Source organism: Streptomyces yaizuensis (genome assembly GCF_034961445.1).
GTDB classification, from domain to species: Bacteria; Actinomycetota; Actinomycetes; order Streptomycetales; family Streptomycetaceae; genus Streptomyces; species Streptomyces yaizuensis.
On sequence record NZ_BSBI01000013.1, the window covers coordinates 169,748 to 226,742 of the forward strand.

Consider the following 56,995-nt stretch of genomic DNA (forward strand, 5'->3'; position numbering starts at 1 on the left):
GCCCACTGCGGCGTCCCGCCAGACGGGCACCGCGCCGACACGGGCCGCGCCCTCGGTGACCCGCCGGGCCTGGAGCTCACAGTCGTCGTCGGGCGGAGCCTGCAACGGTGCGGGCTCCGCCGGTTCCTGCGCCCCGGTGTCCCCGCCATGCGGCGCCCCACGTCGTTCGGGCGGACCGGTCAGATCAAGGAGCCGCCCGAACTCCTCCTCGCCGAACCCGTAGGCCGTGCACACCGCCGGCCAGTCCTGACGGTGCGGGATACTCTGCCCGGATTCCCAGTTCCCGACCGTGGAGACCGAGACGCCCGTCACCCGGGCGACATCCGCCCGGCTGCGCCCGGACACTTCACGGCGCACCACCATCTCCCGCACCAGGACCGGGGCGTCGACGGCCCACGGGAGGACCTCGCGCACGACGGCCAGATGCTCCTCGCCGTGGCCGAGCCCGGTAAGGGTGTAGAGCGCCAGCCGGGCAACCAGCCGGCGGGGCGACGCGTCCGGGTCGGGGGCCGACCCCGCATACACACCGAGACGGCCGGGCGGCGGCTCATAGATCGCACCGTCGATGAGCAGGTCGCCGTCGAAGACGTGCTCCGTGACACGGGGCTCGTAGCGGTCCGACTTCTGCAGGAGCGCGAGGTGCAGCAGCGACGAGATCTCCCGCTCCGGCACGTCGGCGGGCCCGCTGCCCGGCAGGCACACCGCCACGAGCTCGCCCAGCGCCTTCACGAACGCGGCCTCATCCCGCCGTGACGGGCTCGGTCGCTGCTCCAGGGCCGCGCCCACCGCGAGAAGGACGGCCCCGCGGCGCCGCCGCAGGTCGGGGTGGAATTTCGTCATGCAGATCCCCGCAGCGTGAGAGAGATGATCACAGGCCCCAGCCTGGGGGCCATGAAGCCCGGGGTACAAGCCGGTCGGAAAAGGTTGGCATGGCCGCCCCGTTTAGTCGTGCCCCGCTCACCTCTTCGAGGGCGACTTGGCGGCCTTCGGTTCAGGCAGCGGTCCTGTTGGCCCCGGGCATCGTGGAGCTCCTCCTACAGATCAAGAACGAACTGGGTTGCGCACTGAACCGCAGGTCGCTGGGCAACCCACCCGGATCCGTAGGCGCCGGGGTCATCAACCGTGCGGACGTGCGCGAAGCCAAGCTGCTGGTAGTAGGCGTGGAGTGCGGGGTTACTGCTCCAGGCGTCCAGCCGCAGCCAGGTTCTCCCTGTTCGCGCTGCACGGTCACCACACCAATCGAGGATCTGGGCTCCGAGGCCGCTGCCACCGCCCGGTGTGGCCAGTGTGAGCTTGTGTACGTACAGGGCCGGCTCGGCGGACTCGGTCTCGTGCCAGAGGAGCGGATCAGCCAGACCATCGAGGGTGACAGTGGCCCTGGGATCGTCTGTGCCAGGCTCACGTATCAGGTACACGGTGTTGGCTTCGATGCTGTCGCGGAGCAGTTCCACGGGGTAGGCCGTGGACCACTGGTCGCTTCCCTGCGCCGCGAGCCATGCGGCGGCGTCGGTTCGGAACTGTATGAGGCGCGGGATGTCGGCGAGGGTCGCCCGGGAGATGATCACTTCTGGGTCTCGCCGTCATTCTCCGTGAGTCTTCTGCGCTCGTACACAACGGTGTTACGGCGGCTGGGCAGTGTCAGGACGGTGACCTGCACCGGTCGGTCGGCCCGGTCGAAGCCGGTAGAGATCAGCTCGATCGCCGGCATCGAGCTGCTCAGTGCCAAGCGCCGGTTCTCTGCGTCTCGTGTCATCTGCGGCCGGAGCTCGTCGATGGCAAGGACGAGTTCATGGCCCAGTTCGGCCAGGACCTTGTTCGTTCCGCGCTCGACGCTCTGGGGCAGCATCCATTCGGTGCCGTCGACGATGCGGAGCGGTACGAATGAGTCGTCGGTCAGGGCCGGAACTCCGTCGACGATGTTCGTCCGCCGGCGGACCGCCACGTGTTCGCCGGGCCGCAGGCCGAGCTTCTCCTGGATACGGGTATCTGCCGGCATGGCCGTGACCTCGTCGATGCGGGATTCGCCCTTGCGGGCGGCGGCGCGTACCAGGCGGGTGTAGATGTCCGCGTCGCAAATCGGGGTGCTGTCGAACTCCTGCTGCGGGAGGAAGATCAGCGGGCTCCATTCGCGAACCGTGGCGCCCCGGGCGCCGGCCCGGGTCTCGACCAGCCCTTCAGCCTTGAGGCGTTCGATCACCCGGTTCATGGCTTGCCTGCTCAGGCCGTACTGCTCGCCAAGGGTTCCCGCAGGGGGTAGCTGGCCCTGCGACCCATCGGATCTCTGGAACTGTCGTTCCACGATCCGGTTCTGCAGATCGGCTGTGGCGGACTCCACCGTCCAGTGGCCGTCCGCATATCGAGGGCTGTTCGTCATGGCCGCACCTTACAACCTGACACGTCAGGTGCCGGAAGTCCACTTACGCGGGTTGGCCTGGCTACAGCGGGTCCCAGTCCGGATCTCGTCTCAGCCGACACCCCGTCAACTCAACCTGGCATGTCAGGTCTTGACTCCCCTCACCTTGATCGCCTACCGTCATCAGCATCACCAACCTGACATGTCAGGTTGGTGATGGGGGCACATTTACTCGAATCTCCCGATATGACTCCGCTGCGAGAGGCCCAATGTTCGCACTCCAGTTCGCAGAGAGTCGGTTCGGCTTCGGGGCCCTCCCGCATCTCACGACCTCACGGTTGTGGAACAGCGGCTGCTCAGCTCTCCCGCCTCTACTCGGTGGAGAGATGCGTGCGGCCGCACCCGACAACTGGACAGAGTGATCCACCGCAGCACCGCAGCCGTGAGTGCAACCGGCTGAGGCGTGTGGAGATCAGCCGGCCGAGAAGGGCCCTCGCCTACGACGTATCGCGCAACCGGCTCAGAACACGATGCGACGACATTGATGCTGCGAGGACCGCCAGGGACTGACCTCCCAGGGCGTGAGCAGTCCGCATCGGCTGAGGTCAAGCGCGCTGGAAACGCGCATCGATCACCAGTGATCGCAGTCGTCGGCGCCCGGCGTATCACGCCGGGCGCCGACGGCTTCGGCCACTCGTGACGCAGGAACCACATCGGCCACGTGGCTCAGCGGCAGGGGCCCCGGGACACTCCGGGGCCGCTACCGGTCGTACATCCACCGCGAGAAAGGACCACGACCATGACCTCCGGCATCGCACTCCCCCAGCTGACCGGCGCACAGCACGACGGCAAACCGTACGACCCGCTGATCGGGGAAACGCTGGGCCACGCTCAGCACGGCGCCCGGTACGACGGCTCGTGGTGAACGGCCGGACGACCGACGGAACCGGACTCGTGGCCAGCGGCCCCCCGGCACTGTCTGCCTCCGAACCCGGGCTCTACCTGCTGCACCACGACTGCGGCTTCGTCGCCTACCTGGTCGCCGCGCAGGCCCGGCTGAGCCTCGTCCGCCATCTGACGGAAGAGATCCTGGCGGCCTGCGGCGTCCCGGCCGATACCGCCGCCGCCGCGCAGCTGGTGCTCTCCGAGCTGGTCGGCAACGCGGTCCGGGCCTGCGGTGACGACGTACCCGTGGTCGTCGAGGTGTACGCCAGCGGTACCCAAGCCGTGGTGAGCGTCCACGATCCGCTCCCGGACCTGCTTCCCGAGCCCTCCGAGTCGGCGATGGACAGCGACATGGCCGAGTCCGGGCGAGGTCTGCATCTCCTGGGCTTGCTCTGCACGGACATCACCGTCAGCCCCTCCCCCATCGGCAAGCAGATCCGCTGTGTGCTCGGCCCTGGCTAGTACCCCGGGACGGGGGCGGGACCGGGCAGGTCAGCCGCATTCAGCAGCCGGGATCACCCGGCCCCGCCCTCTTCCGGTTTCCGGAGCACGCACACCATCCCAGCGAAAGGACGTCTCACCATGGACTGGCGCGATCAGGCTCGTTGCCGGGAGGAAGATCCGGAGCTCTTCTTCCCCGTCGGCAGCACCGGACCCGCCCTGCTCCAGCTTGAGCAGGCCAAGAGCACCTGCCGCCGTTGCCCGTCGATGGACACCTGTCTCCAGTGGGCCCTGGAGGCCGGTCAGGACTCCGGCGTCTGGGGCGGCCTCAGCGAGGACGAGCGCCGCGCGATGAAGCGCCGCGCCGCCCGCAACCGGGCGCGCAACAGGTCCGCCTGATCCTGCCCTTCGTGCGCCCCGCACAAGCTGACGAACGGCCACCCGGGAACACCGGGACGGCCCCGAGCGCGGACAGGCGCTTCGGGGCCGCTTGGCAACCAACTCGGATCTCACACAGGAGTTGACCGCGTGCACACCAGGATGCCCGATACCGTGGCGGCCCGCCCCACCGAGGTCGGCGTACAGCCGGCCACGCGCGGCACCGGAGCCCCGGCCACCCGGCTGCGGCTTGCCGGGCAGTCTCCGCTTCCCGGCCGCCTGGCCGTCGAGTTCCTCTACGAGCCGGGCTCCGGCCGGCGCCGGCTGGACCAGCGGCCCGCTGGCACGCTGGTCACCGCGACCGGCACCGTCACCGCGCTCCACATCGTCGGCTCGGCCGAGCCGCCCCGCCTGACGGTGACTCTCACCGGAACCGGCGGCGAGTCGGCGCTGTGCTCGGTCGACACCGATCACTACCTCGATCTCTGCACGTACCTGTACGGCGGGACGGAAGTACTGGTCAGCGGTAAGGTCCGGCGCCCGGCGGACGGTCCGCCCGTGCTCATCGACGCGCTGGCCATCCGTCCGGCCTGCTTCGTGCGGCCCCCGGCGGACCGCACGGGCCGGCCGGGCGAGCGTCCCGCTCCGCATGGGCGCGTATGCGCGGCGGCCGGGAGCAGCAGCCGGCCGCTTCCCCGCACGTCGCGGATCTCGGGCAGTGCGCGCTGATGTCCGCCGCCGACACCGGCCCCACGTCCTCGGACTCCGCGCCGGGCGAGGGCGGTTCTCCGTCCTTCCCGGAACTCAGCCGGAGCGCGGGCGTTCTGATCATTGTCGTCGCCCTCATCGCGACGATCGCCAGCACGATCGACGTCTTCGTCAACGGCTGGCTGCCCGCCGTGGCCCACATCGCCTGGTTCATCGGCGTCTTCCTCCTGTTCAGCCTCTTCCTCGCGGCACTCGTCACGCTCGTCGCGGGACGGGAGCCCGCCCCTCTGAGCGGCTCGTAGCCCTCCGGGCGGGCGGGCCTCCCAGATACGCACCACCGGGGTCGCGCGGGCTGTACTCGTCGCGCGGCACCGGCCGTCTCCGTCGGCCGGCCCGCCTCGTCCTGACTCCCCCGCACCCAGCAGAGCCGAAGGGAATCGCCCGTCATGGCCGCAGACAACGGCCGGAAGCAGAACCGCCGCGCGAACGCCGCTGCGAAGAAGAACCCTGCCCCCCTGACCGCACCGGCGGTGGGTGAGGCGCGCGCGACGGCCGACAGCATCATCGCCGGCGCGGAAAGGCTGGCCGCCGTCCGGGTCGCCGAAGCCGCCATGGAGGCCGAAGCGACCGTCGACGAGATCCTCGACGAGGCACAGAGGACAGCCGAGGCTCTGCAGTCGAAGGCGGAGGAGTCCGCTCAGCGGGTGCGCGACGACGCCGAGGAAACCTCCCGCGAACTGCTCGCACAGGCACGCACGGAGTCCGAGGACCTTCTTCGGACCGCCCGCGCGGACGTGGAGAAGCTGCGCGCCGAGGCGGTTGCCTCTGCCGAGGAGATCCGTCAGCAGCGTGAGGCCGAGGCCGGGCTGCTCGTCACGCGGGCGGCGCAGGAGGCTGAAGAGCTTCTCGGCGCCGCCGCACGGCGGGTGCAGGATATCCAGTCCGCAGCGCAAACGGCCGCGGACGCCCTGGCCGAAGAGGCCGACCGTCAGACCGTGGCCGTCCTGGCTGAGGCCCGCACCGCGGCGGACCAGATCCGCGCCGAGGCGGACGGCGCTCTGACACGTGGCCGCGCTGAAGCACAGCAGATCCGTGCTCAGGCCCAGGCCGAGGCGGAACAGCTGCGCGAGCACGCCGAGGAGGCGGCGGAGCGGATCCGGCGGGCCGCCACGGACGAGGTGGACCTGCTGCGCAGGGACGCCGTGCAGGTAGCCGAACGCACCCGTCGTACGGCCGAGGAGGAGGCCGGCCGGCAGCGCGCCGCTGCCCGGACTGCGGTCACGGAGGCGGAGAGGCTCGCCGAGAACCTCGCCGGTCAGGCCCACAAGGAAGCCGCTGCCGTCCTCAGCCGGGCCGAGAGCCGGGCCCGCGAGCTCACCACACGGGCGGACACCGCCCTCCAGGAGGCCAGTGCCCACCGCACCCTGGCGAGCACCGACGCCGAGAACCTGCGCAAGGAGGCCGGGCAGGACCGGGCCCGGGCCGCTGAGGAACGGGACCGGGCGCTGTCCCCGACGCTCCGGAAGCTGGAGAAGCGGAAGCTCCGGGACGAGGACGCCGAGCGGCGCCGTACCACTAGGCGGAAGGAGAAGGAGGACCTCGCCGAGCAGCGCCGCACACGACGGGCGGAACGCAAGGCGGGCCGCCCGACCGTTCTGGACCGCGTGCGGGCGTTCTTCCGGAATAACGCCCGGCGGATCATGGTCATCGGTCCGATCGGTGCACCGATGGCGGTCGCCTGGTCCTCCCAGACCAGCTACGCCATGGACGCGTTCGACTGGTGGCTGGGCGCCGCTCTCGGCTTCGCGGCGGCCTGGGAACTCACCACCACGTTCACGGCGTGGATGTACCACCAGGCCCGGTCCCAGGGCGACAGCGGCCTCATCTACCGAGTCATGACCTGGGTGTTCGCCGCCGGCGCCGCCGCGATGAACTACGCGCACCACTGCGGCCCGGACGGCAGGCCGACCCAGGCTGCGGTCGCCTTCGCCACCATGTCGATCGTCGGGATGATCCTCTGGGAGCTGTACGCCTCTCTTCTGCACCGTCAGCATGCCCGTGCCGAGGGCCGGGTCGCCAAGGCCCGCCCGCGCATCGGCCTGATCCGCTGGACGCGCTACCCCCGCCAGTCCTGGACCGCCTGGTCCCTGACCATCAACAACGAGTCCCTGGACACGCTGGAGAAGGCATGGGCCGCGGCCGGCCGTCACTTGGCCGAGCACGAACTGGTTCGCCGGGCCTCGGGCTTGGGCCCCCTGCGCCGTGCGATCGCCAAGGCGATCGGCGTCGGCCAGTGGGTCCCGGTCCGCAGCCTGCCCCCGGTCCCGCATACCTGGCAGATCCTGCCGCTCTCCGGCTCGACGGGCCCGGGTGCGGTCCCGGCGTACATGGTGGCCGACCAGGTCCCGGGCGGCTCGCCGGTCTCCGCCGGGACGATCGGGACCGGGACCCGGGCGACCCGGCGGACCGGCGAGACCGCGGTCTCCCAGCGGTCTCACCCGGACGCCGAGACCTCTGAGACCCAGTCCCGCGAGACCGGGTCTCAGTCCCGTGGGGCGGGGACCGAGACCGCCGAGACCCGGTCCCGTGAGACCGGGTCTCCCGCTGGTTCGGCGGACGGGACCAAGACCGCCGAGACGACGGAGACCTGGTCTCGCGAGACCGGACGAGACCGGTCTGATCCATCTCGTGAGACCACCGGCGCCCGGTCTCGCGAGACCGGCACCGCCGGGTCCCGACCGCGTCAGACCCAGCCCGCGAAGGTCTCGCCCATGCCCGACAAGGCCAGGGAGACCCAGAGGCTGCTGGACGTCATGTGGGAGCGCGGCGGCCCCCTCACCGTGCAGCTCGGTTCCAAGACCCAGACCGGGGAGGCCGAAGCGATAACCGGTCGCCCCCGGTCCTCGGCGGCCAAGCGCCTGGCGGAGGCCCGCACCCTCTACGAGGCCGGTCACCGCACGTACCGCGAGACCGAGACCCGTGCCACCGGGACCGGCCGCTGAGACCGAGACCGGGCCGGGGCGCAGAGACCGAGACCGCCCCGGGCCGGCCAGGGCCGAGACTCCTGCCGGTGAGACCGACGGCCGAGACCGGGTCCGGGGCGCAGAGACCGCCCCGGGCCCCGGCCGGGACCAGCACGCAGCGAGACCGAGACCGGAAGCGAGACCGAGAAGTGGCCCTCCAGCCCCCGCAGTACGAGTGGACCGCTGAGACCGGTCAGGAGGCCGAGACCTCTCTCGAAGGTGTCAGGAACCTCATCGACGCCCACCTCAAGACCCTCCTTCCGGGCGACGCCTACATCAGGGGCGAGACCCGCAGGAGCACTCGGGTCAAGCTGCGGGTCTCCCTCGATCTCGGCCCGGTGATCGAGGCCATCAACGGGTCGAGACAGCTCAGGGAGCAGTGCGGACTGGGCGTCGCCCCTGCCGACTCCTGAGGCAGGAGTACGGCGGACCCGTGACCGAGGCGTCCTTCTCGTGATGGGGCCCTTGAGCGGCGGGGATGGCGATGGCTCGCATCCCCGCCGCTGCCTGCGGCAGGCCGGGCCGTCTGCACGCCGCGGGCAGCCACCGGCCTCGTGGAGCCGGGCCGGTCACTGCCCGGCTCCACGAGGGGGCCCGGCCTCCGGGAACACACTGCGCGGGTGTGTGACGTTCCCGCTGACCTCACGGAGTGTCACTTCCCGCGTGTCCGTGTACCGTTCGAGGGCATCCCGTCCGGGCTGCTCCGTCCGGGAGTGCCCAGCTGCCCCGCCTCCCCGGCAACGCCGGACGCGCGTCCCCGGGGCGTCACCGGCCCCTGCTTCCCACGCTTCCCCGTCCCCTGACCCGGACACACAGCGTGACGTGAAGCTGGGCGCGTCAACGTCAATGTCCAGTTCCCGGACGTGACGCACAGGCCCCTCACCCCGGCTCGTACGCCAGGAACAGCACTTTGAGCAGGGAAGTCGACGTTGACAAGCCTCGTTGACATTGACGTTGACGCTCCAGCTTGACGCCACGAACAGCACGCACAGTCACATTTCTCTCTCGCGCCTTGAGTGAAGGAAATCCTCGTGAGCACCCCCGACTACGACACGGTGCCGCCGGCTGCCACGGCGGCCGCGTCACCGCCCACCGTCTTGCATTCCCCGGCGTCGGGTTCAGCAGCGGCTGCGGCCCCTGAGGCGCAGCGCAGCCCACGCCGTCGCTCAATGTCACGAAGCGGTGATGGTCTCGCCGGTGTGCTCGTCCCCGGGGGAGCCATCACCGGACTCATCTCGCTGTGCTGGCTGATCCATCAGTTCGGTCTTCCCGTCGTGATCTTCGCGGTCCTCGCCGCCGTGGCCACGGCTACGACGGCGCTCGTCATCAAAGCGGGCCGCCGTGCAGCGAGATCCGCCCGCCGTGCCGGCCGAACGGGCCGCTCCGGTGGTGGTGCCGGTCCGGGGGCCGGGCGCAGAGGCGGACCGGGCGGTGCCGGCCGTGGAAGGGCCAGCCGAGGTGGCGGTGACGGCCGGCCGGGCGCGCAGAATCGTTCCGGCGGTGCCGGGTCGGCGCCCGTGCGGAACGGGGGCGCGCCCGGGGCTCTGTCGCGTAAGCCTGCGGGAATGGGTGCGGTGAAGGCGCCGCCCGGCCGTACGGGGGCGGGTTCGAAGAACTCGCCGGCCGGGCCCGCAGGCAAGGGCCCTGGTGGTATCCGCTCGGGTGCCGGGGCGAAGCCGTACAAGACCAGTCTGTCCGGCGGTGGCCCGGGGGGCGGTGCGGTCGGCGCTCAGGGTGTCGGAGGCACGCCCCGGAAGCCTCAGATGCCCGGCGCCAGCGGCCCGCGCAGCGGCCTGCTGAACCGGAAGGCGCCCAGAAACGGAACGGGCCCGGGGATCAGGGGCGGTGGCCCGGTGAGGCCGAACCGGAAGGGCAGGGGTGCATCCGACACGGGGGGTACCGGCCCCGGCGTGACGCCGAGGAAGACCTCTTCGGGCAAGCGCCGCGTGCCGACCACGGGCGGCGGCAGGAGCGGGGCGGGCATCATCCCGTTCCTGCGGCGCCGCGGGGGTTCGGGCAAGGCGGGCTCCGGCAGTTCCACGGGCAGGGCCTCGAAGGGCCCCGGCAAGAAGAAGGCCGGTAAGGGGAAGGCGCCCCGGCACCGCCGCTACACCTGGAAGAAGCCGCATCTCAAGCTCGCCGCCGCGGTCGGCCGGGGATACAAGAAGGTCACCGGCAGGACGTTCCGGCGCGCCGTGCGCAGGGCGGGGACGCCGTTTCGCGCGGTGTACCGGGGTGCCCGAGGGCACGGCGGGAGGGGCCTGGCCAACCTGATGCGCTGGGGCGGCCGGGCGGCGCTCAGTCTCCACACGGCGCTCGGGACCGTCCGTCACTCCTCCTTGGGCCCGAACTGGCTGAGACCCTTGAGCCGGGTTCTGTACTGGGCGTCCAGCCCGCTGGCCAGGCTCGTCGGCGTCTCGCGCACGTGGTCGTGGCTGAACTCGTGGATCTACCGGACGGCGACCGCCCGGCCCGCGCCGGGGCCGCCGAAAGCCGCGGGCACGCCCGCTCCTGCACCGGTTCCCGGCGGGCACCGTCCGGTGCTGTCGCCGGCCTTCCTCACTGCAAAGGGGTCCCCTGTGGACAACAGCCCTGTCCAGCACGTCTATCCGCTCGTCTTCGCGGCGGACACCATCCGGGCGGCGGCCCAGGCGTTCGCCGGGGCACCGGCGGACTCGATGCGGGGCTACGAGGCCGTGATCGAGAACCTGGGTCAGGTCAACTTCGCCGTGTTCGAGCTGATGCACCGCATCGCCGCCGTCACGGAGGACGACTTCAAGGTCAGCAGCCACATCCCGGAGCAGTTCCGCATGGTCGGTCTCCACTTCCTTGCCCTGGGGCAGTTCATCGACGATGCCCACTGGCTGTACCGGGAGATCCACTCCGAGCAGATCAACAACTTCGAGAACCCCACGTGGCAGGGCCGCAAGTGGGACATCACGGCGAACTGGGCAGACATCCTGCCGGAGTACGCCTGGGCCGCGCCGGCCGTGCACGCGATGCCGCTGCTGCTCGCCTCGGCGGCGGTCCGGGACGCCGGCCACCACATCCAGATGCACCCCTCGGGGTCGATGGCCGGCTACGAGATGACCATCGAGCACCTCCAGCCGCTGGCCGGGGAGCTGCAGCATCTGATGGAGACGGTCGCGGCGGTCACCGAGAGCGAGTTCAGGGTCCACCCGGCCGTCACCGCCATGCACCGCGACGCCGGCCAGCGCTTCGCCGACCTGGGCGGCGCCATCCAGGGAATCCACTTCCTCTACCGGCTCCTGCACTCCGAGCAGCTCGGCAACCTGGAGAACCCGACCTACCAGGCCGCCAAGTGGGATCAGTCCCGCAACACGTAGCAGCGGCGCCGCCCCTGCCGCTCACGCCCATCACCGTTGGTCTGTTTCACGAACCGCAAGGAGTTCCTCATCATGGCCCGCTCGAAGGACCGCGAGGTCACACCCTGGGTGCACGGCGTTTGCTCCACTCCGCTGTTCACCTCGGGGGTGGTCTACCTCGGCGGTGTCGCAATGGGGACCGTCGAGGACCTCGGTCACACCGTTCCCCTGGGCCTGCTGGGTCTGGGATCGGTCGGCGGCGTCGTCGCGGCCGCGGCCGCCCGCTACGTGCGGACCGGCGGCCCGGAGGCGAGCAGGAAGGCCCGCTGGTTCCACACGGCGTTCACCGGCGTGTGGACCGGTGCGGCCGCGGCCTGGCTGAACTACACCGCGCACGGCACTCCGTGGACGCTGGCTTCCGCCGCCGCGGTGGGCGCGGTCACCGTCTGCCTGGCGCCCGTCTACGGGGTCGACCGCTACCTGCGTGCCCCGGAGATCGCTCAGGTGTGGCAGCGTGAGGAGACGGCGCTCGCCAAGCCGCTCACGGAATGGGCGGACTTGTTCGAAGCCGCCGGGGCGCGCGGTGTCACCGTGGTGAAGCGGGGCACGGCGCACAACGGCTTCACGCTGACGCTGCGGCTGACCGAGACCGATTACGACGGGCTGCAGCCGCTGCTGAAGAAGCTGGAGATGCGAGCCGGAGTCCGGCCCGGTGCGCTGGCACTCAAGCCGGGCGAGATGGCCGACGAGGCGTTCTTGTCGGTGTCGACCCGTGACGTGCTGGCGGAGCTCGTCGAGCTTGAGGAGGGCGATCACCCGATCACGATCAACGAGCCCCTCACGCTCGGCATGCTGGAGTCGGGGGAGCCCATCGAGCTGCTGATGCGGCAGAACTCGGTGTTCATAGCGGGCAAGAAGGGTTCCGGGAAGTCCGTCCTCCTGCACGTCCTCATATCCCTGCTGACGCGGTGCACCGACGCTGTCATCTGGATGGTCGACATGGCCGGCGGCAACACGGCCAAGCGCTGGGTCCGGCCCTGGGTGGAGGGGTGGAAGGACAAGGACGGCAGGCTCATCGACCGGCCGCTCATCGACTGGGTCGCCATCACCGAGGACGAGGCCGTGCGCATGTACAACGCCGCGCACGACATCGCCGACGAGCGGGCCAGGACCATGCGTGGCGGCAAGATCGTTCCCGAGCGGCGGCGCCCGGCCATCGTCGTCATCACCGAAGAGGGTTCGGACCTGATGGCCTGGTCCCCGGCTGCTGTCAAGCCCAAGGTCCGGGGCATCAAGAAGGGCCGCAAGGCCGCGATCGACTTCATCGACGTCGCCCAGCGCGGCACGGGTCCGAACACGGGTGGCGGTGAGATCGAGTCCCAGTACGACACAGTCGTCGGGATGAAGTTCCCGCGCCGGGGCGAAGGACAGTACGTCTTCCCGGACTTCTACCACCAGGTCAACCTGGCGGCGTTGCCCGGCAACGGCGCCTGCTACTACAAGACCACGCAGATGCCGGCCATGGATCCGCCCGCGCGGGGGCGGATCGCGTTCGTCAACGACGACGAGGACCGGGACGACATCGAGCAGATGGCCGTGGCCCGCTGGCCGATCCGCCCGGACCTCGATGCCGAGGCGGCGGCCGTCGCGGTCAAGTGGGGCTACGGAGACCGCTGGTCGGACACCGAGCGGATGGGCTGGCTCCTGGACGCCTACGGCCTGGAGCGGCCGGCCGTCACCGCGACGGCACACTCCCCCGCGGACGGTGGCGGCGCGGCCGCGGTCGGGGGCACTGTCCCGTCCGCGCCTCCCACCGGCTCTCCGGGGGGTCCCGCCCTGCCGGGGAGCCTCGGAGATCTTCCCTCCGCGCAGGAGTACCTCACGAAGTACGGCGGCCATCAGCCACCGGCCGGCGGTCCGTCCGCAGCGGCGGATGACACTGCCGTCGAGGCGGCCATCGCCCGGGCGCTCGCCGAGGCGGAGCGGATCACCGCACAGGCCGCGGCGAACAAGGAGCGGTTCGACCGGCCGAAGGGGCCCGAGCCGCGGACACGGCAGCACCCCCGCCGCGACGAGGTCATCGCGATGGTCCGCGACTCCGGAGCCGAAGGCACCACGATCGAGGAGTGCCGCACCAGGCTCGCCGCCCTGTACCCGGACGAGAAGGTGCCCTCCCGCCAGGCGATCACGACCTGGTTCGCCGGCGTGGACACCATCGTGCAGCCGGGCGGGCCCAAGACCCCGTACATGTGGAGCGACCACGGCGCGGCGCCGGCGGCGGACAAGAAGGCCAGCGACGACCTCGACGTGCTCGAAGATGAGGACTTCGAGCTGTTCCTGCACGCCGTCGAACTGGTCGTCAGCACCGGGTTCGGCTCCGCCTCGATGCTCCAGCGCAAGCTGCGCATCGGCTTCGGAAAAGCCGTCTGGCTGATGGACCAGATGACCGCCCGTGCCATCGTCGGCGGCAGCGACGGATCCAGGGCCCGTGACGTCCTGTTCCGCCCCGATGACCTGGACGAGCTGCTCAACCGGCTCAGGGACAGGAAGTAGTCACCATGGCCGTCCACATCTGCGCCGTCGTCCTCCTGGTGGTCATCCTCGTCATCCTGCTGCGTGGCGGCCACCTCCGGCTCAGGCCGGCGCTGGCCGCCGTCGCCTTCGGGTTCTTCCTCGCCTCCGCCGGTGCCGCCCCGGCCATCACGGCCGTCTTCACTGCCGTCGCCAACGCCGTACACGGCATCACCTTCTGACCAGCGGTCCCGGTGGACGCCGCCTCGCACCGGCCGGCGTCCTCGCGGTCCCACGGACCGCCGGGCAGATCCCCCGCACCCTTCCCGGGCAGACCGGGGCCAGCCGCCGTCGCCCGCCCTGCCCGGCACCCAGGGACCCACCCGGCGCAGGCGGCTGGGTCCCTCTTTCATCCCGCCTTCTGCAAGGATCTTCCCTCACGTGGAAACCCGCGACCTGACGCCCGCCACCACCACAGCAGCACCACAGACCTCCGCTATGGAGGAGATCGGGACGGTACCCCCGGGGACACCCGGGGCCTCGCTCCCGGTGCCGTATCCGCAGACCGCGCCGGAGGCCGTGGAGCTCCTGGCCGAGGAGGTGTACCTCGCGCGTCCGGGACCTGATCCGGCTGACGCCGCGCTCACGGCTGCGCGGGCCAGCTCCGACGGTGGATGAACCTGCATCGGGGGAACCTGGCGGTATCTGATGCCGCTGACCACCAGTTTCTGCGGAGACGGAAAGGAGTTCGGATGGGTGGTACAGCGGATTCACCGGCGGACGGCGCGGTCTTCGAGCCGCTCTGGGACGACAACCCGGCGTGGGGCGGCAGTCGCCTGTACGACGATCTGGCAACCGCACAGGTCCTCGTCGCGGATGCCTACGTGCTGCAGATGTACCCGGACGGTGACGAGGGTGAGGACGGTCCTGGCCGTCTCGCCTGGGTGCCTGAGAAGAGCTGCTGGACCCTGACCGACGGCGGTGGGCCCACGCCGGTGTCGATCGTCACCCGCACGGTCCACAGCCGTCCGCTGCCGCCCGGGGAGCTGTCGGCAGTCCAGCAGCTGCCCCTGGCGTCCGAGTTCCGGGTGCCGCTGCCGCACGGTGGTGCGGGCGGCTGTGCGCAGATCGTGGTCGAGCGGGACGGCGTGGACGGCGGGTGGGCCGTGACGGACGGGGCGCTGTCCGGGCTCCGGACGTGGGTGGCCGGTGAGGGATGGCGCTACATCGGTGACGTCGGGCGGGTGTCCGGCTTCCGGTACACGCGGGAGGAGGCGCTCGGCCTGGCCTTCCGGGTCGCGGAACTCGAAGCCGTCCACTGTGAGGCCGTGATCGCGGCGGACCGTCCGCAGGAGGGCGCCGCGACGGCGGACCGTCCGGGCCCGTCGGTGCGGTAGGGCGTTCCGGCAGTTCCGCCGGGTTCTCCTTCGCGTGGGCGAGCCGCACCTTGCGGGTACGGGTGGCGGATGCCCGGTGGGAGCGGAGCCCGAGCTGGGATGGTCGCCGCAGGGCGGCGGAGTTCGAGCCGGACCGGTAGGCACGGAAGAGGGCCGACCCAAGGGGTCGGCCCTCTTCCTCGTTTTCCGGTGCGCGGCCCGGTGAGGTAACTGGGATGTCTCCCCCTCCCCCGCTGGTGCCAGGCCGAGTGTTCGGTCTCAGTGATGGTGGCGAACGGTCTGGCCAGCATGGCGAACCTCCGCTCTTCACATGAGGTGGGTCAGCTGGTGGTTTCCCGGGGTGCAGACCTCCCGCAGGGGCTCGCACAGGTGCCATGCCCGGTGCCACGCCTCAAGCTCAACCATCGGGCCGATGGCATACTCCGCGCGCCACGCCTCGCACACGTCGCAGTCCGGCTGACGGTCGGGCAGCCACACGCTGTGAACGCCGATCAGGTGGTCGTCCAAGTCGATCTGACTCGTCGTGAGGGCCAGCGCCCAGTGGCGGGGATCTGCACCGTGGCGGCGGGAGCCGATCAGGTTCATGCCGTATTCGACGGCGAGCGTCCGGCAGTCGTCGCAGACCGCCATACGCACGATGAGTTGGCAGGGCATCTGCCGATTATGCCGCGCAGGGGCGGCGCCTGATGAGCGGTTCGCCCGTCGGGTGGACCGCTCGCCACCATCACTGAGACCGGACACCGAGTGCCTGGTCGAGGCGGGCGTCGCGGTTCTCGGTGAGGAGGTCCGGGAACGACACGTTGTGGCCGAAGCGGTACGAGGCCCAGTCCGGGCGGATCTCCAGTTCGTCTTCGGCGCGGGCGTGGATGTTCTCCAGTGCCAGGCGCCACCGTTCTGCGGTGGCAAGCGTCTGCCGCTCCTGGTCGTCGGGTTCGCTGTCGCCCGCGGTGGGGGCCGTCCAGGGGGCGGGGAAGTCGTCGGCCCAGGAGACGACGACCGGGCAGTCGTTGCGCTCGGTCAGGAGGTCTCGCACGGCCTCCCATCCGAGGTCCGGGCGGTAGAGGCCGACGTCCGGGCCGGACTGGACGACATCCCCGGGCCAGGCCCGGTTGGGGCCGTCGGCCCAGCAGTTGATCTCGCACGGCCCGGGCAGGCGTGCGGCAAGTTTCACCGCGGTGCTGCCCAGCACCATGGCGATCTTGAGCAGCATCGCGGAGAGCGCGAGGTCCCGGCCCCGGTTGGTGGCCACCGGTTCGTCGAAGAGGCTCTGCGTGGCCCGGACGTACTGGGCCTGCCGGCCGAGGGTCTGACGGCCGGGCGGGGAGGTCGCCAAGGTCGTGGTCGCGCGGGAGCATGCTGTAGAGGGCGCCCGCGTGTTCGCCTGCGGCACGGTTGCCCAGGAGCGGGCCGGCGGCGGCGTCGTGGACCAGGCCGAGCGTTCAGGGCCGCTCGGTGCCGCAGAGCCTGGCCGTGCCGTGGAGGTCCTGGAACTGGATGAAGCTCACCGCGTCTTCTTCGTCTTCTTCAGGGTCGTTGTCCGGGTGCCGACCTGCGGCGGGGGACTGAGACGGGTGGTGCCGGTCAGCTCGCCGGCGGCCTCTTCCGGGACGTCGGCGATGTGCTCGATCAGTCGCATCGCCCTATGGTGGGCGTGCCGGCGTTCGTTCTGGTCGCCGCCTTCGTCGAATGCGGTGGCCAGCGGCAGGCGTGCCGGCCCGACGGCACGCTGCTCGGCGCTGGGCAGGCTGCCGGTCCCGTGCTTCCGGGCACTGCGGTCGGCCGTCTTCCAGGCGAGCTCCAGCTCGCGCACCGCCGCACCGTAGTCGGAACGGGGATCGGTCCGTGCATCACGGGCGGCGTCGAGGGCGTTGAGGAGCCGTACGGTTCCGGGGGCGGTGACGTCGGCGAGGGCCGGCCGGTCGAGGACGGCGAGGATGTCGGTGGCGAAATCGGCGTAGGCGTCGAGGATCTTGTCGTGGCGTGCCGCGAGGCCGGTCCGCCGCAGGTGTTCCTTCACCTGCCGCTGGTGCCGGCGGCGCAGGCTGTGAAGGATCGCGAGAGCTGTGGCGAGGGTGAGGACGGCTCCCGCCGCTGTGGCGACCGGCCGCCAGGGGATGATGGCCGGTGTGGTGCCGGGGTCTTCCGTGGGCTGCTCATCGTTGTCGGCGCTCTCGTCGGTGTGTTCCGGGAAGGAGCCGGTCAGGTTGTCCATCAGGCCGGTGACGAGGTGCGGGAAGAACACGACGGTGGAGAGGAGCGCTCCGCCGAGCAGCATGCTGGTGGCGCTGTCTCGTTCACGGCGCGTCCAGCTGCTGGTGGCGCCGACGGTGGAGAGGAGGAGCGCCATGCTGGCGAGGAGGGTGAGGAGCCATCGGGTCTGTTCGTGCACGGTGCTGTCCTTCGCAGGTTCTCGCCGCGGGTGAGAGGGGATGGAATCGCGGGCAGCGGCGGCAGGCCGCAGGTTTTGACCCTGCGGCCGTGCGCCTGTGGACAGAACCCGGCTCCGTCGGCGTGGTGGACGGGAGGAACAGCACGTCCACCACCCTGGCCTTCTCAGATCCGGTCGCCCACGTTCACCTCGTCCCAGATCTCCTTGCTGACCCGCTTCCAGCCGGTGTGCTTGCCGTCCTGGAGCTTGAGCTCCCAGCGGGCCGGGTGATGACGGGCCGGGTCGCAGACCCGGCGGGTGGTCGTGTCCGGGCCCTTCTGAGGGGTCCCGGCGCCGCCGCTGCCGGTGTCTGTGCTCTTGTCCTTCTGGGTCTTGCCCGACCCGCCGGAGCTGCCGCGGCTTCCCGAACCGCCACGGCCTCCGCCGGGGCCGCCCTTCAGGGTGAGCGACTGGGTGAAGGAGCTGGAGGTCACGGTGCGGCAGTTGGTCTCGGGGACGGTGTACGCGGCGTGCCCGCGCTTCTCCTTGACGGTGCCGTGCTCGATGGAGCCGGAGCCGGTGCAGGCCGTGAGGACCAGAGCGGCGGCCGCCGTGGTCGCGCCGGTCAGAGCGATACGGCTGGCGGAAGGAATGTTCAAGGTGCGCCTCTCGTGAAGTCTGCGGGGTGTGTTCGGTTCGCGCAGGACAGGGCCCGCGCGCCGGCCGGGGCAGGGCAACGCTGGGGCCGGTGTCCTGTGGACAGCGGATGCGCGGGCCGGGCGGCTCGCGGGCCGCCCGGCCGGAGAGCGGTTATCAGACCGCCAGTGTGTGGACCTGGCGCAGAACCTTGGGTCCCTCTCCGTCGTCGACGATGTAGCGGAAGGACAGGTCGCGCAGGTGCAGGGCCTGGTGGACGGCCTTGGTGACGACGGCGTCGAGGCGGTCGATCACCGGGACGACGGCACCGCAGGTGCAGGTGACCTGGATCCGGCGCCCTCCGTGCGCGCCGCAGGCACGGCCGGCGCTGCGCCCGCTGCCGCTGAGCTGGTGCGCGCCGGTCATGGGGCAGACGGTGCCGTCCCGGTGCGTGCCGTGGATCTGGGCTGTGTGCTGGGGCTTCTTCTTCGTCACGGGGTCGTTCTCCTTCGGGTATGGCGCGCAGCGGGCTCGGCGTGGCCGAGGCTGGTGCGGAAGTGTGAGGGAGCGGCACACACCGGTGCGCGCTCGGCCAGGGGAGGTCACGGCGTTTGCGGCCGGTTCACCTCAACCCTGTTGACACTTAAGACTTTACACACAAGTCGACTGGAACTCAACCCGGCCGAACGGACACGGGCAGCCGCCCGGCACTTCAGCACGCAGCATCGCATCGCCTATGCGACTCGCGACGCCGGCCGGAGATCCGACTCCAGGGTAGCCATGAACGACACTTGTAACTTGACACAATCGACCACTTTAAGTAAACTCTTAAGTGTCATAAGGTGTGACGGAAGGGGCCCCGATGACCACCAGCCAGACGAACACCGGCACCACCGAGGGCATCCAGGCCCGCATGGCGGAGATCCGTGAGGAGTCCGCAGCAGCGCGGGCCAGCGGCGACTTCCGCACCGAGAACGCCCTCGACGGCGAGATGGCCGGGCTGGGACAGCGGCTTCGCAACCTTCGCCCGGCACACGACTGCAACGACGACCGCTGCTGCGCCACCTGCCCGTGAGGTGCCGGTGCCGGGCCTGACAGCCCGGCACCGCCCTCACCTTCCGGAACCGGGCACCAGTCCGCACCGCGGCACCGCCGCACGATCCCCCTTTGGAGCCGAATGGATCTTCTCGCCGCCGCCCGGGGCCGTACGGCCCTTGGCCATTACAGCCAGGACGGTCACACCAGCGACGACCTGGAGACCGGCATCGCCGACCTCATCGCCGACATCCTCATCTGCGCGGCGTTCGAGGGAGTCGACTGGGAGCACGTGCTGAAGAGGGCCCGGGGCTACGCCGCGAGCGGAGACCCGTGCCCGGCGTGCGGCACCGAAGTCCCCGCCGCCAGCACCGGCTGCCCCGCCTGCGCCACCGGTGCACCGGAGTCCCGGTGACGTCCGCCCCTTCGCTCGGCGTCCTGCAGAGCCGGGCGCTGGCTCTCCTCGCCAGCCGTAACTCCGGTACCTGGTACCGGGGCTGCGGCTGGCAGATCGGGTCTGCCTCGCGGACCGGGCAGGTCCTCGGCTCCCTCGTACGGCGCGGCCTCGTCACGAGGCCGGATGCGCGCGGGCGTTACCGGATCACGGAGGCGGGCCTGGCCGAGCTGGGCTGGTTCACCTGCTGCGACTGCACGCGGCTCACCCGGCTGCCGTTCCGCGGGGACTTCCGGCGGACCGACCGGCGGGTGCGCTGCGCCGAGTGCTTCCAGCGGACGTCCCACGGACTGTGCGAGCACTGTTCGGGGCACTGCCAGCGTTTCAGGCCGGGGCTCCGCGTCAACGTCCGCCACCTCGCCGTCAGCGCGATCTGCCGCGAGATCATGGCCCATGTGTTCACCGCCGTCCCCACGCCGGCCTTCCCCTCCCGTGCCGGCAACCTGCGCGACACCGGCGGTGAACACATCGGGCTCCCTCGCCCCTCGGAGAAAGGTCTGCGCATGCCCGGTGACCCGGACGGCTCGTCCGATCCGCCCTGCCCGGACTGCGAAGAGCCTCTCGACTGCACCGGTACCCGGCTCTTCTGCGGGAACGAGCAGTGCGCCGGGTGGGGGATGGAGATGCCGGTGTGGCGGGTCCTGGCGGCCGCCGGACTCGACGCGCCGCCCCCCTCCGGACTGCCGCGGCCGGTCCGCGACGGTCTGCCGGTGCCCTGGGTGGTCTCCTCCACGTCGAAGCGTGTGTGGTGGCGGGCGATGGACGCCCGCCGCCTGGCGGAGGTGCACAACGGGTGGCTCTGCCAGGTCTGCGGCCAAGCGCTCCCTGAGGAGGCGTGGGTTCTGGCGGCGCCGGACGGCATGGTGCTCCAGGCCGCGCTACACGAGACGTGCAAGGACCTCGCGCTGGGCTTCTGCCCGTACCTCTCCGGTGGAGCCGCAGGGGCGGTTCCCCTCCTCGTCACACGCGACGAGCTGTCCACCGATGGCCTGCCGCTGTCCCACGCGGCCCCCTCCGCCCCCTACTTCCTCCACCAGTGGAAGCTCACGGATGCGGCACAGGGATCCCACCGCCCCGCCCGGCCGGATCAGCCACACCAGGGGTGATCCGGTCTGGGGCCGCTCCGCACCGGCCTGTGCCCGCCCTCGCGTGCGCCTGGCCGTGTTCACCGCGCGGGCGGCCGTCCCGCGTGTCCTCCGTTCACCACCCCGCACAAGGAGCAGCTTGTCCCTCTACGCGCAGATACCGCCGCACACCGGCCGGTCCCCCGCCGCCGTATGGCAGTGGGCGGCCGATTTCGACCAGCTGGCCGCGGGCGCCGACGACGGAGGCGGCCAGCGGGACCTGCCGGAGTACCGCACGCTGGCAGCGGTACTCCGCGTCAGCGCCCTGGTCGATGTCCTGGTGCTCGACGGTGTCCCCGTGATGGAGGAGGGCTGGGTACTGACTCCGCATCCTCTGCGGCTGGTTCAGGACGGCGCGGACGCCAGGGCGGGCCGCTGCCCGGGCGCCGTGCTGTTTCCCCCGGACTGCGGCTTCGCCGAGGCGGTGGAGGCGTTCTACAGGGCACTCGGCCGCGCTGTACGGGGCTGCCGGCCGGGGCCCGGCGCCTCACCGTCCGCCCAGGGTCCGTGCGCGCCGTGCGCCCGCTGGGCCGACCATTACCTCGCGGTGCGGGTCGCCGTCCTCTGAGGCCCGGCCCGCCGTCCGCCCGCCGGTCTGTGCCGGCCCACCTCCTGCTGAGAGGCACGATCCTGAGCACCTTGCCGCCCACCTCCGCCGACCAGGCCGCACGGCCGTACTGGACCACCCGGCTCGTCCGCGCCTGCGACGTCCAGGAGGGCGATGTCGTCCTCATCGCCGGCCGCTGGCGCGAGGTGGTGGACGTCTACAACAGCGGAGACGATCCGAAGAGCGACCTCGGACAGGACAGCCACGCCGCCCTGGAGATCCGGAAGGTCATCGACCGGGCCAACAGCGTGTGGACCGCCGTGCGGTTCGTCACCGAGGAGCAGTGCTCAGGACTGGAGATCTCGACCCGGGTCGAGGCCCTGCTGTGGTGCACGTTGGTCGAAGTCCAGGTGGAGGCACCCGAACCGCGAGGCGGACAGGCGCTGCTGACGTAGCGCCGAGGCCGGCGGCGCAGCGTGCACCGGACTGCCGCAAGCTCCTCACACAACAGAGTCAATTGCCGCCCATGTATGCGTCATGTAATATCTTGGTTGACGTCTGGGTGGTCGTTCCGCCCCGTGCCTTCCCCCCGGGCAGAGCGGCCGCACGCAGGAGGGACGCCCATGCCGCAGCCACCCCAGGCGACCGGACCCGGCTACGCAACGCGGCCGGACGCGCCGCGCTGGGACGTCCGTCTGGCCCGGAGCGTGCTCACGCAGGCGGGTCTCGCCGATGTCGACGACGACCTCGTCGCCCCGGACGGATTCTCCGCCGGCGCCGAGCGCTCGGACGTGCTGGTCTGGTGGACCCAGGACCACAGCCTCGCCGTTCCCCGGCGCCCCGAGTCCCGCCGGCGCTGGAACGCCGCACTCGGTCGGATCGAGGCCGCCCTCGACGACGCCGGGTTCACTGTGCTGCGCCGTACCCACACGTCGGTGCTGGCCCGGCCCCCGTCCCGTCCGCGGCCCACACCATCGCGCGGGTGCGCCCCGCCGGGGCACCCGCAGAGCTCAAGAACGCCGTGACCTTCGACGGACACGCCCCCACCACGGCCCGCGGAACGGCAGCGCTGTTCTCCTACTACAGCCCGAAGTCGCGGCTGTACACCCTCGACGCCCGCGGAAACCAGACCGGGACCGGCTGCCGCGGCCATCCGTGCGCGGTGCGGGCGCTGGCCGGGCCCGACTGCCTGCCCGTGCCGCTGCGCATTGTTCATAAACAGGAAGAGAGCCCGCACCGGAGCGCAGGGGAGGGCCGGACAGGCATGCGGACCGGGCCGGTCCCCCTGACCTGGGAGCAGCGGGCCGGTCTCGGACCGGCACTGCTGTACCCGGTCGGCCGTCTGTCGGCGTCCGTACGCGGCGCGGCCCTGGGTCAGCTCCTCGTCTGCGGATCCGTGGAACTCCGCGCGGGAATCGCGCCGGCACGTCTCGAACTTGCCGGCCGGGCAGCGCGGTTCCACGTCCCGCGGACGGAGCACCGGCGTTCCGCGGAAAGGCCGCAGCTGCGGCACAACGTGATGCCGTGCGCGATGCGCAGGAGCGGCGGGCCTGGGCCCGCCGGCCGCTGTCACCTCGCCGCGCGCAGGGCCGCGGAAGTAGGGGCCGGGCAGGATGACAGTTGCTCATCCTGCCCGGCGGAGTTCGGGCTCCTGCGGCTGGGGGACCGGATCCTCGACTACGGCCTGCGGGCCGGGCAGGGCGGCACCGTCACCGCGGCGATGCGGCGCCGCCAGGCCCATCACCTGGCGGTGACCGGCTGCCGGGCGATCGTCCTGGTCTGCCGCCGGTACGCCGATATGGCCCGGCAGGTATGGAGCGATCCCCGCCTTCCCCTGGCCGGCGCCCGCGGCATCGGCGACCATCTCGCCTACTTCGCCGCCCAGTACCGTACCGCCCCGCCCCTCAGTCCGGCCGGGCGGGTCCGGGGCCCGGTCCGTATCCACAGGCCCCGCCCGCCACTCTCACCTCGTACGCCCGACCGGGCGACCTCGTCCCGTAAGGATCAATCCGTGCCGTTCACTCCCGACCTTGTGCTCGTGCGGCACCCGGCGCACGGACTCCAGATCACCACACGCCGGGGCACCGGCTCCGTACCCGTCGGCAAGGCCGTCACCGGCCACGTGCCCAGTGGCGGCTCCCCCGGTGCCGGCCGCACCGCCGAGGCGAGCGCCCGGCACCGGGCGCTCGCGGCATCGCCGCAGCCACCGCCCCCTCCCTCCCCCGGGCTTCGGCCCGGCAACGACGAAGAGCGAGAAGCATGTTCAACCGCCCCGCGGCCCCAGCCCCGGCCACCGTGCCGGTGACGCGGTCCTCCGTCATCGACCTCACCAAGAAGGCCGCGCTCAGCCTGGACAAGCACGGCCTGACCGGCCAGAAGGCGGCCGTCTACCTGGCCCTGGACCGCTCCGGATCGATGCGTGACCACTACAGGGACGGCAGCGTCCAGTACCTCGCCGAGCAGATCCTCGGCCTGGCCCGCAACCTCGACGACGACGGTTCGGTGCCGGTGGTGTTCTTCTCCACGGGCATCGACGGCACCACCGAGGTCAAGCTCGACAACTACGCTGGCCGGATCCAGAACCGGCACCAGCAGCTCGGGCACATGGGCCTGACCCACTACGAGAAGGCCATCGAGCACGTCACCGGGCTCCACCTCGCCTCCCGGGCGCACGCCCAGGGCATCCCGGCCCTGGTCGTGTTCCAGACCGACGGCGGGCCCAGCGACAAGGAGGCCGCCGAGGCGGCCCTGCGTGCGGCCTCGAACCTCCCGCTGTTCTTCGCGTTCGTCGGCTACGGCACCAGGATCGAGTTCCTCAGGAAGCTCGACGACCTGGACGGCCGTGCCGTCGACAACGCCGGCTACCTGCCCGTGCCCGACCCGCGCAGCGTGGACGACGACGTCCTCTACGACGGTGTCACCGGCCAGTACAAGCCCTGGCTGGCCCAGGCCCGTTCCCAGGGCATCGTCCGCTGACCCACCCGCCAGGGGCCGGCCGGTCTGCGCGGCCGGCCCGGAGAGGACACCACCGTGACGGATACGGCCGGTGCCGCCCCGACGGCACACGCCCAGGGCTCTCTGTTCTGGCGCCCTCGCCGCCAGCGTGCAGCTGCTGGTCGACCGCGTCCAGCGCGAGCCGGCCCTGGGCCGGGCGCTGTCGCTGACCGGCGCCACCTGTGCCTGCGGCCGCCCCTGGCACCGACCACGCCCGGGAGCTGACCGGGGACGGCCGGCTCCCCTGCTCCCGCCCGTCTGCTCCTGCCATGACCTCACCTTCGCGTGACCGCACCTCCTGGAAGGCCCCCGTGCACGACAGCGTCCCCGACGACCTCCCCGGCTCTGCCGAGCAGCCCTGGGCCGTGTGGCTCCCCTCCTCGCAGGAGGTCCTGGAGCGCCCGAGCCGCGACGCCGCCCTGGCGACGGCCGCGGCACGCAACAACACCTACGCCCAGGAGCGGCCTCACTCCGGGGGCCCGTCCCGCTATGCCCTGGTCCTGCAGCACGGCCGGATATGGGGCGGCGAAGAGGCGGGTCCAGGAGCGCGGGTGAGCCCCGACACCCGCAAGGTCCACGTGCAGCTGGCCGAACTGCTGCGCGAGCAGATCCGCGCTGGCCACCCGGTGCCCGGCAGCCCCATGCCGGCGCAGCGCGAGCTCGCCTCGGCCTACGGGGTCGGGCTGAGGACCGTCCAGCGGGCCCAGGAGCTGCTGATGGAGGAAGGTCTCCTCAGCCGCCGGGGCCGCAACGTGGTGGTCAGCTCGACGCCGCCGGTACCGGCCCAGGCTCTTCCGGGACTGGACCTCACCCCGGTACAGCCGACCGCCGCACCCGTGGCCGGGGTGAGCCACTTCGGCACGGCCGCCTACCGCCGGCTCGCCCAGCGGCTGACGGAACTCATCGCGGCCGGCGCCTACCCGGCCGGCTCCGAGTTCCCCACCGCCCGCGCCCTGGCGCAGCAGCACGGTTACACCCTCACCAGCGCCCAGCAGGCCGTCCGCAGCCTCAAGGACCTGCGGCTCCTCGTCGACGGGCCCCGCGGCGCCACGTGTGTGGCCCACACTGCGGCGCCCGCCCGGCACTCTGGCCGATGGAGCCAGTACCCGGCAGGGGACACCACTGCCGTAACCTCAGCCCCGACATACGAATGAAGAACAGGAAGGCACCGTGACCAGCACAGACTCGATGAGCCTGGCCGATATGGCCCGGGAGGTCGGCATCAACCGGCAGACCGTGCAGAAGTGGCACCGCGCGCCGCTCGAACGCGCGCGGGAGACCACACCGGTATCCGCGCTCAGGGCCGTCGCCGAGGCCATGGAGATCGAGGTCCCCGAAGCCGATGAGGCCCGCTACCCGCGGTCCGTCTTCGTCGCCTTCTGTCAGGCCGTCGGATACATGGACGAGGACGGGCAACTCGTCCCGGAGGTCCAGGAACGCATCGCGCAGAAGAAGCGCGGCCGCTGGTACCCCGCCAAACCAACGCTCCAGCCGGGCACAGGCAGCCGGCGCCGGCGCTACTACTCCAACCACGTCGCCGAGATGCTCGGCCTGGACACGAAAACCGTGCGGTACTACGCGACGCCGGGGGTGAACGTGGAACGCTCCTTCCCCGCCGCCGACGGGCTGGACGAGATGGACCGGCAGTACTGGTTCATCGAGACGGTCCAGAGGTACCGCACCCGGGCGGAGCGCGCCGCACGGATGCAGCCGGCGGATCCGGACGAGCAGCCGAAGGGATCCGAGGCGAAGGGGGGCTGACGGCGCTCCCCCGTCCGCCGGCACATGCCACCTGGGCCCGCCCGCATGGGCGAAACCCCTCCCGTTCCTGCTCTCCGGCGCGCATCAGCCCCCGCGGCCCGTGTGGGCGCAGGGCGAAACCGGCCGGCGGCAAGTGCCCGTGACGCGCAGCTCCCGCTGCCGGCGCGGGCACTTCTGCGTGACCTGCCGCCGCGCGGGGATCTGCGTCCTTCCGGTGCGACGGCCCCGTCCGTCTGGGGGAGCTCCGTCAACGGCAGCGATTCGAACGCCCGAGCAACCCGGACAGAGGGGGTCCACGATGCCGCGCACCCGGCCGGGCCTTCCCCGGCACGTCAGTGCTTCGCTCCTGCGGCCCGGCCGCCGAGGCCCCGGGCCGGACGGCCGTCCGGCTTTCCTGTTCCACCCGGCGCTTCAGCGGAGCGCGAGCCCGCCCCGGACCGGGAACCGGCCGACTCCCAGGACCTGCGCCGACCGAAGTGTCAGACGGAGCACTGAAGCACCGGGCGACTCCCGGCACACCCTCTCTGAGCTGGCCAAACAGCCCCACCCGTGGTAAAATCATAAGTGTCACCAGGGGTGGTTCCGGCCCACCGGCCGTCGCGCCGGGTGTTCACCGGCGCGACGGCCCAGGCACCTCAGCGGCCGTGGCCGCCACCCCCGTCCCTCGGCTGCGCTCCGCGCGCCGGGCGTCCTGTTCCCTGGAGTGAGGACCTGCGTTTGCCCGAAACAATCGACTTCATCGGTGAAATCCACCCGCTCATCACCCAGTTCCGCGAGATGTCCGACCGCCACCGGCGTGATGCGGACCAGTACCGCGACTCCAACGGCGCCGAGCCCACAGACGACCAGCGGTGCGACAGCGCCCTGATCGCCCACGCCCGCGAAGCGGCCGAGCTCCTCGACACCGTGATGGAGCGCCTGTCGGAGCTGTGCGGACCTCCCCTCCCGGGACACGCGCACACCCTCACTTTCGCCGGTCCTGAGCGCCACGACGGCGAGGCACCATACTTGTTCGTCGTCAACGGCCAGGACCTGCCCGACGCGCGCCGCAACCTCGGCGCACTTCCCTCCTTCCGCGAGTGGTTCGAGGAGCAGCGCGCCTGGGACGAGCCCGGCTCGGACCCGGACGTCGTGTTCCTGTCGGCCCCGGCGGACAGCCGCCCCGGGCTGCCGAACAGCGGCTTCTACAACGAACTGCGCCGGGAACAGGCGGTCCTGTGGGACGCCGAGAGCGTGGCACCGGAGCTTGCCGCCCGTCTGCCCGAGCTGGAGGGCTGAGCGTGCCGACCGGGCCTCCGGGCCTCACCGACCGGAGTGCCCCGGCCTGCTGGCCGCCGACGCGGTCGCCTCCCGTGGGCCCACCCTGATCGTGCTGTCGCGGGTCATCCTCAACGCCGTGGCCCTCGCGCATACCTCCGGTGCCGACTTCTACGGTCCTGTCTCCGGAGCGGCCGACGGCCCCGGCTTCCGCAGGGGCGCTGCGGAAACTGCGGGACCGGCCTCGGCCGCAACCCGTATGAGAAGTGGCCGCTGTGCGGGGACGGTGCGTTCTGGACGTGCGCCTTCGGGAACGAGAGCTGCGAGGCTCAGTGCGGCGCCCGCCGCCTGACCCGTGCCGGGCAGGGCGAGCCGGTGCCGCCGTGTGCCTGCGGATGCGGTCCCGCCCCGGGCCGGTACGGCGACTTCGACACCGGAGCCTCCGTGTCCCGCAAGCACTCCATCGGCACCGGCCGCTTCCTGCGCCCCGGGCAAGACCCTGAACACCGGCTGACTCCCCCGCTCCTCCCCCATACCGGGCCCGCCCGGCCCCGGCACGGGCTCCGTCCTGCCCCCGAACAGAAGGGACGCCCCCTTTTGCCGACCGTTGAACTGACCGATCTGCTCAGCCATGCCACCGACGACCAGGCCGATGCCATCCGAGCCGCCGCCCACACGGCCGGCGTGCTGTGGAAGTGCCGCAACGCCGCGTGCGCCACCGACGACCTGCCCCGCAGCGCCCGGCGGTGCGCCCTCTGCGGCTTCGACCGCGAGGGCGAGCCGATCGGCGACAAGGTGTCCTACCCCTATGGCCCCGTCCCCGGCGACCTGCTCACCGCGCTGCGGGGGGCCCTCGTCGAGTGGTTCACCGAGCACGGCCGTCCCCGGCCCGACGCCGTCACCTTCGCCTACACCAACGAGAACGGAGGCGCCCACGACTGCTCCGACTGGGGTGTCCTGCACTTCGGCGGCCGTACCGAGCCCTCCTGCGACTTCTCCGGCACCGAGGTCGCCGAGGCCCTCATCCAGCTGACGGACTTCGAAGTCCCTTTCTCCGGTGCCGAGATGACCGTCGCCCTGCCCCGCTGACACCGCACTCCCCCGCGCTCCGGCCGAGCCCGGCCGGGCTCGCCGCCCCCCGATCCCCCGGGAGCACCGCTTGACCGACCTCAGCACCACCGCGCGGCCCGTGTACGACGATCCGTTGCTGGAGAACCTGCGCGCCGCCCTCCTCGCGCACTTCGACGCCCCCGGCCGCCGTCCGGACGCGGTGGACTTCCGCATCACCGAGGAGCACGACACCATCGAGGGGCTGGCCTGGGCCGGTGACGGAGCCCTTCTGCTGTACGGCGACCGCACGGTGGCGGCCGGCGACCTCACCGAGGCCGTCGGCGACGACCTCGACGCGTACTCCCTGTTCCGCGCGCCGTCCTTCGGGGACACCCTGGTCATCGCCCTGTCCGCCGGCTTCGTGCCCGCGCCCGGCGCGAGCGGCGAGCAGGAGGAGGCCGGGACGGACGGGCTGCCCGCGTTCGACCCCCAGGACGCTGAGCGCCTCTTCGCCTCTTTCGACGACCGCGCCCTCGACCGCATCGAGCAGGCCCTGACCACCGAGCGGGTGGAGCGTCTGCACAACGCCCTCACCGTGGCGGTCGTGGCCGCGCTGCCCGAACTCGCCGCCGAGGAGCCTTTCGAGAGCACCGCGCCCGTCGGCCGCGTCGTCTTCGGCACGGAGTGGGACGAGAACGGCACTCACTTCTCCTGCGAGGGCACCGCCCAGCACACGGACGGAACCGTGACCCGCTGGCTGGAATTCTCGGGTGACGCCTACGACGCCCTCTCCTCCCTGACCGACCTGACGTACCCGGGCGAGGGGGACCAGTGCATCGTCACGGTGCCGGGGGTGACGATGCTGGTCGATCCCTGCACGGTGTGCAACGACAAGGACTGCCAGTTCAAGGAGGGCCACGCCTCCGTGACGTGCGTCGTGTGCCCCGAGCCGTACAGCACCGAACACGCGGCTCACCCGCTCCCCGGCTGCCCCGGGTTCACTCCCCTCTCAGCCCGTCCTCCCGCCCTGGCGTAACGCCGGGGCACCGGCCATCACCTCCGGCCGGGGCAGCGGCCGCTCCCCGGACGCACAGGGGCGTCCTTGAGTTCCCGTGCGATGCGGTCGATCATCGCGGCCTGCTCCGGGTGCTGCTCCTGCCATTGCCGCCGCTGCTCGGCCCGCTCTGCCTGCCCGTGGTCATGGGTGGCGCGCAGGGCGGCGAGCAGCCGGCCGGGAGCGACGCCGAAGGCGGGTGAGGCCCGGTCCTGCCACAGCACCCAGCACTCCCGTACGGAGTCGTACCGGCTCGCGCTCAGCCGCCCCCGCTCACCGGTGATCTCCAGGTGCCGGTACGTCTCCTCGGCCATCCCCAGGGCCGTCGCCATCGCGGCCCGGCTTCGGCCGGTCCAGACCCGGAGGTGCACCAGGCGCTCGCGCTCGATGGTGCACAGGCCGGCCGGCGCGACACCGACCGCGGCGGCCAGACGCGGCAGGATCTCCGGGCGGGGGACCCGGGAGCCGGCCAGGTAGAGGCTCACCGCCCGGTCGGACACTCCGGCCGCCCTGGCGATGCGGGCCACCGACGTGCCCGCGGCGGTGCGGGCGGCCCGCAGTTTCGCCGCGTCGAAGCCGTACGGGGTCTCGCTCACCCGCGTCTCCTGTCCACGGTAGTACGGGGAGGTTCGTTCACCCTGAACGATCGGTTCAAGGCCGGAGAGGTTGGAGTGTGTTCAGGGTGAACGAACCCTTCTACGCCTCCCAGCGTAGGGCGGGCAGGCGATCAGCGCGCCCTGCCGGGGAACGGCGCCGGGAACGGCGAGGTGAACCAGGGGACCCACCGTCCGTTCTTCTCCGGGCCCGCCACGCCGCAACGCACGTGTGTCTTCACCGGCCCCGGTGCGGGCACCCCCGACGTCGCCGGGAGGGCCCTGCGCTCCGTCCGGCGGAGTGCGCTGGTGCGGTGCTCACTCTCTGAGACGGCTGTTGCCGCAGGAGTGCCTTGCCCTGCCCGGCGCAGCCGCCGGTCTTCCGGCGGGTTCCGTCTGGGCGGTGGGTGTGCGCCCGGAGGGTGCGGTGAGTCTGCCGCTGCGCACCGGGCGTCGTCGCGTCCCAGACCGCTGGGCTGGTCAGTGGTTGCCGGGTTCTGCTGTCTCCGGCTGTGTGGGCGGTACCGGATGGGAGGTCTCTTCTTTCGGCGTGGACGGGTCGCCCGGTGTCTGGGAGCGGTCTTCCGGAGCGGGCCAGGGGATGTTCGTGAACTTCGCTGTCATGACGGCTCCTTGGGGTCGTGTGCGGCGGGGACGGGTTCCCGGCCGGCGGTACGGGGGTCCGGTTCCGGGGCTTGGCGGGCGCGCAGCGCGCGGGCGAGCGGGTAGCAGGCGGTGGCCGCGGTCAGGGCACTGGCGGCGAGGATGGCGGCGACCAGCGGGCGGCCGCCGGTGTTGAGCGCGAGGGCGATGCCCAGCGGCGGAAGGGAGGCGGTGGCGGAGGCTCCGCTGAGGACTGCCTGGTAGCGGCCGGTCGCGCCGGGCGGGGCGGCCTTGGAGATATAGGCGCCGGTCGCGACGCTGTAGCAGATCTCGCCGGGAACGATCAGGACGGCCGCGATGGCGTACCCGAGCGTCGTGTGCTGCAGGACGGCGAAGGCCATTCCGGCGCCGAGGATGAGGCTTCCGACGGCGAGGAGCGGGGCAATCGGGAAGCGCATCTCCTCGTCGCGGCCGATCAGGACGCGCATCAGGGGCGGGGTGAGGATCAGAACTCCGGCGGTGTTGGCGATCATCACCGCGCCGTAGGCCGAGGGCGGGAGGCCGTCGTCGACCATGACGAGCGGCAGGACGCTGACCAGGCCGTAGGCGCAGATCATCGCGCCGACTTCCGCCACGGTGATCCACCGCAGGCTCGTGTCGGCGAGCACGTGCCGGTAGGAAAGGGATGCGCTCGCGCGGGGCGCCCGCGGCCGCGGGGTGAGCACGCGCCGTGCAATGAGGGCGAAGACCAGGCAGGCGATGCCGTTGGCGACGAACAGCAGCTGATAACCGTGCTGGTGGGCGAGGTAGCCGCCGAGGCCGCCGCAGACCGCGATGCCGACGTTCATCGCCCAGTAGGTCCAGCCCTGGGCGCGCGTGCGGGCGGCCTCGCCGGTGATGCTGTCGTTGATCTCGGCGGAGACGGCCGGCCGGTGGATCTCCATGGTGAAGCCGAGCAGCAGGGAGAGGGCCATCAGCGCGGGGAGCGAGGTGGTGAGGGCCAGGGCGAAGCAGGCGAGTGCGGAGAAGCACATGAACACGATGAGGGCGGTGCGCTGGCCGAGCCGGTCGGTGACCGCTCCGGAGAACGCCTGCCCGGCGCACCAGCCGATCCCGAAGAGGGTGAGCCCCGCGCCCGCCGCGGTGGTGCCGTGGCCCAGGCCGTCGGAGATGTAGTAGCCCAGGAAGTCCCAGCAGAAGCCGGCGGCCTTGAGCAGCAGCGTCCCGCCGATCAGCGCGGTGATGACGGTACGGACGGGGAGGCTGGTGCGCTCCGGTGCCACTGCGACAGGTGGTGGGGTGGTGGGCATGGCCGGGTCTCCAGTGCGGTGGCGCCGGGTGCGCGCGAAGGTGTCGGGGACGTGCGAAGGCGGCCGGCCCGGGGTGGGTTCGGCCGCCTTCGTCAGAAGGAGCTCGTCACCGGGGGAAGCCCGGCGGGATGCTCACGGGGGGGGTGTCACCAGACCGTTAGGCCGGTCGCTTGACGTTGCGAGGACGCATGGACGTTCACCTCCCTTCGGTGTGGGGTTGTTCCGCCGCCGGCGGAACACTCATGAATCTAGGGGCCGGTGGACCCGGTGGTGGCCGGGCCTGCCCGCCGGGGAATTGTTTTAGGTTCGAAGTGCTTCCGCAGGGGAAACGCCCCCGGGCCCGCCGGCGCCCGGGGCGGGTTCAGACAGCGAGGAGTCCTGGTCGCGGGGGCGTTGCGGAGGGCTCAGGGCCCGGCCGGATTCCGGCGGGGGCGGGTGAGCCGGCACGCTGGGCCGCGCGGCGCAGCAGGACGGCGTACTCCTGGACGAGCAGGGGGTCGGTGAACGCGGCGGCGGGTCCCAGGACGGTGAGAATGGCGACGACGGCGCCGGCTCTGCGGACACAGGTGGCCAGGGCCTGGCCGGTGGCAGTGCGCGAGGCGGCGATCTGGCCGGCGGTGATGCTTTCACGGATATGGGCCGGCAAGGTGAGGGGCCGGTCGTCGGCTCCGGTGGTCATGCCATCGGGGAGGAAGGCCAGGGCTGCGCGGCCGGCCGCGCTGTGGGGGAGGTTCTCGTGCTGCTGTTTGACGGCCCGGTGCAGTTCGGGATGGGGCGGGCACAGGGCGTCGACGAGCTCCAGGCGCAGGCCGCTGCCGGGGCGCCATCCGGGCTGATGGTAGGCGACGGCGAGTCCGGTCTCCTCGTGGAGGGCGCGCAGGAGTTCGCGGATACGGGGGTGGACGGGGCCGGCCGCGCGGACGTCGAGGAGTGCGCGGCCGGCGCGGGTGAGACGGTAGGAGCCGTGGCGCTCTCCCCGCTCGGCGACGCGCTCGGCGACCGCCGCGCCCAGGAGGCGCGAGACGTGCGGGCCGCGCAGTTCCGCGGCCTCGGCGATCTCGGCGACCTGGTGGTCCTCGTAAGGGCCGAGGTCGTGCAGGACCCGCAGGACACGCAGTCCGCAGCGGACGCTCTGGTTGGGGCGGGCCGGGGCAGGCCCGTCCAGAGCGGCGGCGGGCGGGGGCCAGGTGAGACGGGACGGCCCAGGTTCCAGAGCGGTGGTGGACATAGGACTCCCCCATCTGACGTGATGTGGTGCGGTGAACTCCAGCGCAGGAAGACGGAACTGCTGCCGGCGCCGCCGCGAGGGCGGCACCGGAGGGTAGGAGGCAGGCCGGTTCAGCGCCGGTGGGAACGGCGCGGGACGACAGCCTCGTCGTACGCGTCGTCGAACTCCTGCTGAATGTCCGGGTCGGTGTACCGGGGAGCGAGGAAGAGATCGCTCCACCGGGGCTTCGGGGACAGCGGGGGACGGCGCTGGCGTGGCGGCCGCATCTGCCCCGGTGCGCTGCGGCGCTGCTCGGGCGGGGGTGAGGTCATGACGGGATTCCTTCTACGACGGGGTCAGGGTGACGCCTGCTGAGCGGTCACCGGGGAGCGGCTGGCCGGGGCAGTGCTCCAGTACCCGGTTCATCGCGTCCCGTTCGGCGGAGGTGACCCACAGACCGTACTTGGCCTTCACCGCGATCTGACGGGCGACGTACGGGCAGCGGAAGGCCGTGCGGGCGGGCAGCCAGCCGGCCGCGTCGGAGTCGGACTTGTGCTGGTTGGCCGGGCCCGAGGAGGCGAGCAGGTTGAGGGGGTCATTGGCCAGGGCCTCGCGCTGCTCCTGGGTCAGCTCCGCGGCGCCGGTCTGCCAGCTGGCGCTCAGCGCGACGACGTGGTCGATCTGGACGGCCGCGGAGCGCGGCCCACGGACGAAGTCGATGCGGGTCCCGGTGTACGGGTCGCTGAGACGGCCCGAGGCGATCACGCAGGCCGAGCCCGCCTGGTAGGTGACCTGGGTGAGATCGCGGGCCAGGATGTCGTTCCGCGCGTCGCAGCCGTTGCGCGAGCCCGGCGCGGTCGTGGTGTCGGACCAGGCCGGCCCGAACCTTTCGGTGCGGTCGTACCCGCTCCCCGGGGCACGGTCCTTGACCGGCAGGGACTCCAGAGCCGCGCTCGCGGCGCCGTGCACAGCGGCGGTCCCGTGCGCACCGGGCCCGGAGAGCTTGTCGGGGGACTGCGAGGTGGCGGAGCAGCCGGTGAGCGCGGCCGCGAGGACCAGAATGCCGGGGAGAAGCCGCTGCTTCACCAGGCGGGTCTCCTGCCGGTGTGCGCGGCCCGGTGGACCGGCGGCGTCCCCGCTGCCGGTGCTCACGCGCAGGCCCGGGTGCGGTGCGGTGGCACGGCCGTGGCGGCGCGCAGCGCGTCCGCGAACGCGCGCACGTGTCCCATCGCCTGTGCTGCTCCCCGGGCGGCGGCCTGTTCGAGCAGGGGCCGCACGACGGGGGTGCCGATGACGACACCGTCGGCGTACGGGGCGACCTGGCGGGCCCGGGCGGGGGTGGAGATGCCGATTCCGGCGACGATCGGCTGCTCGGTGCGGTGGCGCAGGCGGCCGGTGAAGTGCTGTATCGCGGCCAGGTCCAGATCTCCCTGGTAGCCGGTGGCCGCGACGGCGGCAGGGGCGTAGATCCAGCCCGACGCGGCGGCGGCGATGCGCGTGAGGTCCTCGTCGCCGGCGTCGCGGGGAGCGAACTGCGGTGTGTGGATGCCGGCCTTCCGCGCGGCGGCGCGCCAGCGGCCCGCTTCATGCGGGGGAAGGTCGGGGATCATCACGCCTGCGGCGCCCGCGACGGCGAGGTCGTCGGCGAACCGCTCGATGCCGTACGCGAGGACCGGGGCCCAGTAAGTCATGGCCACGACGGGGGCTCCGCCGGTGACGGCGTGGCGCACGGTCGACAGCACGTGTGCCATCACGGTTCCTTGCGCCAGGGCTGTTTCGTAGGCGGCTTTGATGACGGGACCGTCGAAGACGGGCGCGGTGTGGGGCACCCCGACTTCGAGGATGTCGGCGCCCTGTTCGGCGAAGGAGTGCAGGAGGTCGATGCCCGCGGTCCGGCTGGGGAAGCCCGCCGGCAGGAATACGCCCAGGGCCGTGCGGCCGGTCTGGTCGAGGAGGTGGGTGAGCCGCGAGGCGGCGGGGGTCTGCGCGTACACGGTGCGCCTTTCGGGCGGGAGGGCGTCGTCGGTCGCCGTTGCGGACATTGCGCGCGGCCGGTCGCCGGCGGGGTCCGGGCGCCGGTCCGCCCGTGCCGGGCCGACCCCCTTCTTCCGTGGTGCGGGGCCGGCCGGTGTACGGGTGGAGTCGCCGGTCGCGGCGCCGGATGAGCTGTCGTGCCGGATCCAGCGGGCTGGACCCGGCACCCGGTCAGGCTGTGCTGGTGCCGGTTTCCTTGCGGTTGGCACGGTGCCTGCTGTACCCGGCGAGGCCGAGGGCGCCGGCTCCCACCGCGGCCAGGCCACCGGCCGCGACTCCGAGCGCGGTGTTATCAGCGGCACCGGTCTGTGCGAGGCTCCCGGATGCCACCGGGGTGACCGTGACCGATTCCTGCGCGCCGGCCTTGTCGGACGAGCCGGAACCGCCCGAACGGTCGACGGCAGGGGTGATGGTGCCCGAACCAGCCTGACCGGCAGCCTCGTTGCTCTCCCCGCTGCCGGGGGACGGAGTGGGACTCGGGTCGGAGCCCGGCTCGGTCGGCGGATCCGTGGGGTCGGTCGGGTCGGTCGGGTCGGTCGGGTCGGTCGGGTCGGTCGGGTCGGTCGGATCCGTCGGATCCGACGGATCGGTCGGGTCCGTCGGATCGGTGCCCGGCTCCGGGTCCGTCGGATCGGTAGGATCCGTCGGATCGGTCGGGTCCGTCGGATCGGTCGGGTCCGTCGGATCGGTGCCCGGCTCCGGGTCCGTCGGATCGGTGCCCGGCTCCGGGTCCGTCGGATCGGTAGGATCCGTCGGATCGGTCGGCGGATCAACCGGATCGGTCGGATCGGTCGGATCCGTCGGCGGATCGGTTCCGGGGTCGGGGGTCGGCGGGTCCGTGGGATCCGTGCGCGGGTCGGTGGTGGTCGGCGGCTCCGGGAGCGTTGGGCGGTCCTTGGCAGTGCCCGGTTCCTCGTTCGTCGCCCCCGCCGGCACGTCGACGGCGGTGTCCGGAGCGCTCTTGGACGTGGTCCTGGTGTCGGACTTCCTGTCGGCGGCCATCGCGCTCGGGGTCGCGATCGCCCCGGTGGCGGCCACGACGACGGCCGCCGCGGCCACGCGCCGCAGCACAGTGAGTCGAGTTCTACGCATGAAGATCAGCCTCCGAGGATGCACAGCACATCAAGGCCGTCGAGCGGAGCGCCCGGGCTTATGTGCTGCTCTCGATCCTCGAAGTGCGGGCCTGTGGATAAAGTCCCGGCTTCGCGGGGCCGGTCGGACCCCATGGCGGATCTGTGGCCGTTCGCGATGCTGGGTGCTGGTCGCGCAGGCCGGCGGGAACGCCGAGACGATCACCTGAGCTGCGACGTGCCGGTGAAGCGCCGGATTCGGGTCCCGGATCCGCCAACTACCGCGACCAGGAATCGCCAACTGCGGTGAACAGGAATGCCGTGGCCTGCGAGGACTCCAGAGGCGATCCGTCGACCACCGCGAACGGTCGGATCTGCGGCCGGACCTCTTCCGGAGTCCGCCCTTCGTTCGCGGGAGGGCCTGTCGCGTCTCATGCGGTCTGGCGGCTTCCAGGCAGCGTCGGCCCGCGCGGGAGCCGGGTGGGGGCATTACGCGGGTCCGGCGGCGGGGGGCCGGGGCAGGGGGCTGCCCCAGGCGCGGTCGGTGAGCCGTCCGGGCAGGCGGGGGAGGACGGTGCGCGGGTCGACCGCTTCGAGGGGGGCGTGGGTGCGGTACTCGGTGTCGGGGCTCTCGCCGCGGTCGTGGGGCAGGAGCCAGAAGGTGCGGCGGTCGTAGCGGCCGGAGTCGCGGGTGGCGAGGGCGTCGGGGCGCAGGTCGGCGTAGCCGACGAGGCGGCCGTGGCCGTGGTAGGCGGGCCTGCCGGCGCGGCGCTTGGTGATGTCGAGGCCCTCGCGGACGTAGTCGAGGCCGTCGAGGGGCGTGAGCCAGACGATGCCGAGTTCGTCGGTGAGCTGTGCCGGCTGGAGCCGGGTGGGCGGCTCACGGTGGTGGTGTCCCTCGGTCCCTGGTGTATCGGTGCAGGTCAGGGGCTGTTCAGGGCGGGGGGCAGGGACTGACAGGGACTGAGTTCCGTAAGTATGACGTGCTGGTGAGGGCTCGGGGCTCTGGGAAGGGGATAGGTTGCGGAGATCGGTCCCTGTCGGTCCCTGTGTGGGGGCTTCCATGGGCTGTGACCTGCTCTTTCGTGGGGAGGGACTGTTCTGGGGAAGGTCTCCGGGCCCGGTCACTTCGGTCCCTGTGCCGGGGCGGGCGGGTTGGTGAGGGCGATGCCCTTGTAGATCTTGCGGCCGTTGGAGGTCGGCAGGCCGGTGCCCGCGGGGTGGTGGATGACGCGGCGGACATTCTCCCCGAAGCGGCGCGGGGGGACGGGGTCGACGCCTTCGTCCTCGCACCAGCTCTGGTACGCCAGGCGCAGGGTGCGCTGTTCGGTGCGCAGGGTGGCGGGGTCGCCGAGGCGGCAGCAGTCGGCGAGGAACCGGCCGAAGGTGTCCTCGGCCTGGGCGTAGTCGCGGGTGGCGGCCGCGACTTGGGCGGAGTTCTTGAGGTGGGGGTCGTCCCCGTTGAGGTACTTGCCGGTGCCCTGGACGATCCAGTGGAGGATGCCGGGGCCTTCGGCTTCGACGAGGAGGACGTCGAGGTCGCTGATGACGCGGGTGACGTTCTGTTCGAAGGGGATGAGGCGGATACGGCGCCAGAAGCCCTTGCCGCCCGCGGGGACAGCGGGGCGGTGGTTGCCGATGAGCCAGAGGGTGTGGGTGGGCCAGAAGCTGAAGAAGTCCTGGCGGACCTTGCGGGCCTTGATCCGGTCGCTGCCGGTGAGCAGGGTCATGCGGGCCTGGTCGAAGCGCGCGCCGGGGTTGAGTTCGTTGCAGACGATCAGGCGCCGGCCCTGGAGGTCGGCGAGTTCGGTGGGATGGTCGGAGTACGCCTTGGCCATGAGGAAGTCGTGCGGAGCGGTGTCGGCGTAGTCGGCGAGCAGGCGCTGCAGGACGCCGACCAGGACGGACTTGCCGTTGCCTCCGTCGCCGTGGAGGAAGGGAAGGACCTGGGCGGAGACCAGGCCGGTGATGGTGTAGCCCATCATCTGCTGCATGTAGCCGGTCAGGGCCCGGCCCTTGGGCCCGGGTCCGAAAGTGTCCAGGAGGTACTGGTCCCACATCGGGGTCGGCATCTCCCGGGGCGCGCACAGCGCGGAGCGGGTGTGGAACTGGCTGGGGTGCGGTTCGCGCACGACCCCGGTGCGCAGGTCGACGACCCCGTCGGGGGTGCACAGGGCGTAGGGGTCGCGGTCCAGGGCCTCGGCGGCCAGGTGGAAGGCCGGCATCTTCTTCGCGACGCGGATCAGGGCGCTGTTGCCCTGGTCGTTGAGGGAGCGGTTGATGTGCCGGGCAAGTTGCCTGGCGGTGAAGCGTTCGCTCGGGTCCCTCGGGGAGAGGTTCTCCGCGAGTTCGAAGGCGGCCTCGCTCACCGCGCGGGCTTCCACATCGACGGCCCACCGGTAGCCGGCCCACCGGTACCAGCCGAGGTTGGGCACGTACCGGAAGTCCTCTCCGTACACCCGCTGGAACAAGGTGGCGTTGCCGCGGTCGGTGAGCGAGCGCGGGACCAGCGGCACGGCCGCGGGCCCGGATTCCCCGGGGGCCGGCGGGAGCGGGTCCGCGCGCAGGGCCGCCGCCGCGGCGGGACGCGGGGCGGGTCCGCGGCTGGGCGGCACGGTGAGCCCGTCGTGGTCGGTGATCGTCATCGTTCGTCTCTCGGGTGCAAGGCCCGCCGCGCTCCCGCGGTCAGACCGGATCGGATGATGCCCAGCGCCGCGGCGTGCCGGCCGGGGCGCGCGGTCAGGGCGGCGTCGAGGAGTTCGGTATGCGCCGCCGCCTCGCTTATGTGACCGGCTGCGACGAGTCCCCCGAGGGTGAACGCCGCCCGGTTGAGGACTCCGGACCACCCCGCCCCCTCCGCGACGCGGCCGCAGTCCCGGATCTGGCCGAGCACGGTGTCCGCGGTCCGCCGTGCCCAGGCGCCGCCGCCGGCCCTTCCGCCGGGGGCTGCGGCGCGTGCGACCGCCGCGGCCCGGTTCGGCACCGGCGGGAGGGCTGGGCCGGGACCGGCGGGGGCATCGAGGAGGTGTCCGGTGCGAGTGAGCTCGCCGGCCAGCCAGGCCGGCAGCAGCCGCGGGGTCCTGGCGGGCCCGGCAACCGTGTAGACGCCGGCGGCGGTGCGGGTTCCGGGGGCGACGATGTAGCCGCCGTGCGCCCGGATGTCGAGCTGCCAGCCCAGGGACCGCCCGTGGTGGTCGCCGCCGGCCGAGGAGCTCCAGGCGGTGCGGGCCGGTGCCCGGAACCACAGGTGCAGGCCCCCCGAGGGGGTCCGGACGGTCAGGGTCGACGCCCCGTCTGCCGGATCTCCCTGGCCGCACCGGCGGGCCAGCAGCCGCAGGACGTCGAGACCGTCGCGCACCCCGGCGGCCTGGGCCGCGTCCACGGGGCGGCCGGGCAGGATCCGGTCGCATCCGGGGGGTGTGCCGGGATGCCGGTCGACGTCCAGGACCACCAAGCGGGCCGGGCCCGTCGCCACGGCGACTCCACGCCCCGCCACCGCCGCCGGCCACCAGCGCCGGATGAGACCCGGGTCGAGCGTCGCCGCGTAAAAGCCGTGACACCAGCCCCCTCGGGGAAGGCACGGGCACCGTGCGGCGTCATGCGGCCGGTACACGGGGCTCTTGCGCCGGCAGTCCGGGCAGCCGGGCAGGGGCGTTTTGGCGCCCGGCACGAGCGGGAAGACGGGAAAGCCCTGCTCCGCGCAGCTCTGGGCAACCCGCAGCATCTGCCGGGAGTTCATCCGGTCCCCCCGCACAGGGTGCGGCAGACCGGCGGCCGCGGGACGACCGGTCCCGTACGGAGGGCGGCCGGGCACGTCCCGGCCGCTGCTGGGTTCACGCGCACGCTCTCACCTCGCCTCCGGCCCTGTCCTGCCCTCTCCATACGGGATGCGCCCGGTCACGGACGTCCCAGCCGCGCCACGCGTCGTCGAGAAGCTCACCGGTGTCCGGGTCCACGACACCGTCCGGAACGAGCACGGGAGCGGGCCGCCGGGTCCGGTGCCGCCCGGCCCGTTCGGTGAGCCACCGCAGGTAGTTGACGCGCTCGCGCTGGTGGCGGGCCCTGCGCCGCTCGCCCAGACCCGCGGTACCGCGGCGTTCAGCGGCTTCGGACAGTACCGGCCCGTCGGCGTGCAGACGGCCTGGCACGCTGAGCCCCGGCGCCAGGTAGTACCTCCCTTCGAGCTCCACCGCCAGCTGATCCTCGACCAGTCCACGCATCCTGCGCACGACGGTGGTCCGGTGCAGCCCGGTCGCGGCGGCCAGCTGCCGAACATCGTGACCGTCCACCGGATCCAGGCACGTCAGCAGCCTCGCCCCGCTCGTTCCGTGGGCGTACCGGTGGAAGGCGTCGTGTGCCATCACCCCGGCCAGACCCGCGGTGTCCGTACGCACCGATCCGTGCACGGGCAGGACAGTTCCTGCCCCCCTCCCACCCGCAGCTGGCAACTGTCCTGGGCGCGCACCGCCTTCCACCGCTGCCCGGGCAGCATCGGGAACCCGCAGCTCCCACCGGCTTCCGTGGTCCTTGCCCGCCCCGGAGGCGACCAGCACCAGCCACTTGTTCTCCTTCAGCCGCTCGTTGCTGGCCTCGGCCGTCGCCTTCGCGCAACCCATCAGCTCCGCCAGCTGCCGCACCGAGACCACATGCCCGATCCCGCCGGCCCGCTCGCACAGCCCCAGACGCGCCGTCAGGTTCTTCTGATCGGTGTCACCGCCCCGCCGGCCCGACCACTGCAGCCGCTCCACCACCGCCCGGATGCCGCCCAGGGCCTCGACCGCGTCATCCCGGCAGCGGATCACCGGATGCACCGCGACCCGCCCCGCAGCCTTCTCCAGCATCGCGGTCAGCTTCGCCTCCGCGTACATCGACCCCTTGCGCTCCCGAAGGCGCCGCGCCCACGCACCCCCCACCGTCGGGGTGTAGATCAGCGCATGGTGGAAATCAGCCGGCGACCAGGCCCGGCCCGGCTGCGAACATCCCACGGCCAGGGCCATCGTCATCCGGTAGCCCGCATCCGCCTCCGAGTGCCCGCCGTACCGGCCCTCGGTGTCCCCCTCCAGCAGAAGCCGCCGCATCCGGTCCGACAACCGCAGCCGCTCCCCCACCGGACCCCTCCCCCTGCGCTCCGCCACCGCGCTCACGCCGCACCCACCCGGCCCATGCCGACAAGCCCGCCCGCCCCTGCGGCCGCGTCCCCGGCCGGTGGGCGGCCCGCCCGTTCCCCACACCGCACGCGCCAGCCCGCACGCTCCGCCACCGGCCTCCCCCGCAACCGGGCGAGATCCCCGAGCCGCTCCCGCAGCAGGGCCCCCGCAGCCGCCTCACGGGCCGCATCCGCGGCCTTCTGCGCCGCGGAGAGGGCCATGCCCCGCGTCGGGTAACGGTGCTGACGGCGCATCGCCGCCTCGAAAGCGCGCTCGGCCTCCGCCTCGGCCTCCTCGCCGCCGGCCAGCCGTTTCAGCGCCGCAGCCCGGCGCCCCGCGAGGATCCGCCCGGCCACCGTGCTCTGATCGAACGCCAGCACCGCCGCCTCCGGCACCCCCGCAGAACGTCCGCACACCCCGTCCAGCAGCAGCCGGGTGTCCGCCGCCACCCGCTCCGTCAGCTCCCCGACGGCCGCCCGGTCACCCAGATCCGCCCGCAACGCCACGGTGACGTCCACCGCTTCACGCAGCAGCTCCCCCGTCCGCCGCCTGGCGCTGCACACCAGACACAGCCCGGCCGCCTCCGCGACCCCGCACTCCTCACACGGCGCCGACACCCGCTCCCGCTCGGCCACCGCACGCTCCCTGCGCCGCCGCTCCACCGCCTCCTCGCGTACGGCCCGTTCGGCCGCGGCCCGCTTATGCCGCACCGCGTCGGCCGCCGCCCGGACCTGCACCTGATGGTGCAGACGACGCTCCGCCTCACCACGCCGGACCTCCGCTGAGACCCCCGGCATCTCCTGGGCGACCTCCACCGCCACCGCCCGGCGTACCGCCCGCCGGTCCCCCACCAGACTGTCGCAGCTAGCACACCCCCCACCGGTGTCCATCCGCACCCCGTCGTCGCACACGTGCGACCAGCACCCGGGCCGCTGCGGCAGACCCCGGCTCATCAGCCACCCCTGCAGCCCGACCACCGGCCGGCCACGCTCCAGCAGCAGCCGGCGCTCCAGCCGCTCGGCCAGCACCCGCTCGGCCACCTCACCGCCCACCAGACCCCGCACCCGGGCCAGCTCCGTACGCACCGCGGCGGCCAGCCAGCGGCACGTCGAGGCCCGCCCCACACCTGCCCACAGCCCCGCCACCGGCCCCAGCACCAGCGCCAGATCCCCGGGCACCCTGCCCGGCCGGGTGAACACCCCCCGGCCCCTCGCCGGCAGCCGTCCCAAGCCGTCCCCCGCCCGAGAAACGCGCTGTTCCCCGCGGAGCGGGCCGCCCGGGCCCACCACGCAGCCAAGCCCGGCACAGCCGTCGGCAACGGGCCCGTCCTCGCCCGCCCCCGCGCGCTCCGGCAACGGCGACAAGCCCTCGACGGCAGAGCCGGAAAAGCCATTCAACCCAGCATCAGAAGACCCAGATACCTCAACCACCTGCGGGTGGGAGGCGTGGAGGTCTGCACCAGCAGGGCGTACCCCCGTCCCACCACCGGCACCTGCCTCACCACCACAGGGCCCAGCAGCCCCAAGGCCACCAGCAGCGCCGGGCCCTTCAAGATCACCGCATGCAGCAGCGGGGCGCCCGGCGAGACCCTCCTCCACCATCTCCTCGAAGGAACCCTGCACCCACCCGTCACCGGCCACCGCCGGGTCGACGACCACACCGGCCCCACCGCACCGCTCACACGACGAAACCGGCACCGGTTCGGCCGTGCTGGCAAGACCAGCGGGACCCTCCTTCAGCACAACCTCCGCAGGCCGGCCGTGAGCAGCGGCCACCGCCGGAACCCGAAGACGGCCCCGACCGAAGCACCCTGACGCCGTGTCCGCCCGGGCCACCTCCACCAGACCGCCCGACTCCAGACGGTCCACCACCTTCGCGCCGCCCGACACCGAGCACCCCAGCGCCCTGGCCACCGTGGCGTCCGCCCGGCCCCGTCCCGCGGCCACGCTGCCGCCCACCATGCACACCCGGCCGTCCGCACGGGTCTGCAGAACGAGCAGCAACAGAGCCAGACGGTCCGTCGCCGCGCCCCTCCCCCGCCTCCCGGCCAGAAGACCCGCGGGAGTCACCGGCCCGTCCTTCGGCTCCCAGCCCGGGCCGATCACCGCCTCGCACAACCGCAGCAGCGTCGCCAGATCACGCCGCGTCAGCTTCAAGGGATGATCACCGGCATCCGCGCGGGCCTCGCGCAGCGGAACCAACTGCAGCTCCAGTCCGGTCACCTGACCGGAATCGTCACTGCGCACCCCGGAGACCGCGATGCCCGCCTCCTTCATCGCGGGCAGCACGGTGTGACCGACATGAGACGCCGTACAGCCCATCCACCGGGCCAGATCACTTGTACGCGTCCGGACCTTCACTGAAGCCGCCGGCGACTTCGCGAGCAGTACCACCGCCGCCAGACGCACCGCGTCCTTCTGACCGGCAACCCGCGGATCGGCCAGCAAAGCCCGCACCGCGGCGAACAGCCGGGTACGCATCGCGCGGTTCAACTGCAACGGATGACCAGGCCCGGACACCGGCACAGGACCCGCGGTGGCGAACGGGCCGCCCGGCGGGTTCGCCCGGCCGGCCGGACGAGGGGACCGGCGTCGAGAGCCAGTCCGAGAACTACGGGAATGAGCCGACTTACGTGCGTCTTCTGGACCTGAACCAGGCACAACTAGGCCGACCCTCTGACGGGTAGCTATGATGCGCTCCTGTCGAGGAGTAATGGGGGAACCTTCATCGCCACCCGGGCCGCTAGGGGTAGCAGGCAGAGTGCCGGGCGCGAAGTGTTCAACTACAGATGCAGGTAGCTCTCACCTCCTCCTCGACAACACGACTGGCCCGGGATGTGCCGTCCCGGGCCAGTCCTCGTTCCACCGGCATCCTGAAGGAGCGGGCCTGTGGACGGAGTCCAGCGAGGAACGCTTGTGGGACGTCGAGGGTCTCTGTCATACAGTCGGTGACTTCCGCCGGGCAGTCCGGCCCCCAGCCGCGGCTGCTCGTCTCGGCTCACGTCGAGGAGTCGCCGCGAGAACGGCCGGAAGTTCATCGATCCATCTGCCGATGGGGAGCCTGAGGGCAACCTGGGCATCGAGGATCGATGCCTCTAGCCCGTCAGTAGAGGCGGATTCGAGTACCGCGCGCTCTTCCCGAGAGTTAGCGACTCGGACGGAATCCTGCATCACCCACAGCGTGGTTTCGGGCGTAGTGGCTGGATCCGTGACAGCATCGCGTGTTGCGTGTAGCGCGGTGAGCTGCCACGTATCGAGGGCGTACTTCTTCGATCGCTGGCGGGGCTTGTCCGGCCACACGAACTGTGACAGCAGCCGGTACACCCTGATGACGATGATGTCCGCCGAGAAGTGAGGCTCACTGAGAACCCCTATGGCGACGGCCCGGTATACCCAGTTGCTGTCGACCCCAGCGGCGACCGCAACGGCGTTAGCGCTTAGGCGCACTGTCGGCGGCATCGAACTCTCCTGCTGTGGATGATGAACGGCTGCCGCAACCCTACCGGATGATGCGCAGTTATTTCCCTGTCAGGGGCATAGGTAGGTAGCTGGGTGTGATGATCGGGCTGTGATTCGAAGGATACGTGTGAGCATCGATCGGAGTATCGGTATGGAGATGGGTGGGTGTATGAGTAGATCTAAGGGTCCGGGTATGGATATATCTGCTGGTCACAGCCTTGATTAGTGCGCTTGGATCCTTTGATCTCGGACGAGAGGGTGCAAGTTCTCGACCGGCAGCCCTGCTCTGCTAGACCACCGCCCGGGCTGCAAGCCGGGGTTAGGGAACGGACTTTCACACCAGTGACGAAGCGCCTAAACGCGAATAGATAAGTACATGTAGCCAAAAAATAGGCTGAATGTGTGATTGTGTCTTCGGTGTGTCGAGGAACGTGAAGAGGCCCGCACAGCGGACGAGCGCTGTGCGGGCCTTCAGTGAGCACGAGTCAGATAAGAGGGGGTACTTCAGGGCGCGGAAGCGGCCCCTCCTTTTCGAGGGTGCGCAGTAGGTTCAGTACCAGCGCCGACATCACGTCCTTACCCTTGCGGGCAAAGTCGGCTGCTTCCAGGAGTTCCAGCAGTGTGTCTGCCTTCTCCCGGGCCGCCGGACTCAAACTCAACGTCGTTTTCTTTCCCTTCGGAACATCCCCCATTCGTTCGGCGTGCAGCCGATCGTGCAAACCGATGAGGGTGTCTGTGTCCATCACTGCGGAGCGAAGGGCGACATCCAGGTAATGCCCAAGCCCAAGATCGGACTTCCCGGAGGTTTTTCGGTCACGTCCGATGCGAGCCCGCAACGCCGGCCAGAGCGCGGGAATCAGGTTCACTCCGTGAGAATCCCAGTGCCGGGAGTTGACCTTGGAATCCACGTAGCTATCGAGAAGGGCCTGGTGCATCGGGGTCAACTTCACCGACTTGCGCCGCTGAGGAGACGAAGCCTCGCCAGCCTTTTGGCTGGTGGAGGCTACGGCGCCTGCTGCCGGTTCCTGTCGGAGGTGCGGTTCGCTTTTCGGCTCTGACGTTCCACTTTGCTCAGCGTTGCCACTCGTCCTGGATTCGGTCACATCCGGTACATGCTCAGTGGTTGAGGTGGAGCTCAGACCCTCACTCTGGGATTGTGGCTCACCAGCAGGTTGAGGTACCGGGCTCGCTGGCGTGTCCACTGTAGCGACTGTTGAGGTACCGGAAGCAACTGTCGAGGTCTGCGGCTGTGCCGTGATGACGGCCGGGAGCCCTTGGCCAGTTCCAAGGAAGGACGCGTCAGCAGTGCTCTGTGCATGGCCGAGGAGAGCGGCTGCGGACGCCGCGCGATTGGCTGGTGCTGCTGCAGCCCGGCGCCGCACCACAGCGAAGTCCCCCGCAGGGTTGTCCTTCTTGGCCTTCTCGTCCTTACCCGTTGTGTCGTTCTTAGGCACGTACCTTCTCCTTGGCGGCCTTTGCCTCGACGGCGGCAGCGATCACCTCGTCCGCGCTGGGAGCGATCGTCCACTCCTCCGGGGGCAGATCCATGCGGTCCAAGGTTTCCTGGAGGAACTTTGCGTACTGCTTCCCCGGAGCGTGACGTGCGAAGCCCAGAACAGCAGGCATTCCAGTGGCGTAGCTGCGCGAAATGCGCGTGTCCTGGCGGATGTCAGTTACGAACGGGGCGAGATGGGTGTCCACCATGAGGTTTCGCACCTCAATCTCTTCGAGAGTCCACTCGCGCTGGGGACTCGACATGTTGAGGACGACGCCAAGGTACTTAGGATCCGCGAGTCCATTGGTGCGTTCTTTGACGTGTCGAATTGTTGAACGCATCGTTACCGCACCTTCGACAGTCGCGTGCTTCGGCAAGCAGAGAGTCAAGGCGTAGTCGCTGGCGGCCAAGGCGACACCGTTGAGAGCCTGCACCGCAGGCGGTGTGTCGAAGACTGCGTAGTCGAACTGATCGTCAAGTTCATGGAGAAGGGTGCGCAGTACACCGATCTTTTCGATGCCGGCAGCATGCAGAATGTGCTGGGCGTTCGCCATGGTGGCCTGCTCGGAAGCCAAGAGGCACAGTTTGCCCTGACCTGCTCGATGTTCAAGTAGATGACTGCAGTCGATCACGATGTCGCTGACCGTTGACGGCACCCCCTGAGCAGCTTGCTGTAGCCGCAGACCCAGCGACTTTGCAACCTCGGGGCCGGCGAGGCGTACCCCAAGGGCGATACCGGCTTGGGCCTGAGGTTCGATGTCGACAACAAGGACACGGGCACCCGTGAGAGCGAGGCCAGCCGCAAGGTTCACGGTTGTCGTGGTCTTGCCGGGGCCGCCCTTCTGGCTCGCTACGGCGATCTTCTCCACGAACTGCTCTCTTCCTGGCCGTCTCCTGCGAGAAGCCCACGGGTACATGGTCGTTTTGTGCCCCTAGAGGCAAGGCGAGGGTACGCGCTGACCGCAGGATCACCCAAATGATGTCCCTGTCAGGGAGCTTATTCGTGGGAGACGATAACAGCATTGAAGTGGAAGCCGACGCTAGACGCGGCCAGAACTTGACAGATTCGGCTTGAGCGGTCCACGGCCGGGGGGCGAGGCTCCGTATGGGGTGATCTTGGTGTGAAGCCGGATCGCCAACGCTTGCTGGGTCCTTGTGCGACGCAGGCGTGCGGCAGGGAGCGGTAGTTGTGAGTGCCAGCGGTCTGGAGAGGCTCGGTTCTGTGCAGAGGTCGATCGGCCTGTCCGTCCGTGTGGTGGTGAATCTGTCGATGGGTGGGGTGGTGGGTTCGGCGGTGGGTCGGCTGGTGGGTGGGCCTGTCCGTCCGTGTGGTGGTGAATCTGTCGATGGGTGGGGTGGTGGGTTCGGCGGTGGGTCGGCTGGTGGGTGGGCCTGTCCGTCCGTGTGGTGGTGAATCTGTCGATGGGTGGGGCGATAGGTCCGGCGGTGGGTCGATCGGAAAGAGCACAGGTAGACCAGTAGGTGGGTGGATCTAACGGCGAGTTAGTCGGTGTGCAGTTCGGCAGATATGTGGGTGTGTCGATCTGTAGGCAGGTATGAAGGTCGCTCGATCTGGTGGTAGAGCCATCAACCTGTGAGTCGATGGATGTGAAGGTGTGTGCATCTGTGTGTAGGTCGACGGGTCGGTAGGTCGGTCGCGCGTTAGATGACTCGGTAGCGAGGTAGAGCTACCGACCTGTCGGCCGGTCGATGGGTCGGTAGTTGTGTCGATAGCGAGGTGCGTAAGGCGATGCCTAGGTGGGTGTAGCGATCAATGCGTCGATAGGTTGATGGATGCGCGAGTCGGAAGGTAGGTGAGATGGGAGATCGGTAGATAGATGGGTATGGCTATGGGTAGTGACATCTATCGGTATATGCATCAGGACTTGCATCGGATTTTTCATCCAAATATCGGTAGCGACATCTAAGTAGATTCACCTAGGTGTACACATGGGTCTATGGATCGGCATATCTTAAGTGCTGTGGATCGACAGGAGGGAAGGTGCGTGCATCAGAACCTAGATGTGGACACTCAAAGGTCTGTTCATCTGGATGTCTATCGGTATATGTGCAGGTCGCAGGCGATCTGTGGACTGGCGGGCTGGCGAAGCTCTGAGGTGATCTACCCCTCGGGGCTTTGGCCAGTGAGATCTCTCCCCACACAGTGAAAACCAGAGCCCCGGTGCCGTAGATGCTGGCGGTGACAGGTCGTAGACGACAAAGACTCGTCGGTACTTCGGCGCCAGCGTGGGAAGCGATGAGCCATCTTGCGAGGTCGAACCGAGGTAAGTGGTGTGTTGACAGGGAGGTTGCTCGACGTTTCTGGGTGGCTACATGGTGGCCTCTGTGTTGTTGATGGGGGTGGGTGCGTGTCGTCGGCCCTTGGGCAGGACGGTCACGACGGCGTCGTGGGTGTTGCCGGTCTCTCGTTCGTGTCGATAGAGCCTGCGGGTCCGTACGAGCTTGTGTTCGACGAGGGAGGTGAGGGCGTTCGTGACGAGGTGGTCGTCGGGGTCGCGGTGGATGCGGATACGGGCATTGTCGTAGACCTCGGCGATGACGTGGTCCGCGGCGGGCAGCGTGGTTGTGGCCGGCGGGGTCGTCTGGTCGGCGGATGCGTTGAGCAGTGCCAGGAGGTCGCGCTCTGCGGGGGAGAGGTCGAGTTTGTCGAGGGGGCGGTTCGTGGTGCGGTTGTGCTTCTTGTCGGCGTAAGCCTGGACGGCTGCGGCCACGAACACGGGGCCGGCGGCCAGGTGCTGTACCGGATTGAGGGCGCCCTTCGTGATCAGCCGCTTCACGAGGGTCTTGGAGACGCCGATGATGGCCGCGGCCTCCGCGGTGCCGGCGAGGTCGGGAACGGCGGGCTCGGTCTGCCGGCGGTCGAACTCGGCCTCGGTGAGGACCTCGATGCCGACGACGGCGCCGTGCAGCCCGAGGTCGTGGACGGCGGCGGCCGCGATGGTGAGGGCCTCGGCGACGGCCTGGTGGGCCTGGTCGGCTTCGAGCGTCAGCCGGAGGGACAGGTTGCCGTTGGGGGCGGGGCCGACGCCCGGTGCGTGCGCGCTCAGGGCTTCGAACAGATCTCCGTAGACCTCCGGCGAGGTGTCGGGGGCGTCGTACTCGACGTAGACGTTCCAGTCGGTCATGCGGTGCGGGTCTCCTTCAGTGCGGACGGGCGGGGGTGGCGGCGCTGGGGACTGCGCCGGGCACCGGGGCGGGCCCCCGGTGCCCGGTCGGTCAGTTGATGAATCCGGCCCTCTTCAAGTAGGACAACGAGTTCTTCAAGGACCGGTGATCGCTGGGAGTGCCGGGAAGCACCGTGACGAAGGCCGACCCTTTGAAGACCTGGTGGTGGCCTTTGGTTGTCCGCCGGACGGTGAACCCCTGCTTCTCGATGGCCTTGATGAGCTTGTTGACTTCCTTGTGGGCCACACTCTCCCCTAACAGTGAACGCCGTCAACACTTATTATGATCATAACTGTTTACGACGTCAACAGTTATGATCATTGGCGGCGCTAGGGGGTGCCCCGTGTCCGGCGGGGGAGTGGATGCGAAGTCGACGGTGCTGCCCGTCGGGCGAGTCGTGAGGACCCCGGCGGCCTGGCCGGATGCGGCCCTCGGTGATGCTGCTGGACCGTCGGCTTGTTGGCTGCGCCGGCGGCGCCACTCTCTTCCGGCTGGCGTGCCCCAGTTGTGGCGAGGGGCTGGGCGACTGCCGCGTGGCGTCTCGTGTGCGAGAGGTGTTCGGCGGATGGAGGCGACGCCCATCCGGCTCCGGGTCCGCTGGAGTTCGTCAGGTCGGCGCCGTCCTGGTGCCGGGCGCGTGAGGCCGGGCGGCCCCTGCGTGGTGCGGATGCTCGCGCCGGACCGGTCCGTCCCTGTGGCGTCGTGCCGCTCGGCGGGGCGGTGTGGCACGCGATGCGATCCTTGCCTGGGGCCCGGATCGGCATCGGCGTGAAAGTCCGTCTGATCGGTCCCGCGCTGGTGCAGGCCGCGGCTCTGTGACCGGGTCGTGAGGAAGGTGTCAGCGTGCGGCCCGCCGCTCGCCGACTTCAGGGTCGGGCGAGCGGCGGAATCAAGCACTCTCATTCCGCGTGAATCGCATGAACTGCCACAAAGGCGACCCCCAGAATGGGGGCTTGGGTCGCCGACCTTGATCCACTTGGGGTGATGGGGTCGGTGGGTGGCTGAGAGGTCGCCAGCGGGGCGTGTGTGGACTTCGCGTCCGGGGGAGAGGCCGCTGGAGAGGGAAGCCGGTGCGCGGGAACGCGTCCGGATGGACGGGCGCCCCGGATCGGGTGAACCCGCTCTGTGGACCAGAGTTGCGGCGGAGTGTGAAGGGGGACCCGGAGTGCTGCTCGGCGGTCCGGGGTGGCGTCCCCGCCGGTAGGCGCCAATGGCCCCTGCCGGCCCTGGGCTCAGTTCGAGGGGACTGCGTCCATCAGCGCCGTGAGAGGGGAACACTGGCCCTGGCCCGTCGCGCGCAGTTCCTCCCAGTCGACCTCGGTGTGTGTCCGGGGGAGGGCGTCGATATCGGCGGTGCGGAAGAGCAGCACGTCGACGGCGCCCGCGCGGCTGGTGCCGAAGCGGACCTCGACCGACTGCGGGGAGCGAATCCAGCCGAGTTTCACCATCCAGTCCCGTGGGCCCGGCGCACCCTGAGCCTGGCTGGGGCCGGTTCGGGGCCGAGCGGGGTGTCGGCGGCGACCAGGTCCGCCAGGTCCTGGCGACGGCAGACCTGGTCGACCTGGTCGGGGTGGTGCAGTGACCCGCCGTCCGGGTTCGCGCTCAGGTCGGCGAGCAGCCCGCGGTCGGTGAACCGCCGCACCACGAACGCCGTCACGTGGAGCTTCTCGCCGTACGCGGTCGGGTTCGGGGTGCCGAGAGCGTCGGCGATCCGGTCCGCCGCCGTGCCGCCGGGAACCGGCAGGGAGGGCATCGTGGCCCGGATGGCGTCGGAGTCCATCGCCTCCACGGCGGCCCGCGACCACCGGGTGGGCGGGACGTCCGGGGGGCGAGGCCAGTGTGCAGGGCCCACCGGAACGTTGTTGCGGGCACCTTCAGTCGCTTGGCTGCCTGGCCTGCGTCGTACTCGGTTCGTCGTGCCATGGGGGATGGTCCCTTCTCACGAGTCCGCTGCCCGAAGCGGGCACTCACGAACGTGACAGAACGTGCGAAAAAATAGCAAGCCCCTTTGAAGCAGGGTAATTTGGGTTCCCTCGGTGAGATCCGCGTCCGCGTAGGCGAGGGCGGATCTCACCCGTCCGGGCTCAGCGAACGAGTACCGCCCGGGGGAGTGGCACCGCCGGGCGCCGGTCGTTGTGCACCGCGAAACCCGTCCCGCCCGAAGCCGCCGCCCGCCGTATCCGAAGAGACCGACCGACCGCCCGCCGCCGGCTCGCGGTGGGAGGACAAGAAAGGGACCCTGCCGTGGATTCCTACGGGACCGCCCAGCTGCCCGGTGACTGGGGCCACCAGTGCGACGCGACCGCCGTGTGGACGGCGCCCGGCGGCACCCGGGCCTATGTGCTCCTCGACGGCGTCGGTGACACCGCCGCCGTGCGGGCCTGGACCCGGACCGCCGCACGCCGCCTGGCCCGCACTGCAGCCCTGCGCGCCAACGCCGAGACCGGACTGCGCGCCGAACGCGCACGCTATGCAGCCGAACCCGGCCGGCACGCCATGGACGGACCCCAGCTACCGTGCGCCGCGGCCGTCGTCGTCGTCCACACGTCCCATACCCCAGGCACCGGCGGACCAGGCGGGACGTTGTCCTTCGCCTGGTCCGGCGACGCCCGCGCATACCTCCTCCTCGACGGACACCTCCGCGTCATCACCGAGGACCACAACGAGCGCCGAGCCTACGACGGCCACGGCGACCGCAACGTCCTCACCGCCTGCCTCGGCGCGGGCTGGGACGACCAGGAGACCGAAGAACGCTACGGCCACGCCGCGGTGGAGACCGTCCGCGGCCCGTCCCGCTCCGGCCGGCTTCTCCTCACCTCCGACGGCGCCTACGAGCCCTACGGCGACGCCGACCGCGACCTGGCCGACCACCTCACCGGTCCGCCCCGTGCGTCCGCCCGGCGGCTGGTGGAGGACGCTGTCCGCCGGGCACGCGCGCTGCCCGATCCGTACGCGGACAACGCCACCGCCCTCATCGCCCACCTCACCTGACGACGGCCAGCGGGGCCGGACAGGTCCACCCTGTCCAGCCCCGCTGCACGTTTCCCGGCTGCTCAGCGGCTGAGCCGGATGCGCGGCCCCCACGCGAACTCAAGGTCGTCCAACAGAACGGTCTCCAGCTCCTTCTCCCACTGGCCGCGCAGACCGAACGGGTTGGCCTCCATCCGCTCCACGATGACCAGCGTCTCGGGCTGCCCGACCAGCGCGTACCGGCCGCGTGAGGCGGGCCGGCTGCCCGGCCCGTACGCGCGCAGCAGCTCCTCCAGGCGGGCGCGGCGCTGCTCCACGAACTCCTCCAGGCGCTTGATGTACCCCTCGCGTTCCTCGGTGCGCACCGCGCTCAGCGCGACGGTCAGGAACTCCCCGTCCGGCCAGTGGCGTGTCCCCGGCGCGGCCACGGCCCACGGGAAGCCTTCCGCCACCGCCAGGACGCGCCTCGCGTACAACGGCGCTGGGGCTGGGGCCGGTTCCTCCACCGGGGGGCCTGCCGGGGCGGGGGAGGCCGGCTGCCGGAGGTGGGCGAGGAGCAGGGCGCTGGAGGCGGCGCGACCGCGTCCGGTGGTGGCGGTGGTGTCGGCGATGCGCAGCAGGTGGCCGGCGACGTCGCGGACACCGGCGAACCAGCCGTCCTCGAACCGCTGCTCGGACCCGTGCGGGGGGCTGCTCTCGGAGATCCAGGTGTGGGCGCCTGCCACCGCCCCGGCCTCCAGCGTCGACACGATGTCGTCGGCCTGCTCGTGTCCGATGCCGAAGGCGGCCAGGGCCTGGAAGACCGTGAACCGTACGGTGGTGGCCTCGTGCTGGTGGTGGCTGATGCGGGCCAGCTCCTGGCCGTACGCGTCGGCGTCGTGCTGCTCGGTGCTCACGTGGTTCCTTCCTCGTCTGAGCTGTTCCGGCGCGCGACCCCGTCCGGATCGCGTACGGGCGCCGGCACCCCCGTGCCGGCGTCCGGGGCGCGCGTGACGCGCCAGCTGGTGCGCGGCGCGGTGACGACTGAACCAGGACGACGACGGCCCGCCGCCGTGTCCAGTGCGGTCGGCGTCTGCCTGGTGAGCCGACGTCCGCTGCCGGCTGTGTCCGGCGGACCTTCCTTCCGGCCGGTGGCGGTCGCCGGTCCGGGGTGCGGCTGCTGACGCGGAGAGCCTTTGCGGGGACCGGTGTCCCCGGCAGCCGGGTTCGGTCTGTGGTGTTGTGGGGGTGCCGGGCCGGACCCCGGGGGGTGCAGGCAGGAGGGCCGTCTCCCGGGGTGACGGCCCTGCGCGTCAGCCCTGTTCCGCTCTTGCGGACCGGGAGTCCGCTGCGGGCGGTGGTGCCGCTGTTCCGGCCACTGCGTGAAGGCGATGGGCGTGTCCGTCGCTCCGCGGACGAGAGAGGCAATGCGGGTGCCCTGCGCGGGTGTGCCGGGGTCCTGCTCCTGCCGAGGCTCCGCGCATCCGGGGAGGGGTTTCGTTCCGGTTGGTGGACGGCGGTGGCCGGTACGGCGGTTGGGCGGGGGAGAGGCGGCCGGCTACAGGTGGATCAGGTCCCGGATGCTGTCGGGTAGTGCTGCGACCTTGGCGGGGTTGTCGAGGAGGTGGGCGCGGATCCGCTGGAGCAGCTGGTGGTCGATGACGAGCGGGCGGGGTGCGGCCGGCAGGCCGAGCGCGGATCGGGTCTCGTCGTCCAGGTGCCCGGCGAGGGGACTGTAGTCGGTGCTGTCGGTCTGGGCCATCAGCTCGTCGTAGCTGGGCCGGTGGTCTTCCCGGGCCGGGACGGGGTGGATCGGGCGCGGCGCGGGCTGGCCGGCCAGGCGCGACTCCTGCGGATCGGGGCGGGTGGGCTGGGTCATGAGGTGCCTTCCTACTTCTGGGCCGGGACGGGGCGCGGCGCGGGCTGGCTGGCCAGGCGCGAGTTCTGCGGTGTGGGCTGGGTCATGAGGTGTCTCCCTGCTTCTGGGGTTCGGCGGCGATCTGGTAGATCCGTGTCGTTGTCATGTCGGTCGCGTGGGCGAGTGATTCGACCGGCCAGCGGCTGGAGATCCGGCGGATGATCGCGTCCCGTTCGGCCTCCTTCCGCTTGATGGCGGTGGCCGCCTCGCGGAGCGCGGCCAGTTCGGCCGGGTCGGGTGCGCCGTGGGGCTCGCGCAGGCGGCGGGCGAGCACCTGCCACTGGCGGGCGAGGGGTGTGCCGGTCTCGTCGGTCCTGATGCGGAAGGCGTCGATGTAGACGAGGAGGTCGGCACGGGTGAACCGTGTTCCGTCCGCGAGGACCAGATGGTCCAGGCGTTCGCGGAACAGGTCCTCGATCTGCTGGGAAGTGAGGTTCATCCCCATCCTTCCAGTGTCTAATTGATTTAAGGTTACACCCTTCTGCTTCTAATGTCAAATATATTTGACATTACGTGCTCAGTGGCGGGGAATGTCCTTCGTGTCGACCATCTGCACCACCATGCAGTTGTGGCCGTCGACCTTCACGTCCTGCTGGATGCCGACCACCCGGTACGAGGCGCCGCGCGGCATCAGCCGCTCCCGCTCCCCGTTGCCCTGAACACCGACCGCCGCGACCGCCGCGCCGCGGCTGGAGACTATCTCGAAGACGACCCGGTGACGGGCGTTGCCGTCCCGCCCCGTCCTCGGGTTCGCCCAGAAACGCTGGGAGAACCCGGCCGCGACCGCCGGACAGTGGGACACCGACATGTAGGAGTCGTCCCGGTAGTCCTGCCCCACCTGGAAGGTAGAGCGCACCCACGCATCGACCCGGTCCTTCTCCCGAGCTTCCGCCGGCGGCGTGTACCCCCGGTAGGTCGTGTGCAGTTCTCCCGAGCTTCCGGCCTTGGACAGGGCCGAGTCGATCGGACCGGTCATCGTGCGGACTGCGACGACCTGTTCCCGGATGTACAGGTCCTCGTCCAGGGAACGGCCGCTCTGCAGGTGCTGGTTGATGTGCTGGTAGTAGCTGTCGCCCGTGTAGTTGGCCACCCACCGCTTCTCCTCCGGGCTGAGGCCGGCCGCCCATGCCTTCGACTCCGGGACCAGGGCCGTCGCCCGGCCGGTGGCCAGCATCTCCCGGTCCTGCCCGCCGCCCAGGCCGTGCCGTTCCCACGGCTTGCCCGCCTGACCGGTGCGGGCCGCGTGCAGGATCTTCTCGGCCTGGTCCACCGGCACCCGGTCGTAGACCACCGAGCCGTCGTCCTCGACCCGGTAGGGCCAGGGGGAGGCGGCGAGAGCCTCGTAGCGGTCACGGTCCAGGCTGCTGAACACCAGACGGGCCCGTGGGTGTTCGCCGTCGTCCCCGGCGTACACGGTGGCCACGCCGCAGTAACCGGACTGCCCCCAGGCCACGCTCTGCCCGCCGTCCTCCCGCGGGATGAACTTCGCCCCGGTGCCGGCGCCGCTGGCCTGGGCGAGCGCGGACGCCGCCCGGACATGCTCGGGGAACTCCGGAAGCTCCGCCGGCCGGATCCCGCCGGCGGGAGGCTCGTCGTCAGGGGCACGGGCGGGACCGAGCGCGAAGGCAAGCCGGGGATCGACCGGAGGCCGACTGGCAGCGGCGCCGGGACGGGCCAGCAGCGCCCGGCTCGCCTCCGCGCTCTGACGGGTGTACCCGGCGTACTCCCGGGCCCTGTCCTCGTCACCGCCCTCCGCGGCCTGTTTCGTCCTGTCCGCCCACGTCTGCGCCTGGGAGTAGGCGACGGCAGCGGGGTGTCCAGGCCCGGCCGCCTCGACGTGCCGGCCAAGCTCGGCGGAAGCGGCCCGGGCCGCGGACCGTACGGCCGGGTGGGACGTGGTGCACCGCCGGCCGCCGGCGGCAAGAGATCGGCACACGAGTGCGTACTCGCTTTCCCGCAGACCCCGTGGGGCACCGCGATGGACCAGTAGGTCCACCGAGGCTGCGGCCGCGGGCCTGTGGACAGAGTCCCGCCCCGGTACGCACGGACATCGTGATCTCCCGCTGTCGTGAACGTGTGCGATCGCTGGGTGCTGGCCGCGCAGGCCGGCGGAAACGCCGAGACGATCACCTGAGCTGCGACGTGCCGGTCAAGCGCCTGATGCGGGTCCCGGATCCGCCAGCCACCGCGACCAGGTCTCGCCAACTGCGGTGAACAGGAACGCCGTGGCCTGCAAGGACTCCAGAGACGATCCGCCGACCACCGCGAACGGACACAGCCGTACGGGCACGGCACCCTCCCCTCGGCCGGTCCGCGCGGGAAGCCTGTGCCGCGCAGGGGCCGGCGAGTCAGTGACGGGCCACCGTACCGCCGCGAGCGCAGACAGGGTGCGGGGCAGCCTCGGGCACGGAGATGAAGAGCATCTCCACAGGAAACGGAAGAGGCTCCTGGCCGCGCCCGCCCGCGGCCCGCTCACGCGATGCGGCACCGCCCGGATGTGGTGCTGGCCGACCGTGGTGACGACCACGACAAGTACCGCCGCCTGGTCTGAGACGTCTGAGACCTTGGTGTGAAGCCGCAGATCACCCGCCGCGGTACCGAACACGGCTCCGGCCCTGGCAACCAACGCGGGGGCCGTCGAGCGAGCTTTCGCCCACCTGCAC

The 56,995-nt window shown here is 71.2% G+C and carries 58 protein-coding genes (1 of these 58 only partly in view); 26 read left to right on the top strand and 32 right to left on the bottom strand.

The genetic code is table 11. The features are described 5' to 3' along the window. The 3 genes from SYYSPA8_RS28140 to SYYSPA8_RS28150 form a co-directional block, all read right to left on the bottom strand. Positions 1-840, bottom strand: the 5' portion of a protein-coding gene (locus tag SYYSPA8_RS28140) for a helix-turn-helix domain-containing protein (RefSeq protein ID WP_323450166.1). Its footprint begins 417 nt before the window's first position; the window shows 840 of its 1,257 coding nt (coding positions 1-840); its start codon is at positions 838-840; its stop codon lies beyond the left edge, outside the window. 194 nt (positions 841-1,034) lie between these two features. Continuing rightward, positions 1,035-1,565 (bottom strand): GNAT family N-acetyltransferase, encoded by a 531-nt coding sequence (locus SYYSPA8_RS28145; protein ID WP_323450167.1) that lies wholly within the window; start codon positions 1,563-1,565, stop codon positions 1,035-1,037. Next, positions 1,562-2,374: a GntR family transcriptional regulator gene (locus SYYSPA8_RS28150; RefSeq protein ID WP_323450168.1), complete on the bottom strand. Its 813-nt coding sequence runs from the start codon at positions 2,372-2,374 to the stop codon at positions 1,562-1,564. The genes SYYSPA8_RS28145 and SYYSPA8_RS28150 overlap by 4 nt, the downstream gene beginning before the upstream one ends. Positions 2,375-3,152: 778 nt before the next feature. Here SYYSPA8_RS28150 and SYYSPA8_RS28155 point away from each other — a divergent pair. The 11 genes from SYYSPA8_RS28155 (at position 3,153) to SYYSPA8_RS28205 (ending at position 15,082) form a co-directional block, all read left to right on the top strand. Further along, a complete protein-coding gene (locus tag SYYSPA8_RS28155) occupies positions 3,153-3,278 on the top strand; it encodes a hypothetical protein (protein WP_323450169.1) in 126 nt (41 codons plus the stop codon). Between the two features lie 29 nt (positions 3,279-3,307). Next, the gene (locus tag SYYSPA8_RS28160; protein WP_323450170.1) at positions 3,308-3,760 is read left to right on the top strand and encodes an ATP-binding protein; all 453 of its coding nucleotides are present in this window, start codon (positions 3,308-3,310) and stop codon (positions 3,758-3,760) included. A gap of 120 nt (positions 3,761-3,880) precedes the next feature. Further along, positions 3,881-4,138, top strand: a complete 258-nt coding sequence (locus SYYSPA8_RS28165) for a WhiB family transcriptional regulator (RefSeq protein WP_323450171.1) — start codon at positions 3,881-3,883, stop codon at positions 4,136-4,138. Between the two features lie 129 nt (positions 4,139-4,267). Then, positions 4,268-4,846 (top strand): hypothetical protein, encoded by a 579-nt coding sequence (locus SYYSPA8_RS28170; protein WP_323450172.1) that lies wholly within the window; start codon positions 4,268-4,270, stop codon positions 4,844-4,846. Further along, on the top strand, positions 4,846-5,127 hold the full coding sequence (locus tag SYYSPA8_RS28175; RefSeq protein WP_323450173.1) for a hypothetical protein: 282 nt from the start codon (positions 4,846-4,848) through the stop codon (positions 5,125-5,127). The genes SYYSPA8_RS28170 and SYYSPA8_RS28175 overlap by 1 nt, the downstream gene beginning before the upstream one ends. Positions 5,128-5,271: 144 nt before the next feature. After that, entirely contained in the window at positions 5,272-7,827 is a 2,556-nt protein-coding gene (locus SYYSPA8_RS28180) for a DUF2637 domain-containing protein (protein WP_323450174.1), read from the top strand. A 170-nt stretch (positions 7,828-7,997) separates the two neighbouring features. Next, positions 7,998-8,261: a hypothetical protein gene (locus SYYSPA8_RS28185; protein WP_323450175.1), complete on the top strand. Its 264-nt coding sequence runs from the start codon at positions 7,998-8,000 to the stop codon at positions 8,259-8,261. A 2,166-nt stretch (positions 8,262-10,427) separates the two neighbouring features. Continuing rightward, positions 10,428-11,195, top strand: coding sequence for a hypothetical protein (locus SYYSPA8_RS28190; RefSeq protein WP_323450176.1), 768 nt, complete (start codon positions 10,428-10,430; stop codon positions 11,193-11,195). A gap of 72 nt (positions 11,196-11,267) precedes the next feature. Next, positions 11,268-13,727, top strand: a complete 2,460-nt coding sequence (locus SYYSPA8_RS28195; RefSeq protein WP_323450177.1) for a DNA translocase FtsK — start codon at positions 11,268-11,270, stop codon at positions 13,725-13,727. Positions 13,728-13,732: 5 nt separating this feature from the next. After that, positions 13,733-13,927 (top strand): hypothetical protein, encoded by a 195-nt coding sequence (locus SYYSPA8_RS28200; RefSeq protein ID WP_323450178.1) that lies wholly within the window; start codon positions 13,733-13,735, stop codon positions 13,925-13,927. Between the two features lie 510 nt (positions 13,928-14,437). Then, complete coding sequence (locus SYYSPA8_RS28205; RefSeq protein WP_323450179.1) at positions 14,438-15,082, top strand: hypothetical protein; 645 nt, start codon at positions 14,438-14,440, stop codon at positions 15,080-15,082. A gap of 306 nt (positions 15,083-15,388) precedes the next feature. Here the strand turns inward: SYYSPA8_RS28205 and SYYSPA8_RS28210 are convergent, their stop codons facing one another. From SYYSPA8_RS28210 to SYYSPA8_RS28230, 5 genes are all read right to left on the bottom strand, one after another. Continuing rightward, positions 15,389-15,736 (bottom strand): hypothetical protein, encoded by a 348-nt coding sequence (locus tag SYYSPA8_RS28210; protein WP_323450180.1) that lies wholly within the window; start codon positions 15,734-15,736, stop codon positions 15,389-15,391. A 70-nt stretch (positions 15,737-15,806) separates the two neighbouring features. Further along, positions 15,807-16,415, bottom strand: a complete 609-nt coding sequence (locus tag SYYSPA8_RS28215; protein ID WP_323450181.1) for a hypothetical protein — start codon at positions 16,413-16,415, stop codon at positions 15,807-15,809. A 168-nt stretch (positions 16,416-16,583) separates the two neighbouring features. Next, complete coding sequence (locus SYYSPA8_RS28220) at positions 16,584-17,471, bottom strand: hypothetical protein (RefSeq protein WP_323450182.1); 888 nt, start codon at positions 17,469-17,471, stop codon at positions 16,584-16,586. A gap of 164 nt (positions 17,472-17,635) precedes the next feature. Beyond that, positions 17,636-18,109 carry a hypothetical protein gene (locus tag SYYSPA8_RS28225; protein ID WP_323450183.1) on the bottom strand — a complete coding sequence of 158 codons (474 nt, stop codon included), beginning with the start codon at positions 18,107-18,109 and terminating at the stop codon, positions 17,636-17,638. A 154-nt stretch (positions 18,110-18,263) separates the two neighbouring features. Continuing rightward, the gene (locus SYYSPA8_RS28230; RefSeq protein ID WP_323450184.1) at positions 18,264-18,581 is read right to left on the bottom strand and encodes a hypothetical protein; all 318 of its coding nucleotides are present in this window, start codon (positions 18,579-18,581) and stop codon (positions 18,264-18,266) included. A 367-nt stretch (positions 18,582-18,948) separates the two neighbouring features. Between SYYSPA8_RS28230 and SYYSPA8_RS28235 the strand changes: the two genes are divergently transcribed. The 13 genes from SYYSPA8_RS28235 to SYYSPA8_RS28295 all read left to right on the top strand — a co-directional run bounded on the left by SYYSPA8_RS28235 (position 18,949) and on the right by SYYSPA8_RS28295 (position 29,344). Then, the gene (locus SYYSPA8_RS28235) at positions 18,949-19,161 is read left to right on the top strand and encodes a hypothetical protein (protein WP_323450185.1); all 213 of its coding nucleotides are present in this window, start codon (positions 18,949-18,951) and stop codon (positions 19,159-19,161) included. 102 nt (positions 19,162-19,263) lie between these two features. Beyond that, on the top strand, positions 19,264-19,536 hold the full coding sequence (locus SYYSPA8_RS28240; protein ID WP_323450186.1) for a hypothetical protein: 273 nt from the start codon (positions 19,264-19,266) through the stop codon (positions 19,534-19,536). Further along, a complete protein-coding gene (locus tag SYYSPA8_RS28245) occupies positions 19,533-20,681 on the top strand; it encodes a hypothetical protein (RefSeq protein ID WP_323450187.1) in 1,149 nt (382 codons plus the stop codon). The genes SYYSPA8_RS28240 and SYYSPA8_RS28245 overlap by 4 nt, the downstream gene beginning before the upstream one ends. Before the next feature lie 118 nt (positions 20,682-20,799). Next, on the top strand, positions 20,800-21,267 hold the full coding sequence (locus SYYSPA8_RS28250; RefSeq protein ID WP_323450188.1) for a hypothetical protein: 468 nt from the start codon (positions 20,800-20,802) through the stop codon (positions 21,265-21,267). 71 nt (positions 21,268-21,338) lie between these two features. After that, on the top strand, positions 21,339-21,701 hold the full coding sequence (locus SYYSPA8_RS28255) for a hypothetical protein (RefSeq protein ID WP_323450189.1): 363 nt from the start codon (positions 21,339-21,341) through the stop codon (positions 21,699-21,701). Between the two features lie 168 nt (positions 21,702-21,869). Then, a complete protein-coding gene (locus tag SYYSPA8_RS28260) occupies positions 21,870-22,271 on the top strand; it encodes a hypothetical protein (protein ID WP_323450190.1) in 402 nt (133 codons plus the stop codon). Next, a complete protein-coding gene (locus tag SYYSPA8_RS28265) occupies positions 22,268-23,551 on the top strand; it encodes a hypothetical protein (RefSeq protein WP_323450191.1) in 1,284 nt (427 codons plus the stop codon). The genes SYYSPA8_RS28260 and SYYSPA8_RS28265 overlap by 4 nt, the downstream gene beginning before the upstream one ends. Next, positions 23,506-24,222, top strand: coding sequence for a VWA domain-containing protein (locus tag SYYSPA8_RS28270; protein WP_323450192.1), 717 nt, complete (start codon positions 23,506-23,508; stop codon positions 24,220-24,222). The genes SYYSPA8_RS28265 and SYYSPA8_RS28270 overlap by 46 nt, the downstream gene beginning before the upstream one ends. Positions 24,223-24,509: 287 nt before the next feature. After that, complete coding sequence (locus tag SYYSPA8_RS28275; RefSeq protein ID WP_323450193.1) at positions 24,510-25,394, top strand: GntR family transcriptional regulator; 885 nt, start codon at positions 24,510-24,512, stop codon at positions 25,392-25,394. Between the two features lie 16 nt (positions 25,395-25,410). Continuing rightward, a complete protein-coding gene (locus SYYSPA8_RS28280) occupies positions 25,411-26,001 on the top strand; it encodes a helix-turn-helix transcriptional regulator (RefSeq protein WP_323450194.1) in 591 nt (196 codons plus the stop codon). 717 nt (positions 26,002-26,718) lie between these two features. Then, positions 26,719-27,279, top strand: a complete 561-nt coding sequence (locus SYYSPA8_RS28285; RefSeq protein ID WP_323450195.1) for a hypothetical protein — start codon at positions 26,719-26,721, stop codon at positions 27,277-27,279. Between the two features lie 576 nt (positions 27,280-27,855). Beyond that, positions 27,856-28,347, top strand: a complete 492-nt coding sequence (locus SYYSPA8_RS28290) for a hypothetical protein (RefSeq protein ID WP_323450196.1) — start codon at positions 27,856-27,858, stop codon at positions 28,345-28,347. Positions 28,348-28,417: 70 nt separating this feature from the next. Further along, entirely contained in the window at positions 28,418-29,344 is a 927-nt protein-coding gene (locus SYYSPA8_RS28295) for a hypothetical protein (RefSeq protein WP_323450197.1), read from the top strand. 17 nt (positions 29,345-29,361) lie between these two features. Here the strand turns inward: SYYSPA8_RS28295 and SYYSPA8_RS28300 are convergent, their stop codons facing one another. The 13 genes from SYYSPA8_RS28300 to SYYSPA8_RS28360 form a co-directional block, all read right to left on the bottom strand. Further along, on the bottom strand, positions 29,362-29,958 hold the full coding sequence (locus SYYSPA8_RS28300) for a helix-turn-helix domain-containing protein (protein ID WP_323450198.1): 597 nt from the start codon (positions 29,956-29,958) through the stop codon (positions 29,362-29,364). A gap of 477 nt (positions 29,959-30,435) precedes the next feature. Then, on the bottom strand, positions 30,436-30,579 hold the full coding sequence (locus SYYSPA8_RS28305; protein WP_323450199.1) for a hypothetical protein: 144 nt from the start codon (positions 30,577-30,579) through the stop codon (positions 30,436-30,438). Continuing rightward, a complete protein-coding gene (locus SYYSPA8_RS28310) occupies positions 30,576-31,868 on the bottom strand; it encodes an MFS transporter (RefSeq protein WP_323450200.1) in 1,293 nt (430 codons plus the stop codon). The genes SYYSPA8_RS28305 and SYYSPA8_RS28310 overlap by 4 nt, the downstream gene beginning before the upstream one ends. Positions 31,869-32,229: 361 nt before the next feature. After that, a complete protein-coding gene (locus tag SYYSPA8_RS28315) occupies positions 32,230-33,096 on the bottom strand; it encodes an IclR family transcriptional regulator (protein ID WP_323450201.1) in 867 nt (288 codons plus the stop codon). A 110-nt stretch (positions 33,097-33,206) separates the two neighbouring features. After that, on the bottom strand, positions 33,207-33,407 hold the full coding sequence (locus SYYSPA8_RS28320) for a hypothetical protein (RefSeq protein WP_323450202.1): 201 nt from the start codon (positions 33,405-33,407) through the stop codon (positions 33,207-33,209). Positions 33,408-33,420: 13 nt separating this feature from the next. Next, positions 33,421-34,161, bottom strand: a complete 741-nt coding sequence (locus SYYSPA8_RS28325) for an HNH endonuclease family protein (RefSeq protein ID WP_323450203.1) — start codon at positions 34,159-34,161, stop codon at positions 33,421-33,423. A 62-nt stretch (positions 34,162-34,223) separates the two neighbouring features. Next, the gene (gene trpA, locus SYYSPA8_RS28330; protein WP_323450204.1) at positions 34,224-35,069 is read right to left on the bottom strand and encodes a tryptophan synthase subunit alpha; all 846 of its coding nucleotides are present in this window, start codon (positions 35,067-35,069) and stop codon (positions 34,224-34,226) included. Between the two features lie 211 nt (positions 35,070-35,280). Then, positions 35,281-36,201, bottom strand: a complete 921-nt coding sequence (locus SYYSPA8_RS28335) for a hypothetical protein (RefSeq protein WP_323450205.1) — start codon at positions 36,199-36,201, stop codon at positions 35,281-35,283. Positions 36,202-36,668: 467 nt separating this feature from the next. Continuing rightward, positions 36,669-37,244 carry a DUF6009 family protein gene (locus SYYSPA8_RS28340; protein WP_323450206.1) on the bottom strand — a complete coding sequence of 192 codons (576 nt, stop codon included), beginning with the start codon at positions 37,242-37,244 and terminating at the stop codon, positions 36,669-36,671. Between the two features lie 59 nt (positions 37,245-37,303). Continuing rightward, a complete protein-coding gene (locus SYYSPA8_RS28345) occupies positions 37,304-38,824 on the bottom strand; it encodes a DNA primase family protein (protein WP_323450207.1) in 1,521 nt (506 codons plus the stop codon). After that, entirely contained in the window at positions 38,821-39,918 is a 1,098-nt protein-coding gene (locus SYYSPA8_RS28350; RefSeq protein ID WP_323450208.1) for a bifunctional DNA primase/polymerase, read from the bottom strand. Before SYYSPA8_RS28350 ends, SYYSPA8_RS28345 begins: the two co-directional genes overlap by 4 nt. Before the next feature lie 94 nt (positions 39,919-40,012). Continuing rightward, complete coding sequence (locus SYYSPA8_RS28355) at positions 40,013-41,323, bottom strand: hypothetical protein (protein WP_323450209.1); 1,311 nt, start codon at positions 41,321-41,323, stop codon at positions 40,013-40,015. Then, positions 41,320-42,525, bottom strand: coding sequence for a hypothetical protein (locus SYYSPA8_RS28360; protein WP_323450210.1), 1,206 nt, complete (start codon positions 42,523-42,525; stop codon positions 41,320-41,322). Before SYYSPA8_RS28360 ends, SYYSPA8_RS28355 begins: the two co-directional genes overlap by 4 nt. A 246-nt stretch (positions 42,526-42,771) precedes the next feature. On the opposite strand from SYYSPA8_RS28360, the gene SYYSPA8_RS28365 reads away from it, so the two are divergent. Then, a complete protein-coding gene (locus SYYSPA8_RS28365) occupies positions 42,772-43,140 on the top strand; it encodes a hypothetical protein (RefSeq protein ID WP_323450211.1) in 369 nt (122 codons plus the stop codon). A 1,122-nt stretch (positions 43,141-44,262) separates the two neighbouring features. On the opposite strand, the gene SYYSPA8_RS28370 is transcribed toward SYYSPA8_RS28365, so the two are convergent. From SYYSPA8_RS28370 to SYYSPA8_RS28400, 7 genes are all read right to left on the bottom strand, one after another. Beyond that, complete coding sequence (locus SYYSPA8_RS28370) at positions 44,263-44,784, bottom strand: hypothetical protein (protein WP_323450212.1); 522 nt, start codon at positions 44,782-44,784, stop codon at positions 44,263-44,265. A 485-nt stretch (positions 44,785-45,269) separates the two neighbouring features. Beyond that, positions 45,270-45,692 carry a hypothetical protein gene (locus SYYSPA8_RS28375; RefSeq protein WP_323450213.1) on the bottom strand — a complete coding sequence of 141 codons (423 nt, stop codon included), beginning with the start codon at positions 45,690-45,692 and terminating at the stop codon, positions 45,270-45,272. Between the two features lie 538 nt (positions 45,693-46,230). Further along, positions 46,231-47,148 carry a ParA family protein gene (locus tag SYYSPA8_RS28380; RefSeq protein ID WP_323450214.1) on the bottom strand — a complete coding sequence of 306 codons (918 nt, stop codon included), beginning with the start codon at positions 47,146-47,148 and terminating at the stop codon, positions 46,231-46,233. Between the two features lie 1,461 nt (positions 47,149-48,609). Then, positions 48,610-49,425 (bottom strand): hypothetical protein, encoded by an 816-nt coding sequence (locus SYYSPA8_RS28385; RefSeq protein WP_323450215.1) that lies wholly within the window; start codon positions 49,423-49,425, stop codon positions 48,610-48,612. Between the two features lie 91 nt (positions 49,426-49,516). Next, complete coding sequence (locus SYYSPA8_RS28390) at positions 49,517-49,711, bottom strand: hypothetical protein (RefSeq protein ID WP_323450216.1); 195 nt, start codon at positions 49,709-49,711, stop codon at positions 49,517-49,519. Between the two features lie 986 nt (positions 49,712-50,697). Continuing rightward, on the bottom strand, positions 50,698-50,913 hold the full coding sequence (locus SYYSPA8_RS28395) for a hypothetical protein (protein WP_323450217.1): 216 nt from the start codon (positions 50,911-50,913) through the stop codon (positions 50,698-50,700). Further along, complete coding sequence (locus tag SYYSPA8_RS28400; RefSeq protein WP_323450218.1) at positions 50,907-51,245, bottom strand: hypothetical protein; 339 nt, start codon at positions 51,243-51,245, stop codon at positions 50,907-50,909. The genes SYYSPA8_RS28395 and SYYSPA8_RS28400 overlap by 7 nt, the downstream gene beginning before the upstream one ends. A gap of 464 nt (positions 51,246-51,709) precedes the next feature. On the opposite strand from SYYSPA8_RS28400, the gene SYYSPA8_RS28405 reads away from it, so the two are divergent. Next, the gene (locus SYYSPA8_RS28405) at positions 51,710-52,456 is read left to right on the top strand and encodes a PP2C family protein-serine/threonine phosphatase (RefSeq protein WP_323450219.1); all 747 of its coding nucleotides are present in this window, start codon (positions 51,710-51,712) and stop codon (positions 52,454-52,456) included. Between the two features lie 62 nt (positions 52,457-52,518). Here SYYSPA8_RS28405 and SYYSPA8_RS28410 read toward each other — a convergent pair whose 3' ends face one another. From SYYSPA8_RS28410 to SYYSPA8_RS28425, 4 genes are all read right to left on the bottom strand, one after another. Then, positions 52,519-53,331 (bottom strand): hypothetical protein, encoded by an 813-nt coding sequence (locus SYYSPA8_RS28410; protein WP_323450220.1) that lies wholly within the window; start codon positions 53,329-53,331, stop codon positions 52,519-52,521. Between the two features lie 641 nt (positions 53,332-53,972). Next, positions 53,973-54,293 (bottom strand): hypothetical protein, encoded by a 321-nt coding sequence (locus SYYSPA8_RS28415; protein ID WP_323450221.1) that lies wholly within the window; start codon positions 54,291-54,293, stop codon positions 53,973-53,975. Positions 54,294-54,375: 82 nt separating this feature from the next. Next, positions 54,376-54,771, bottom strand: a complete 396-nt coding sequence (locus SYYSPA8_RS28420) for a hypothetical protein (protein ID WP_323450222.1) — start codon at positions 54,769-54,771, stop codon at positions 54,376-54,378. Positions 54,772-54,849: 78 nt separating this feature from the next. Next, positions 54,850-56,268: an ADP-ribosyltransferase gene (locus SYYSPA8_RS28425; protein WP_323450223.1), complete on the bottom strand. Its 1,419-nt coding sequence runs from the start codon at positions 56,266-56,268 to the stop codon at positions 54,850-54,852. Positions 56,269-56,995: the final 727 nt, after the last annotated feature.

Bases quoted from the DNA above. Each gene is read 5' to 3' on its own strand.
- SYYSPA8_RS28205 (WP_323450179.1), top strand. From the start codon at position 14,438: ATGGGTGGTACAGCGGATTCACCGGCGGACGGCGCGGTCTTCGAGCCG.
- SYYSPA8_RS28370 (WP_323450212.1), bottom strand. From the start codon at position 44,784: ATGCCGCCGACAGTGCGCCTAAGCGCTAACGCCGTTGCGGTCGCCGCT.
- SYYSPA8_RS28210 (WP_323450180.1), bottom strand. From the start codon at position 15,736: ATGCCCTGCCAACTCATCGTGCGTATGGCGGTCTGCGACGACTGCCGG.
- SYYSPA8_RS28240 (WP_323450186.1), top strand. From the start codon at position 19,264: ATGGATCTTCTCGCCGCCGCCCGGGGCCGTACGGCCCTTGGCCATTAC.
- SYYSPA8_RS28335 (WP_323450205.1), bottom strand. From the start codon at position 36,201: ATGCGTAGAACTCGACTCACTGTGCTGCGGCGCGTGGCCGCGGCGGCC.
- SYYSPA8_RS28340 (WP_323450206.1), bottom strand. From the start codon at position 37,244: ATGGAAGCCCCCACACAGGGACCGACAGGGACCGATCTCCGCAACCTA.
- SYYSPA8_RS28275 (WP_323450193.1), top strand. From the start codon at position 24,510: ATGACCTCACCTTCGCGTGACCGCACCTCCTGGAAGGCCCCCGTGCAC.
- SYYSPA8_RS28415 (WP_323450221.1), bottom strand. From the start codon at position 54,293: ATGACCCAGCCCACCCGCCCCGATCCGCAGGAGTCGCGCCTGGCCGGC.
- SYYSPA8_RS28270 (WP_323450192.1), top strand. From the start codon at position 23,506: ATGTTCAACCGCCCCGCGGCCCCAGCCCCGGCCACCGTGCCGGTGACG.
- SYYSPA8_RS28385 (WP_323450215.1), bottom strand. From the start codon at position 49,425: ATGACCGACTGGAACGTCTACGTCGAGTACGACGCCCCCGACACCTCG.
- SYYSPA8_RS28155 (WP_323450169.1), top strand. From the start codon at position 3,153: ATGACCTCCGGCATCGCACTCCCCCAGCTGACCGGCGCACAGCACGAC.
- SYYSPA8_RS28165 (WP_323450171.1), top strand. From the start codon at position 3,881: ATGGACTGGCGCGATCAGGCTCGTTGCCGGGAGGAAGATCCGGAGCTC.
- SYYSPA8_RS28400 (WP_323450218.1), bottom strand. From the start codon at position 51,245: ATGGACTCCGACGCCATCCGGGCCACGATGCCCTCCCTGCCGGTTCCC.
- SYYSPA8_RS28310 (WP_323450200.1), bottom strand. From the start codon at position 31,868: ATGCCCACCACCCCACCACCTGTCGCAGTGGCACCGGAGCGCACCAGC.
- SYYSPA8_RS28345 (WP_323450207.1), bottom strand. From the start codon at position 38,824: ATGACGATCACCGACCACGACGGGCTCACCGTGCCGCCCAGCCGCGGA.
- SYYSPA8_RS28305 (WP_323450199.1), bottom strand. From the start codon at position 30,579: ATGACAGCGAAGTTCACGAACATCCCCTGGCCCGCTCCGGAAGACCGC.
- SYYSPA8_RS28420 (WP_323450222.1), bottom strand. From the start codon at position 54,771: ATGAACCTCACTTCCCAGCAGATCGAGGACCTGTTCCGCGAACGCCTG.
- SYYSPA8_RS28195 (WP_323450177.1), top strand. From the start codon at position 11,268: ATGGCCCGCTCGAAGGACCGCGAGGTCACACCCTGGGTGCACGGCGTT.
- SYYSPA8_RS28315 (WP_323450201.1), bottom strand. From the start codon at position 33,096: ATGTCCACCACCGCTCTGGAACCTGGGCCGTCCCGTCTCACCTGGCCC.
- SYYSPA8_RS28175 (WP_323450173.1), top strand. From the start codon at position 4,846: ATGTCCGCCGCCGACACCGGCCCCACGTCCTCGGACTCCGCGCCGGGC.
- SYYSPA8_RS28350 (WP_323450208.1), bottom strand. From the start codon at position 39,918: ATGAACTCCCGGCAGATGCTGCGGGTTGCCCAGAGCTGCGCGGAGCAG.
- SYYSPA8_RS28235 (WP_323450185.1), top strand. From the start codon at position 18,949: ATGACCACCAGCCAGACGAACACCGGCACCACCGAGGGCATCCAGGCC.
- SYYSPA8_RS28180 (WP_323450174.1), top strand. From the start codon at position 5,272: ATGGCCGCAGACAACGGCCGGAAGCAGAACCGCCGCGCGAACGCCGCT.
- SYYSPA8_RS28320 (WP_323450202.1), bottom strand. From the start codon at position 33,407: ATGACCTCACCCCCGCCCGAGCAGCGCCGCAGCGCACCGGGGCAGATG.
- SYYSPA8_RS28200 (WP_323450178.1), top strand. From the start codon at position 13,733: ATGGCCGTCCACATCTGCGCCGTCGTCCTCCTGGTGGTCATCCTCGTC.
- SYYSPA8_RS28395 (WP_323450217.1), bottom strand. From the start codon at position 50,913: ATGGTGAAACTCGGCTGGATTCGCTCCCCGCAGTCGGTCGAGGTCCGC.
- SYYSPA8_RS28260 (WP_323450190.1), top strand. From the start codon at position 21,870: ATGCCGCAGCCACCCCAGGCGACCGGACCCGGCTACGCAACGCGGCCG.
- SYYSPA8_RS28150 (WP_323450168.1), bottom strand. From the start codon at position 2,374: ATGACGAACAGCCCTCGATATGCGGACGGCCACTGGACGGTGGAGTCC.